Source organism: Tateyamaria omphalii (assembly GCF_019802125.1).
Lineage (GTDB): Bacteria > Pseudomonadota > Alphaproteobacteria > Rhodobacterales > Rhodobacteraceae > Tateyamaria > Tateyamaria omphalii_B.
Window position 1 is genome coordinate 169,677 of record NZ_JAHVHT010000003.1, and the last position, 56,467, is coordinate 226,143.

The window sequence follows — 56,467 nt, forward strand, 5'->3', positions numbered from 1 at the left end:
CTGACCTACCTCATGGTGTCGCACGACCTCAGTGTTGTTGGTCACATGTGTGACCGGCTGGCCGTGATGAAGGACGGCGAGATCGTCGAGATCATGAATGTCGCAGCCTTGCGGGCGATGCAGGCTACGCATCCATATTCACAGCACTTGCTTCAGGCGTCGGTCTGAGGCGCAATTCAACAGGGGGAATTCATGTATCAATTCAAGAACAGTCTCTTGGCAGCGGCCACCGCCAGTCTTATCGCCGTGATGCCGCTCTACGCCCAGACGCCGAACAATATGTTGGTCGTAGCGCAGAATATCGACGACATCGTGACCATCGACCCTGCGTCGGCTTACGAATTCAGCTCGGGCGAATACGTCGCCAATACGTACGACACTTTGGTACGTTATGATGCTTTGGACACAACGGTTCTGGCGCCTGCACTCGCCACCGACTGGGAGGTCGATGCCGCGGCGAAAACGGTCACCTTCACTCTGCGCGATGATGTGACGTTCCACTCCGGCAACCCGTTGCGGGGTGAGGATGTCGTGGGATCGTGGACACGCGTGGTGTCACTCGACAAGGCGCCAGCATTCATCCTGACCCAACTCGGCTGGACCCCCGAAAACATCGAAGACATGGTAACCGCGGACGGCAATACAGTGACCGTGAAGTACGAGGGTGACTTTGCCCCGTCCTTTGTGTTGAACGTTCTGGCTGCGCGACCTGCCTCCATCGTGGACATGGCAACCGTCATGGCCAACGAGGTGGACGGCGACATGGGACACGCATGGATGAACAGGAATTCGGCCGGGACGGGACCCTTCAGCCTTGGCACCTATCGCCCGGCGGACATCCTGTCACTTGATGCCAATGCCGACTACTACCAAGGCGCTCCTGCCATGGAGCGGGTTGTGATCCAACATAATCCTGAAGGGGCCACACAGCGTCTTCAGCTTGAGGCCGGCGACGTCGATATGGCCAAAAACCTGGACCCAGGTCAGATCGCAGGGCTTGCCGACGTGGACGGCGTTCGTGTTGAAACCTATCCGCAAGCGGCGGTCCACTGGGTGTCTTTCAACCAGAAAACCGAGAGCCTGACAGATCCTGCCGTTTGGGAAGCAGCACGCTATCTGGTGGACTACGAGGGCATGGCCGACGGTATGCTCAAAGGTCAGATGAAGGTGCACCAGGCCTTCTGGCCTGACGGTTTCCCGGGTGCGTTGACCGAAACACCCTTTGGCTTCGATCCTGAAAAAGCCAAGCAAATCCTTGCGGATGCAGGGGTGGAGACACCGATCAACGTGACCATGGATGTGATCTCTGCGCCGACTTTCGTCGAGATGGCACAAGCGTTGCAGGCGTCCTTTGCCCAAGGCGGGATCAATCTGGAAATTGTGCCCGGCACAGGCGCCCAAGTGATCACGAAGTACCGCGCCCGCACGCATGAGGCGATGATGCTGTACTGGGGCCCGGATTTCATGGACCCGCATTCAAACGCCAAGGCGTTCGCGTTCAACGCGGACAACTCGGACGACAAGTACGCCTCGACGACAACGTGGCGGAATGCATGGATGCCACCGGCAGAGATGAACGAAAAGACGATGGCGGCACTGGCGGAACAGGATGCTGACAAGCGCTTGACCATGTATCTGGAACTGCAGCAGGAGACGCAGGCCGAAGCACCCTTTGTCATCATGTTTCAGGCCATCAAGCAGGTGGCCATGCGCGACAACGTTCAGGGCTTCGTGAACGGCGCCACATCCGACTATGTGTTCTACCGATTGGTCGAGAAGGAATGAACGAAACCCTGTCCCCCGATGCATTATTTGCCGATCTGCACAAGGCTGTCGGGGGGCGTCTGTTTACCGTAACAGTTCTCGACCGAGGCGCCGGGCTTGCGCGGCGCATCTATACGTCGGACCCCGACGCCTATCCCGTCTCTGGGACCAAGCCCATGTCTCAGGGCGCGTGGACCGACATGGTGATCGAGCGCGGCGAAACCTTTGTCGCGAACACGGTTGCCGAATTCGCCGTCTACTTCGGGGATCATGCGTTGATCGAAAGCCTTGGCTGTCAGTCCGCCCTCAATGTTCCCGTTGTCGATGGTCAGGTCATCGGAACGGTGAATGTTCTGGATCAAGAACACTATTTCACACCCCAGCGGGTCGAAGATGTTCAAAGGGCCGTTCTGGAACGACACGATGATTTGATTGCCGTTCTGCACCACGTGATGCGGTAGCGCCTGCGTCAGTCGCGCCTCTGGTGATTTGTGCCGCGACGTGATGATGTGCCCGCCAGAAATAGACACCACTGCAAGGCAAAAGAGCACATCATGTCGGGGCCCCTTGATGGTTTGAAAGTGGTCGAGTTCGCAGGTCTTGGACCTGCGCCTCTGGCAGGGCAATTGCTGTCTGACATGGGCGCCGAGGTCGTCGTCATTGACCGAGCCTCTGCGTCGCAGGACCCACATGATGTCAATCGACGTGGCAAGCGGTCCATCGCGTTGAACCTGAAGTCGCCAACCGGTCTGGCTGTTGCCCGCGAACTGATTGCGCGCGCCGATATCCTGATCGAGGGGTTCCGTCCGGGCGTGATGGAGCGGCTTGGCCTGGGACCCGCAGATCTGCCCGACACCCTGATTTACGGCCGGATGACAGGGTGGGGCCAAGAGGGACCGCTGGCCCAGACGGCCGGGCATGATCTGACCTATCTTGCGCGAACGGGCGTGCTCAGCCTGCTTGCAACGGCGGACGCGCCGCCGAGGCCGCCGCTCAACCTGATAGCTGACTATGGCGGCGGCAGCATGTTTCTTGTCTTTGGCGTTCTGTCCGCGGTGATCGCGCGTGGCCGCACCGGAAAGGGGCAGGTTGTCGACGCTGCGATGGTTGACGGGGTTCCTGCCATGATGGGCCTGTTACACGGTTTCATGGCAAGCGGTTTCTGGACCGATCAGCCCGGAACGAATTGGCTGGATGGCGGTGCGCCTTTCTACCGGTGCTACCGATGTGCAGACGGCCGCGACATTGCGGTTGCAGCGCTTGAACCGCAGTTTTACGCGCTTCTCATCAAAGGGCTGGGGCTGGACCCTGCGACGCTGCCGGATCAAAATGATCGCGCGCAGTGGGACCAGACAGCCGCAACTTTCGCAGAGATTTTTGCCAGCCGCCCGCGCGACGCTTGGGCCGATGTCTTTTCCGGCACCGATGCGTGCGTGGCCCCCGTCCTGTCGATGTCCGAAGCAAGAGAAGATGCGCACCTTGTGTCGCGCGAGACCTATGTCGCACCCGGCAATGTCTGGCAGGCGGCTCCGGCCCCCCGGTTCAGCCGGTCGGTGCCGCGTGACACAGCACCCCCAACGGCACCCGGTGCCGATGCTGATGCCCTGTTGTCGGAAATCGGCTACGACGCGGCGCGCATAGAGACCCTGCGCCGGGATGGAGACCTTAGATGAAAGTGCTCATTGTCGGTGGTGGTATCGGCGGTCTGTCGGCTGCCATCGCCTTGCGTCTGCGCGGCTGGCAGGTCGAAGTGTTCGAACAAGCGTCGGCGTTGACCGAAGTGGGCGCGGGTCTGCAGATTTCCCCGAACGGGTGGCGGGTGATCGACGCGCTGGGCGTTGCGGCACATCTGCGCGCCACTGTATTCGAGCCTGAAGCCATCGAGATGCGGCTTGGCGTATCCGGCCGGCAGGTGTTTCACCTGCCGATGAAGGGCTACGCAAAGAAAAGATGGGGTGCGCCCTACCTGCATGTGCATCGGGCGGATCTGGTCGATGCTCTGGCGGCAAGGTTGGCGGAGTTGGCCCCCGATGCAGTTCAGACGGGGCGGGCGGTTTCCGCTTACGAACCATCCGGCGAAGTGCATCTTGAAAATGGAGATACGTACAGCGCCGATCTGGTCGTTGGGGCTGATGGGCTGCACTCGGTGATCCGTCGGCAGATGCTGGGGCCACAATCACCGCACTATACTGGCAACGTTGCCTGGCGGGCGGTGGTCCCGTTGGAAGAGCTCGCCGCCCCGCCGCCGCCCACGGCCTGCGTCTGGGCCGGGAACAAGCGTCATGCTGTCACAACGCGGCTGCGGGCCGGAACAATGGCCAATTTCGTTGGAATGGTCGAACAGGATGAACCAGCACCCGAGGGATGGCGGATCGAGGGCAATCGCGATGACGCCCTTGCCGCGTTCTCCGGTTGGGACCCGATTATCGTCGGCCTGATCGAACGTGCACCAGTCCTGAACCGATGGGCTCTCTTTGATCGTGCGCCGCTGCCGCGGTGGCACGACGGGCGCGTTGCTTTGCTTGGTGATGCGGCACATCCCATGTTGCCGTCGATGGCGCAGGGGGCGGTGCAGGCGTTGGAAGATGCCTGGACACTCGCGACCGTTCTCGATGGTGCCGAGGATGTCGAACAGGCACTTGGCGGATACTTCGATCAACGTATCGAACGCACCGCGCGCATTCAGGCAGGCTCAGCTTCAAATGCCCGAATGTTTCACAAGGCGTCCGCATTGGGGCGTCTCGGCTTCTACGGCCCGATGGCCATTGGGGCACGCCTTTTTCCAGACATCATTCATGCGCGACAGGATTGGGTCTATCGCCATGATGTCACCGGGCAGGCATAGGTGCTGCACCTTCTCGAACGGCTTGCGGGGTCTGGCCTGTCCAGGTGCCGAATGCGCGATAGAATGAGTTGGGGTCACGGTAAGCCAGGAGATAACTGATCTCGGCGACGTTCAGGTCGGTAGAGGTCAGGTATTCTCTTGCAAGGTCGGCGCGTGTGCTGTCCAGAACCGTTTGAAATCGCGTGCCCTCGTCCTTCAGGTGCCGTTGCAGGCTGCGTGTACTCAGTCGCATGCGACGGGCGGCGGCATCGACTGTGGCCTCACCAGCGGGGAGCATCTCGGCCAAGGTTGCACGTAAGCGGGCCGCCATTGCCTGCTCTTCGATTTGCAGACGCATTTGGCGTTTGAAACCGGGTTCCAGCTGCGCCCATTGCGCAGGATCGGCTGAGAGGAGCTTGCGGTCCGCGTCTTCCGGCGAAAACGTGAGAGATGTGCAGGCGCCGGTCTCGATCCGCACTTCCAGAAACTCTTCAAGTCCGTCGTGGCACGGCAATCGCTCAGGCAATTGGGCGGCATCAGGAACAACGTGACGGCCTGTGCATCCGCGAACGGCTTCGGTCAGGAACACGAGTTCGGTTGCGCCAAAGGTTGATGGCAGCGGCAGGCTTGGCACGTTCGAGGTTTTGGTGATTTCCAGCGCCTGCGTTGATGTGCGCTTGAGACCCAGAGAGAGCGGGCCGGTGATAGGTTTGAACAACGACAACCGTTCCAGCCCCACGGCCACACTGGGGCTGCATGTGAACGCGAAAAAGGCCGGATTGAATGGGCCGCGTGCGTAGGCTTGCCCCAGGAAAAGCGGTGTATCGTCGCGACTTGCCTCGGCCAGAATGGCGTTCCAGCCCGCAAAGTAGTCCGCGGCATTCACGCCACGCCCCTCATTCTCCAGAAAGTCTGGCGGAAAGCGCATGCGCCGCATGACATTCGCAGGATCGACGTGAAGCAGACCGCACAACTGTAGGGTCGTCCGCGCGATCTTGTAGTAGGTCTCTTGCGCTGCTGCCATGGTTTGATTGTGCGAGAACTCTCTGAATGTTGCCAGCTTGGTCGCGTGGTCTGCAAGTTGTTTGGCGCGATTTGCAAGTGAGGAGGTGGCGCAATTCAAAGCAGCGTTCTTTTCCGTGGCCCAACGCCCGGCAGCAATCGCGCAGGAACCTCATCAAAACAGAGGAGTGTTCTGACGACGAACCGATCCATCACGCCGATGATGGCACTGCTGTCTTACGACACGGAAGACAGCGATCGCATGATCGCGCTGAATAGACGGCACTTGCGCTCCAAGATGCGAAGGGCCCCATCCGGGGCCCTTGTTCGTCAGCTCTTGTTCATTCGGTTTTCGATCAGATCTTCTACCACCGACGGGTCCGCGAGCGTTGATGTGTCGCCCAAAGCGCCGAAATCGTCCTCGGCAATCTTGCGCAGGATGCGGCGCATGATCTTGCCTGAGCGCGTCTTTGGAAGGCCCGGCGCCCATTGGATCAGGTCGGGCGAGGCGATGGGCCCGATTTCGCTGCGGACCCAGGTTCGCAACTCCTTGCGCAGTTCTTCGCTTGGTTCCTGGCCGTTCATCAGGGTGACATAGCAGTAGATGCCTTGTCCTTTGATATCGTGCGGGTAACCAACCACGGCCGCCTCCGCCACCTTGGCGTGCGCAACCAGCGCGCTTTCCACTTCTGCCGTCCCCATCCGGTGACCCGACACGTTGATGACGTCATCTACCCGCCCGGTGATCCAATAGTCGCCGTCCTCGTCCCGGCGGCAGCCATCCCCGGTGAAATAGTAGCCCTTGTAGTCCGAGAAATAGGTTTTCTCGAACCGCTCGTGATCGCCCCATACGGTGCGCATCTGCCCAGGCCAGCTGTCGGCGATGACCAATACCCCTTCAACGCCGTTGCCCTCGATGACATCGCCGCTGGTCGGGTCCAGAACAAGGGGCTTGATGCCGAAGAACGGCTTCATCGCGGCACCCGGTTTCGTTGCATGCGCGCCGGGCAGGGGGGTCATCAAGTGACCGCCAGTCTCGGTCTGCCACCAAGTGTCGACAATCGGGCAACGTCCGCCGCCCACAACCTCGTTGTACCAGTTCCAGGCTTCGGGGTTGATCGGTTCACCGACCGTACCCAGCACCTTGATGCTGCTCAGGTCGCATTTGGTCACGTAGTCATTGCCTTGTCCCATCAACGCGCGAATGGCCGTCGGGGCGGTGTAAAACTGTGCCACCTTGTGCTTTTCACAGACTTGCCAGAAGCGGGAGGCGTCTGGATATGTCGGCACCCCTTCGAACATCAGCGTCGTGGCGCCATTCGCAAGTGGGCCATACACGATATAACTGTGCCCCGTGACCCATCCCACGTCAGCGGTGCACCAATAGATGTCGCCGTCCTTGTAGTCGAACGTGATTTCATGGGTGAGTGCGGCATAGACAAGGTATCCGCCAGTGGTATGTACAACGCCCTTTGGCTGACCCGTGGAGCCGGACGTATAGAGGATGAACAGCGGATCTTCGGCCCCCATCTCCTCCGGTGGGCAATCGGCATCAACCTTTTCAGCTTCCTCATGCAGCCAGTGGTCCAGCCCGTTGCGCCAGGCGATCTGCTGGCCGGTGCGCTTGACGACCAGGCATTTGGTGTCGTCGATCACGTTGATCAGCGCCTGGTTCACGTTGTCCTTGAGGTTTGTCACGCGGCCCCCGCGTGGCGCTCCGTCGGCTGTGATCACCACCTTCGCATCGCAACCTGACACACGCGCAGCCAGCGCATCGGGCGAGAAGCCGGCAAACACGATGGAGTGGATGGCCCCAATCCGCGCGCAGGCCAGCATGGCGTAGGCCGCTTCGGGGATCATGGGCAGGTAGATGACAACCCGGTCGCCCTTGCCCACGCCCAGCCCCTTGAGCACGTTGGCCATCTTGCACGTTTCTGCGTGCAATTCATGATAGGTGATGTGCTTTGCCTCATCCTCCGGGCTGTCCGGTTCCCAGATGATGGCCGTCTGATCCCCGCGCGTGGCGAGATGCCTATCGATGCAGTTGGCCGAGACGTTCAAGGTGCCGTCGTTGTACCAGTTTATCGACACATTCCCGAAATCGTAGGAGACGTCCTTGACCTGGCTATAGGGTTTCATCCAGTCAACGCGCTTGCCCTGGCTGTCCCAAAAGGCCGCCGGGTCAGCGATCGAGGCCGCATACATTTCTTCGTATTTTGCCGCATCCACATGGGCATTGGCGGCCAGCTCTGCGTTTGGCGCGTGGGTTTTGGTGTCCGACATGGTTCCTCCCGGTCGTGTATCCGTATGATCGGAGGCGCACGCACGGCACTTCCCGCCAAAAAGCTGGCGAGCCTCCTCCCTCTCTCACGGTGATAATACGCAACGTGTCACAGAAGGAAATAAATGCGACGATGGTTGTAGGGCATCCTAGACAAAAACGGCGCGTGGCGAACTGTCGGCGCCCAAGATGGATACTTCGCCCGCACCCCTCTTGGCAGCGTGGCATCGCCACGCTAGCTTCCTGAGCAAGCGGGCCGACACGTCCCGCATCAAGGGAGAGATATCATGAACAAGATCGCAGTCGGCGGTATCGCCGCCGCCATTTCCTGCACATTCGCGCTCGAAGCTGCCGCTACAGAGTGGAATGTGTCCGTGTGGGGCAAGCGTCGCGCCTTTACCGAACATATCGAAAAGCTGGCCGAGCTGGTGTCTGAAAAGACAGGTGGCGAGTTCACCATGAACATCAGCTATGGTGGCTTGTCCAAGAACCGCGAAAACCTCGACGGCATCTCCATCGGCGCTTTCGAGATGGCGCAATTCTGTGCGGGCTATCACCGCGACAAGAACCGCGTGATTACCGTTCTGGAACTGCCATTCCTGGGTGTTGAAAATCTCGAGCAGGAAGTGGCCGTCGCTTCGGCCGTCTACCAACACCCTGCCGCGGTGGAAGAGATGGAGCAGTGGAACGCAAGGCTGCTGATGACGTCGCCCATGCCGCAATACAATCTTGTGGGTACGGGTGAGCCCAAAACCACGCTGTCCGACTTCGACGGTATGCGTGTGCGCGCGACCGGTGGTCTGGGCAAAGCCTTCGAAAGCGTCGGTGGTGTGCCCACGTCAGTCACGGCGACGGAAGCCTATCAAGCGATGGAGTCCGGCGTTGTCGACACGGTCGCATTCGCCCAGCACGCCCACCTGTCCTTCGGCACGATCAACCAGGCGGACTGGTGGACGGCCAACCTGAACCCCGGCACCGTGAACTGCCCGGTGGTCGTCAACATCGACGCCTATGACAGCCTGTCGGATGATCACAAGGCCGCCCTCGACAGTTCCATTCCCGAGGCGATTGACCACTACCTGGCCAACTATGCCGAACTGCTCGAACGCTGGGACAGCGTTTTGGAAGAAAAGGGTGTGCAGAAGGTCGAGATTGCGCCCGACGTGATCGAAGAGTTCCGCGCCAAGGCGGCGGAGCCTGCACGCGATGCGTGGATTGCCGATATGGAAGCGCAGGGCCTTCCCGGTCAGGAACTCTATGACCTGGTCGTAGACACACTGGCCGACGCCAAGGGCGGCAGCTGACCTAGGGGTGCGGTGCGGCTCTCGTTTCAGTCGCACCGCACGTCCTGATACAAAGAAAAGGGGCAGGCATGGCAGGTGCATCCACAGTGCTGGAGGATTCCAGCCTATTGAGCCGCTTGGACAGGGCTCTGCTGCCCGTTGAGCGCGTCATGGCGCTGTTGAGCGGTATCGCCGCCTTTTCCCTGATGTTTCTGGCCGCCTACTCGGTGTCGGCGCGCGAATTCTTCGAAAAACCGCTGCTTGGCTATGTCGACTATATCGAAGCTTTGATGCCGCTGATCGCGATTATGGGTGTCTCCTATGTGCAGCGCAGCGGCAGTCACATCCGCATGGACATCATTGTCGGTGCGATGCGCGGGCGGGTGCTTTGGTTGGTCGAACTGACGATGGTTTTTCTGATCCTTGTTCTTATGATCGCTTTGGTCTGGGGATCATGGTCCCATTTCGACCGATCTTTTGACTGTGCGCGGCCTCTGTGCAGCCGGGACAGCTCCATCGACGTTTCGCTGCCGATCTGGCCCTCGAAGCTGCTTGTGCCCATCGCGTTTGCGGTGCTCTGCGCGCGGCTGGCTTTGCAATCTGTTGGCTATGCCCGAGCCTTTTGGCTGAACCTCGAACGTCCCGTCGCCGTGCCGCTGATCCAAAGCGTGGCCGCACAGGCCAAGGCCGAAGCTGAAGCGCTGGAAGGGGCCGACTGATGGATCCGATCACGATTGGCCTGTGGACCACGGGCGGCATGCTGTGCCTTGTGTTCCTGGGCATGCGCGTTGCATTCGCAGCAGGGCTCGCTGGGTTCATAGGTCTTGTATGGTTGCGCTGGAACGGGTTCGACTATGCGCCGGATCGGCTGGGCAAGGCGGTCGAGATCAGCGTCAAGATTGCGGGGCAGGTGCCCCATTCCAAAGTCTCGGCCCACGCGCTGAGCCTGATCCCGACCTTCATTCTCATTGGCTATCTTGCCTATTACGCCAAGTTGACCACAGCACTGTTTGATGCGGCCAAGAAATGGATCGCGTGGGTGCCGGGTGGGCTTGCCGTGTCCACGGTCTTCTCCACTGCTGGCTTTGCCGCAGTGTCTGGCGCGTCCGTCGCCACGGCGGCGGTCTTCGCCCGTATCGCCATCCCGGAAATGCTCAAGATCGGGTACAACAAACAGTTTGCAGCAGGCGTCGTCGCCGCTGGCGGCACGCTCGCGTCCCTGATCCCGCCATCGGCGATCCTCGTGATCTACGCCATCATCGTGGAACAGGACGTGGGCAAACTGCTGCTGGCCGGGTTCATCCCCGGCGCGTTCTCCGCCTTCATCTATGCTGTCCTGATCATCGGCATCGCCGTCATCTTCAAGACGGTTGGCCCGCCTGTGTCCGGGTTCACATGGCGCGAACGACTCACTGCCTTGCCACCTGCGCTGCCCATCGTGGCCGTCGTCGTGATCATCATTTTCTTCGTCTACAACCCCTTTGGCGACGCCTGGGGCACACCGACCGAGGGCGGCGCTGTCGGGGCGTTCATCGTCTTCCTCATGGCGCTCTATCGTGGGATGCGCTTGTCCGAGTTGAAGGATGCGCTCATCGAAACGGCCAAGCTGACGGTGATGATTTTCACCATCATCTGGGGCGTGCTGATCTACGTCCGCTTTCTCGGCTTCGCAGACCTGCCGGGCGCTTTCAGCGACTGGATCACCTCGCTGACCGTATCGCCCATGCTGATCCTGATCTGCATCCTGCTCGCTTATGCCGTGCTCGGCATGTTCATGGACGCCATCGGAATGCTGTTGTTGACGCTCCCGGTCGTCTATCCCGCAGTCATGGCCCTGAACGGCGGCGAGTTCGTGAGTGCAGAGGACAGCACCTTCGGCATGTCGGGACCCATGTGTGCCATCTGGTTCGGGATACTCGTGGTCAAGATGGCAGAGTTCTGTTTGATCACCCCACCTATCGGGCTCAACTGCTTTGTTGTGGCCGGCGTTCGAGACGACCTGACCGTTCAGGATGTGTTCAAAGGGGTCACGCCCTTTTTCATTGCCGACGCAATCACCATCGCTCTTCTTGTGGCCTTCCCGGCAATCGTGCTCTGGTTGCCCTCGCTGGCATAGTGGAGGGCACCATTGGCCGACAAAACGATCCTGGTTGTTGGAACCTACGACACCAAGAATGACGAACTGGCCTATATGGTCGAGCGTATCCGGGCGCAGGGTGGTGGAGCGCTGACCATGGACATATCGGTGCTCGGGGATCCCGAACATCCGACGGATATCTCGAAACACGACGTTGCCGAGGCTGCGGGCAGTTCCATTCGGGCCGCCATCGACAGCGAAGACGAAAACACGGCCATGCAGATCATGGCCAAGGGGGCGAGCGTCCTCGCGCAGCGCCTGTTTCGTGAAGAGCGTTTTGACGGGATCGTCATCCTTGGCGGAACGATGGGGACCGATGCCGCGCTTGACATCTGTCAGGCGCTGCCGCTCGGCGTGCCGAAATATGTCGTATCGACCGTATCCTTTTCGCCCCTGATCGAACCGCAACGCTTGTCAGCCGACATCCAGATGATCCTTTGGGCCGGCGGCCTCTACGGGCTGAACTCGGTCTGCAAGGCCTCCTTGTCTCAAGCGGCGGGCGCGGTTCTTGGAGCTGCGCGTGCGGTCGAGCCACCCAACCTGTCCCGTCCGCTTGTCGGGATGACATCGCTCGGGTCTTCTTGCCTGACCTATATGAAAGCCCTCAAGCCCGCGCTGGAAGAGCGGGGTTTCGAAGTCGCGATCTTTCACGCGACCGGGATGGGCGGCATGGCTTATGAAAGCATCGCCCGCGAGGGCGGTTTTGTGTGCGTCATGGATTTTGCGCTGTCAGAGCTGGGCAACCTGCTCGCCGGCTCCGTCGTGAACGCGGGCACTGACCGGATGCTGAATGCAGGGCGGGCGGGTATCCCGCAGATCGTGGCGCCCGGATGCCTTGACCTGATCGACTTCGCAGGGTGGCAGGACATTCCCGACCGCTTCCAGGATCGACCGTTTCATGTGCACAACAGGCTGGTAAAATGCTCGGGCTACAACGGGGACGAACGGCGCGAGACAGCACGAGAGATGGCGAACCGGCTGAAACAGTCTGATGCGCCCGTCCATGTTCTGTTGCCCAATCAAGGGATCGAGGAATGGGACCGCCCCGGTGGCGCGGCGCATGACCCGGAAGCCTTTGCCGACTTTTGCGATGAGATGCGCACTCAAATGACCGATCCACTTCAGTTCACCGAGCTTGATTGCCACATCAACGATCAGGTCTTTGCCGACGCGGCGCTTCAGATCTTTGACGGCTGGATCGCCGACGGGACGATCCGGATCGCGTGAGCCGCGTATGGTTCCGCGTTGTTAGTTACAAAAGCAACTGATACCCGATTTCGAAAGACGAACGACACGGCGGGCGCAGGCCGCACGCCAGACAAGGATACACCCATGGCCAAGGCTTTCGCGTCCCAGGCGGACATGACGGAAAAGACCATCACCTTTTACGAGATTGGCGAGGGGCTGTGGGCCTTTACCGCCGAGGGCGATCCCAACTCCGGCGTCATCATCGGGGATGACAGCGTGATGATCGTCGAGGCGCAGGCGACCCCGCGTCTGGCCGAAAAGGTGATCGAAAAAGTACGCACCGTGACGGACAAGCCGATCACGCATCTCGTTCTGACCCACTACCACGCCGTGCGTGTTCTGGGCGCTTCCGCCTACGGTGCCGACCAGATCATCATGTCGGACATGGCGCGCGGCATGGTGGCTGAGCGCGGGCAGGAGGATTGGGACAGCGAATTTCAGCGCTTTCCCCGGCTGTTCGAAGGGCACGAGAGCATACCCGGCCTGACCTGGCCTACCACGACCTTTTCTGATGCAATGACTGTCTACCTTGGCAACCGTCGGGTGGACATCAAGCACCTGGGCCGCGCCCATACGGCCGGGGATGCCGTCATCCATGTGCCGGATCAGAACGTGATGTTCACCGGCGACATCGTTGAATATCACTCCGCCTGCTATTGCGGCGACGGCTACTTCGGCGATTGGGGCGGAACCCTGGACGCGATCAGGGCATACGATGTCGATGCCATTGCCCCTGGACGCGGCGACGCGCTGGTCGGATCAGAGATGGTGAACAAAGCCATCGAAAGCACGCGCGACTTTGTCGACAGCACATACCGCCCGGCCGCGCGGGTCGCAGCGCGGAACGGATCGCTGAAAGAGGCGTGGGACGCCGTGCGCGCGGAATGTGACCCAAAGTTCAGCGACTACGCCATCTACGAGCACTGCCTGCCCTTCAACGTCGCCCGCGCCTATGACGAGGCACGCGGTATCGCCCATCCGCGCATCTGGACGGACAAGCGTGACATCGAGATGTGGGAAGCTCTGCAGGGGTAGATTATGGTCGATGTGCGCTACGACATAGCCTTCCAACTTTATCCATACGCACCAGTTTCGGCACAAACGATGCCAGCGCAACGGCACCCGGTTGTCATTGTTGGCGGCGGTCCCATTGGCATGGCGCTTGCGCTCGACCTTGGACGCAAAGGGACGCCTGTTCTGGTGCTCGATGACCATGAGGGGGTGGGGCAGGGCAGTCGTGCCATCTGCTTTGCCAAGCGAACCCTTGAGATTGCCAATCGGTTGGGCGCGGGTCAGCGCATGATCGACAAGGGCGTGGTCTGGAATGTGGGCAAGGTCTTCCATGGCGACGACCGCGTCTTCCAGTTCAACCTGCAGCCCGAAGACGGACATCGCTGCCCGGCGTTCGTCAACCTGCAACAACCCTACTTCGAGAAATTCCTGGTGGATGAGATCCGCGCCGCACAAGCCGACGGCGCGCCGATTGAAATCCGTGGGCGCAACGCCGTCACTGCCATGGAACAGCACCGTGACCATGTTCTGCTGGATGTGGATACGCCCGACGGTCCTTACCAGATCGAAGCAGATTGGTTGATCGCGTGCGACGGTGCCCGGTCTCCGATCCGCGATATGATGGGGCTCAGCTTTGATGGCCGGGTGTTCGAGGACAACTTCCTGATCGCAGACGTCAAGATGACGGCAGACTTCCCCACCGAACGGTGGTTCTGGTTCGAACCGCCGTTCAAGGATGCGGGCCAATCGGCGCTTCTGCATAAGCAACCCGATGACATCTGGCGCATCGACTTCCAGCTTGGCTGGGACATCGACCGCGAGAAGGAGTTGAAAGAGGAAAACATCCGCGCCCGCGTCGATGCGATGCTGGGCGAGGGTGCGGAATACGAGCTGGAGTGGACGTCGATCTACACCTTCCAGTGCAGACGAATGAACAAGTTCCGGCACGACCGCGTGATCTTTGCCGGGGACAGCGCACATCAGGTATCACCATTCGGGGCACGTGGTGCAAACTCCGGTGTGCAGGACGCGGACAACCTCGCTTGGAAACTGGATCTGGTGCTGCGCAACCTCGCGCCTGAAACCCTGCTCGACAGCTATTCCGAAGAGCGCGCTTATGGCGCAGACGAGAACATCCTGAATTCAACCCGTGCCACGGATTTCCTGACACCGAAAAGCGAGATCAGCAAAATCTTCCGCAATGCGATACTCGATCTGGCGAAGACACACAGTTTTGCCAGGCCGATGGTCAATTCGGGGCGACTTTCGGTGCCCTGCACTTATGATGGCCTCTCGCTAAACGGCCCGGATCGGTTGGACGGGCCTGACATGACGCGGGTCGGCGCACCCTGCGTGGATGCACCATTGGGACAAGGTTTCTTGCTGGATGAACTGAAGGGTGGTTTCACGATCCTGTCCATTGACGCAGATGCCCCGTCCGTTTCGGAAATCGACGGCATTCCTGTTGCGGTTCTCACGCTTTCAAGTGACAGGGATGATCCATCGGGTGCACTGCGGGCCAGATACCTGGGCAGAGCCGCCTCAGCCGTCTATCTCATCCGCCCGGATCAGCACGTCGCGGCACGCTGGCCTGTCGCCACGCACGACGACATCACGATTGCCCTTCGGATTGCCTTGGGAAAGGGGCAACACGCATGACGCTGAATCTCGACCCGAACATTTCTGACCCCGATGGTTTCTACGACGAACTGCTGGCCGCGCATCAGCCGTTGACCAAGGATGAAAGCGATGCATTCAACGCCCGCCTGATCCTCATCCTGGCCAATCACATCGGCGACCGTGCTGTCCTGACCGAAGCACTGAAAGCTGCACGAAAAGCCTAACGCGGCATGCTTACGCGCCTTTTCGATATTGCGAGGGCGTCATGCCAAGCTCGCGCTTGAACGCGGTGTAGAACGAAGACCGGGAATTGAAGCCAACGTCATACGTGATTTCGAGGATCGTGGCGTCGGTGTCGCGCAACCGGTCGGTGGCATCGTGGATGCGCCAACGGTTCACATAGTCGAAAAAGCGCACTCCGATCTTTTCATTCAACGCCTGTGACGCATAGTGGGTTGTCACTCCAATCCGATTGGCCAGATCCCACAGTGACAGGTCCGGTTCGAGAAACAGTCGCTCATCCCGCATCAGCGCTTCGATTTTACCCGCGATCCGATCAAGCCGGTCATCGCTGAGACCGGACTTGCCGTATTTGCGCATTGGCAGCCCGTTCTGCTCCCCTGTTGGCAATCCCGTCGCCGGAGGTTCAATGCCCGGACGCTGGCGCGTGCCCCAAAGCGCGATGCTCCACATCAGGACGTAGTTGATCACGATTGCAGCCAGAAATGTGTCGAATATGGCAAATCCGGGAAGGCCCGGTTTCACGAGTGACACGGCAAGTGTGATAACGTTGAAGCACCAGAATACGATAACCAGCGCTGCCAGCCACCACGCCCACGCAAGTTCCCGGTTTTCGGTACTTGCAAAGAGATCCTTCAGGCGACTGCGATATTTGCTCAGCCGCTGCAGGATCAGAATGGCGTAGATGGGCAACAGGACAAAGAAGATGACTGTCGCCGCATAGAGCCCAAGAATTGCTGCAGTTTGCAAGCCATTGAGGTCAGTCGCCTCCGGGTGCAACCCAGCCTTTTGGGATGCCGGCAAAAGCAGAATGTAGAAATACAGTACTGTGGCAAAACCAATGGGCAAGCCATGCCAGGCCCAATTGGGCGTCTGCGCTTCCTGCGTGGGATCATGGGTCAGGCGGCTTACATAGAGCCAGAGCAGGAACGGCTTGCACATGGTCAGCGGCACCTCCGCCAACTCGAACGCAAAAGCGATCATGATGCCCTGTTGAACGGGAAACGCCAGCGCCACCGGGATGGCCAGCATCTCCAAGGCGGTGGCCAGGAAAAACAGAGCGAGGGGCAGTCGAACGCGGCGGTGCCGATCCGGAAGCAGCAGAAGATGTGCGCAGAATGCAGACAGAACAAGCAAGCCCGTTGCCGCGGCAACGCGCAGGTTTTCCAGATCGAAGTGAAAGTGGTTTGGGTCCATGGAATAGTGACACGTTATCAAATTGGGAAAAGACGCGCCCGCTTGAACTTGCGGGCGCGCTTGGGTCGTTTCAGAAGATAAAGCAGTCCTCTGTCAATGGTGCGCCATCAGTTGCGAAAACCGAGATCTCGGACTCGCCAAAGTAGATTTTGGTCAACCTGCCATAGGTTTCGATCTGCAGGTCCCCAAAGCGCAGCCCGGTGTCCGAGAAATCCAGGATGTCCTCGGCGGTATCAAATCCGAAAACCCGGTCGTGGCCGCCCTTCGTTTGGAAAACAAATCTGTCGCCTCCGCCGCCTCCCCACAGGAAGTCTGACCCAGCGCCGCCTTGCAGGACATCGTTGCCATCGCCACCGTGCAACATGTCGTTTCCAGCACCACCCGAAAGGGTGTCATCGCCGCTGTCCCCACGAAGGTGATCCCGCCCGGCGTCGCCTTGCAGGCTATCGTCGCCATGACCACCATTCAAAAAGTCGTTTCCCAAGCCACCCTTGATCGTGTCATCACCACCTCGCCCACGGATGTGATCGTTTCCGGCGTCGCCACGCATCATGTCGTTGCCGTACCCGCCGCGCAGGTGATCGTTGCCATCCAGCCCGATCAACTGATTGTCGGCATGTGCTGCATTCGGTGCGTGGCGCAGCACGTCAAAAAAGTCGCGACCTTCTTCGCCGATCCACAGGGTCGATTTGTCTGCAAAGGTGAACCTGCCGGTATCAAGTGCGTCCACTGCTCCATCGAAAGTTAGGCGTGCACCGCCCAGTTCAAGCACTGTTTCGGTCTGCCCAAGTACATCCGCTGTTTCGCTCAACACGATGTCGGCTGCGGTACCCGCAATTGTAAAGCTGTCGTCGGACGGATCGAAAGACGCCCAGGCCTCATCGCTATAGATCGCTGTAAAGGCATCAACCAACAGGGCAGTGGGCTCTGCATTTGAGTGTGTGGCGGCGATTGAAAAAATGGTGCCCGATTCAACATGAAGGAAGGTGGCGGTTTTTGTCCCTAGGGTTCCGCCCTGAAAGCCGATGAATTGTTGCCCAAAGATCGTGCCGGACGACAAGCCCAGGCTTTCACCGTCCTGGCTAGGCGCTCCATCCGGGGTTCGGAAGTCCAGCATGTCTTCCATCTGATCGGGCGACAGCAACGTGCGCGACACCAGAAGTGCATCAAAGAAGCGGATCATATCGGATGTCGTCGATACCACGCCGCCTTCTGCCCCAAGGTCAAGTGGCGCATGGGTGACGTCAATAAACTCACCCGGAACAAGTTCGGCGTATGAATGCAGTCCGTTTTCGATCACGCCATCTGACTTCAGCGAGCTGTCTTTCATGCCAGCGACCGAGAAAATGCGATCGGAAAGCACTTGGCTGAAACTGTCACCTGTGACCTGCTCGATCAGCTTCTGCAGCAGGATGAAATTCGTGTTCGAGTATTCATATGCCTCTCCGGGTGCGAAAGAGGCGTCCTGTCCTGATGTCAGCGCAAGAAGTTCGTCCGGGCCCAGCGGTTGATCCGGGTACGTCATGAGCTTTTCGATGAAGGCAGGCAGCCCGGTTTGTCCAGGGATACTGTCGAAATCCGGGATACCTGATCGGTTGGACAGCAGCTCTCGGACCGTGACCTCGTGGATGTTGGGAATGTCTTCCAATCCTGTCAGATCCAGTTGCGCGGCGAGCGGGGTGTCAAATTCGATGGACCCTTCACCGACCAGTTGTTGGATGATCACGGACGTCATCATTTTGGTTTGCGAGCCGACCTCGAACTGATGGTCGGCGGTGGCGGGTTCGGTTCCATCGCGTTCGACCGTTCCCAAGGCGTTGCGTATCGAAAGCCCGTCGCGCGCAATCTCGATCAAGACGGCGGGTGCAGGGCCAGCTTTGAAAAAATCCTCGAGTGCCATGCCCGGTTTGTGTTGCAGAGCATCTGGATCGAAATGAGACATATGTTGTGTCCTTTTGGAATACTGGGAGACGGGCCAGACGGCCCGGTGCCTGTCTCTTGTCAGAATGCCGTCGCAAAGGTGTCCGTGCTGATCGGGATGGACAATTTGAATGCTTGCAAGGGTGAAATACGCGTCGATGTGCCGGAGTTTGCTGGTTTTCGCCTTACCTGCCGCCTATTGTCCGGGGGACGTTTTTGCCCTATCGCTATGCTTTGGTTTTTCCGGCAGTGAGATGATAGCGCCATGAGTGGCAAACCGAACAACCTGTCGCGGAATGCACGGCTGTCCGTCGCCCCCATGATGGACTGGACCGACCGTCACTGCCGCTACCTGCATCGTTGCCTGAGCAGACAAACGCTACTCTACACCGAGATGGTGACGGCGCCCGCGCTTGTGCGAGGTGGTGCCCTGCACCTCTTGGAACACGATGAGGCCGAGCATCCGGTTGCCCTTCAACTCGGCGGATCCGATCCGGTTGAACTTGCGCAGGCTGCGCGCCTGGGGGCCGCGGCCGGGTATGACGAGATCAACCTGAATTGCGGATGCCCCTCGGACCGGGTGCAGTCGGGCACCTTTGGGGCTGTTCTGATGCGCCAGCCTGCGACCGTTGCTGCCTGTGTTGCCGAGATGCGCGCGGCCGTGGATGTTCCCGTGACAGTAAAGTGTCGCATTGGGGTGGACGATCAGGAACCGGAAGACGTGCTGCCAGAGTTTCTGGCTCGCATTGTGGCGGCAGGATGCGAGCGGGTGACAATTCACGCACGCAAGGCGTGGCTCAAGGGGCTGAGCCCAAAGGAAAATCGCGACATCCCCCCGCTGGACTACGATCTCGTGCAGCGGATGAAGGGTCTGTTTCCAAACCTGCACATTTCGATCAATGGTGGGATCACCTCCCTCGATCAGGCCGAGGCGCTTCTGGCGAGCGGGCTTGACGGGGTGATGATCGGACGCGTGGCATATCATCAACCGGCAGACATTCTGACGCAGGCTGATCGCCGCATCTTTGGCCAAGGGGAAGACACCACCGCAGAAACTGCCGTGGCTGACATGCTGCCCTATATCGATGCGCATCTGACCGCGGGCGGGCGATTGCACCAGATCACGCGGCATATGTTGGGGCTGTTTGCAGGGCGCCCAGGCGCCCGTGCATGGCGGCGTGTTCTGAGCGAAGGTGCCACGCGCGACGGGGCAGGGCCGGAACTGGTCGAAGCAGCCCTCGCCCATGTGACCGCACTGGCCCCCGAAGCCAAAGCGGTGTAGCACCGCGCGACACTGCGTGGAGCCCCAGATGCCGGACACAATTCTACTCATCCAGATGTCGCTGGTTCTTGCAGGCATCGGCGCCTTCGCCGGCGTATTGGCGGGATTGCTCGGTGTGGGGGGCGGCATTGTTCTGGTGCCCGCATTCTTCTATGCGTTTCAGACACTTGGTTACGACGGGCCGGACCTGATGCAGATGTGCCTTGCCACGTCTCTCGCCACCATCATCGTGACATCCGTGCGCTCGGTGATGAGCCACAACAAGAAAGGCGCGGTCGACTGGGACATTCTGAAAGGATGGGCGCCGGGCATCGTGGTCGGTGCCGTGCTCGGCATGGTTCTGGTCGCGCAACTGCGCTCAACGACACTACAGGCCATCTTTGGCATTCTTGCGTTGATCGTCGGGCTCTACATGGGGTTGGGCCGCGCAAGCTGGCGGGTTGGCCCATCGATGCCTGAGGGTGTGGGGCGTGCTGCGCTGTCGCCTGCCATGGGGTTTCTGTCTGTCCTTATGGGCATTGGTGGCGGCAGCTTCGGTGTGCCGTTGATGAGCCTGTTTTCCGTGCCGATCCACCGCGCTGTCGCAACTGCGGCAGGCTTTGGCGTCCTTATCGCGGTCCCGTCGGTCATCGGCTTTCTGCTGGTCGGGATCGAAGGACCGGTACCGCCGCTGACCATCGGTGCGGTCAACCTGATCGCATTCGGGATCATCATCGCGATGACCTTGATCACAGCGCCCTGGGGGGTCAAGCTTGCTCATGCGATGGATCCCGGTCCGTTGAAACGGGTCTTTGCGGTGTTTCTCATCCTCGTGGCGCTCAATATGCTGCGCAAGGTCGTTTTGGGATGATGGCCCGCGACGGATTTGTGGTGTTCGACCACGATCCGCGCACGATGCGCTGGGCCGAGGCCGCGCGGAAAACGGCTGAGGGTCTCGCCGCGGATCCAAAGGTTCAGAGTGCTAACCTCCGTCACGGTCGCACATGGTTTGTGGGCGTCGATGTCTTGCCAAATGACACATGGGGCGGCGTTGCGGGCGTTCCGCTCGCCGGTCCGTGGCAACCCCACGTGCCCGATCTGCCTCTGCACGCCGCACAAGTCTCGATTGTCTACCCGGGTTATCCCGTCCGCGACCCCGACCAAAGCGATGCCAATCACCGGTTCCGCCAGACGCGCATGGCCGCCCATGTCGACGGTCTGCTGCCCGAAGGGCCCGCGCGTCGCAGGTTTCCGCGCGAATTTCATGCCTACATTCTCGGACTACCCCTGAACGACGTCAGCGCATCGCCGACGGTCATCTGGCCGGGCAGCCACCGGATCATGCAAGCCGCGCTAGCCGGCGCAATCGGCGACAATGATCCAGGCCAAGTCGATGTGACCGAAGCCTACCACGCAGCGCGGCGAACGGTATTTGAACGCTGCGCGCCCGTGCCGATCCGCGCACGCCCCGGTCAGTCCTTTCTGATCCACCGCTTCGCCCTGCACGGAACGCAACCGTGGGACGGCGCCGATACCGACGGACGCATGATCGCATTTTTCAGACCTGAATTTGCAAAGGCGGGCTTGTGGCTGAGCGCGCCCTGATGCCGCGCTAGCGTTTCAAACGGGCCGCGCGGCCACCGCGCCGCCCCTTGGGTGCGGCCTCGCGGTTGGGCAAGTCTGCCATGATTGTCCGCCGTTCCTCCGGGCTCATCCGGCTCCAGCCGCCGATCTCGTCGATGGAGCGGGCACAGCCGGTACACAGCCGGGTCTCGGGATGGATCACGCAAATCTGGACGCACGGACTTTCGATCTCACTGCGCTTCCAGACCACTGAACGGGGAACGTCGGTCATGCCTGCCTCTTCATGGCTGCCAGCCTGTCCAGCAGCCCTTGCAAGATATAGCCAGCGGCCACGTGATCAATGACCTCTGCGCGACGTTTACGTGTCGTATCCGCCTCGAGCAGTGCTTTTTCGGCAGCCACCGTGCTCAGCCGCTCATCCCAGAACGTGATGGGGCCATCCCACAACCGCTCGAAATTGCGGGCAAAGGCGCGCGTGGACTGGCAGCGTGGACCCTCGGTCCCATCCATGTTGCGGGGCAGACCAAGGACCAGGCCACCGACACGCCGTTCTTTGATGATGTCTTGCAACCGTGCGGCATCGACACCGAATTTCTTGCGGCGCACCGTCTCCAGCGGTGTCGCCACGGACCAGAAGGTGTCCGACACGGACACGCCGATTGTCTTGTCCCCAAGATCAAGGCCCATCAGCGCCTGCATCGGGGGCAGGGCCGCCAGAAACACATCCGCATCGTCCGTGATCATTCGAGGCCCACGCGGTCGGCCACTTCGCTCAGAATGTCGGCCGCACGCGGGTCGTCGCCAAATACGTCTCGCGCGTTGATCAGAATGGCGCGCGCCTGATCCATCTGGCCGAGCACACCCAGGGCCGAAATCAGCTGCGCCCAATCCTCGACAGGTCCGCCCTCGGTCGCCAGCCGGTCAGACAGGCCGGACACCATACCCTGGATCATCTCCATACGTTCTGCCGGGCTCAGATCCTGCGCCGCTTCGATCTGGTCAGCGCTCGGCCCGCGGCCCGTACCAATCGCGGGTATCGCATAGTTCACGCCAGCACGCATTGCGATGTCTTCGATCTGGGCCGAAACTGGTCCGATCCATGGCGCATCCGCCGGTCCTTCGCGCAGCAACTGGTCCCAGATGCGCAGCGCGGTGTCCGGGCGACCGGTCTGGGAATTCATCAGCCCGTAGTAATAGCGCGCCGGGCCATCGGTTGGGTCCATCGACAGCGTCCGCTCAAGCACATCTTCAGCCTCCGGCGACACATATCCGCCCGCTGCAAGGATCAGAAGGTCGGCATACTCGGAAAAGTCGGTGGCCGTCGCTTCCGGTCCTTTCAACTGGATCACGGTTGCCTTGGCTGCATGGGCGGCGGCAAAGTTGCCCAACCGCCCTTCGGCGCGGCTCAACAATTCATGACCTTCGACGTCGTTGGGGCGGGTCGTGATGGCTTGCCTCAGTCGCTCGACCAAAGCCACGTAGTCCGGGTTCTCGTTTACCGGGGCGGATTGATCAACGACGCTGGCTTCTGCCGTTTCCTGGCTGGGGCGTTCTTCGCGCAAGATCTGCGCCGCCTCGATCCGGTCGGCGAGTGCCAAGTCGCCGTAGCCGGGTGCGCCAAGCTCATTGTAGATGAAATAGGATCCGACAACGACCGCGCCGATCGTAACGGCCAGCGATACATACCCGCCCGAGCCGTCCAGTTTCTGTTCCTGCTTTTGCAGTGCCGCATCTGCGGCCAGAATGCGCCGCGACACTTCGGTGCGCACGCGGTCGGCATCGGCCTCGGACACCACGCCACGCGCCAGATCGCGATCGACCTCGCGCAACTGATCCCGGTACACATCCAGATCATACGCCGCAGGCGGGCGGTCACCGACCGATCCGCGCAACATCGCACGGGCCAGTGTTGCCAGCACCGCAAGGGTCAAAAGGGCCGTGACAATCCAGAAATTCATGCGCCTCACATCCAAGCCTTCACGTCATGTAACCCCTGCACGCCCCACGCAAAAGGGGCCATGTCCGGCCCCTGATGTCGCAGCACGGGGACAGGTGTCGCAAATCCGTCAAAAAGCGACGCGGGCGCGGCCCCTTTTCCTGAACGCAAAGGCGATTAAAACATCAGAAATCCGCATCGCGATTCCAAGGTTCTGGACGGCTGCCCATGAAACGATATTCCGCCTTCGCCATCGCCCGAGAGGCTGCCCGCTACCACACCGGCTGGGAACGGGCGTGGCGCGCGCCCGAGCCCAAGAAAAAGTATGATGTCATTATCGTGGGCGCGGGCGGTCACGGGCTCGCGACGGCCTATTATCTGGGCAAGAATTTCGGCATCACCAACGTCGCCATTCTTGAAAAGGGTTGGCTCGGCGGCGGCAACACAGGCCGCAACACGACGATCATCCGCTCGAACTATCTGCAGGACCCCTCGGCCGCGATCTACGAAAAGGCGCGCAGCCTTTATGAGACGATGAGCCAGGACCTGAACTACAACGTCATGTTCAGCCCCCGCGGCGTCATCATGCTGGCCCAGACCCATCACGAGGTCCGCGGCTACCAGCGCACCGCCCACGCCAATGCGCTGCAAGGGGTACAGACCGAGTTCATCGGCCCCGAAAAGGTCAAGGAACTGGTGCCGATCATCCGTCTCGAGGGGCCACGCTACCCGGTTCTCGGCGGCCTGTGGCAAGCGCGGGGCGGCACCGCCCGTCACGATGCGGTGGCGTGGGGCTACGCGCGTGCGTGCTCTGACATGGGCATGGACGTGATCCAGAAGTGCGAGGTCACTGCCATTCGCCGCGACGGCGACAAGGTCGTCGGCGTCGACACGTCCAAAGGGACCATCGACTGCGACAAGCTCGGCATCGTGGTGGCGGGCCACTCCGGCCATCTGGCCGACATGGCGGGCTTCCGTTTGCCCATCGAATCCGTGGCGCTCCAGGCGCTCGTGTCCGAGCCGATCAAACCCTGCATGGACGTGGTGGTCATGGCCAACACGGTCCACGGCTACATGAGCCAGTCCGACAAGGGCGAGATGGTCATCGGCGGCGGCACGGACGGCTACAACAACTACACGCAGCGCGGTTCCTTCCACCACATAGAGGAAACGGTGCGCGCCCTGATCGAAACCTTCCCGATGATCTCGCGGCTCAAGATGCTGCGCCAATGGGGCGGGATCGTGGACGTGACCGGGGACCGCTCGCCGATCCTTTCGAAAACTCCCGTTGATGGGGTCTTTATCAATTGCGGCTGGGGCACCGGTGGGTTCAAGGCGATCCCGGGCTCGGGCTGGGCGATGGCCGAACTCATGGCCAAGGGCCGGTCACCGCTGACGGATGAGTTCGGCCTCAACCGCTTCGGCGAAGGCCGCTTCATCGACGAAAGCGTGGCAGCGGGGGTGGCGCATTGACCGCATTCACACCCACAGCCACTGACACGGCCAAACCAGCAATTTGGAACCAACCTGCGACAGACGGCGTTTCCTTTCCGACTAACAGATCGAAAGGAGCCGACACATGTCGTCGACAGACCAAGCAGGTACGAACCACACAACCACGACCACAACCACCAGTTCCGGGGGCAATGCAGGGCTCGCCTTCGTGGTCGGTATCCTTGTCGTCGTCGTGGCCGTTCTGGCCTACGTCATGTTTTCGGGCGAAGGCGCATCAGGCGATGACGTCAGCATCACCATCGAAAGGGCCGGGTCCGCAGTCGAAGACGCAGCAACGGCTGTCGAAGGTGCTGCATCCGGCGAAGGCAACTAAGCCAGTACGCACACGCATCCTTTCGGGAACGGGGCCTCGCCCCCGCCCGCATGAGGCGCACGGGTCACTCGTGCGTCTTTTTGCCTTCTCCGGCAGCAGAGCCAAAGGCGATCAGGCTGGCGACGTCCACCTCGCGCCCACCCCGCGCTTCGAGCCGTTTGGCAGCAGCGCGGCGTTCCAGCAGAAACATGACAACCGCGCCCACGGCGATTGCGCCAAAGACCAGAATGGCGCCCGTTGTGTGATCCATGATGACCTCCTGTCAACTTTAGTTGACAGTGGCACAGAATTGCCGGTCAGGTCACGCAAAATCACCAAACAGGCGGAAGCCGGCCGCTCGTTTCAGACCAAACCGGCTGCCATCGGCCCGTTTCCGGCCCGTTCTGCCACGGCAATTGAACAGACCCCCGGCAATGATGACATGAAGCTCCAGAAAACGGAGGCTTACCCATGTCAGACTATCCAAACCCGAATATCCATCGTGGCGACGGCGTGTCGGGCCGCGGGCTGCTTATCTCCTTTGCGGTCATCGTGGCGGTTGTCGCCTTGCTGGCCCTCCTCGGCTCCGTCGGGTCGGGCGGTCGTGAAGGCGCACCCACACAGGATGCCATCGCACCGGCTGCCATCGACTCGACAGGTGCTGCAGGCATGGCGGTACCAACCGAATAACTCCTCCCCACGTATTCGGACCGCACAAGGCGGGCGTCTTCGGACGTCCGCCTTTTGCGTGCCGGGAACCGGGATGTCATCCAACACCGGAGCGCGCGCATGTTGATCCTGACTTGCCCCAATTGCGGTGTGACCGCCGAAGAGACCGAGTTTCATGCAGGCGGCGAAGCGCATCTGAAACGCTTCGGTCCCGGATCATCCGATAACGACTTCGAAACCTACCTGTTCATGCGCGAAAACCCCAAGGGCGTGCATTTCGAACGCTGGCGGCATGTCTATGGCTGCGGCAAGTGGTTCCACGCCGCACGCTGCACGACAACCCTGGAAGTCTTTGGAACGTATTCGGCCCAGGTGACCGAACCGCCGAAAGAGATCCTCGACACGATTTCCGAAAAGCGCCCCGGCTGGGCGTGGAGGGACCTCGCCTGATGTTTCTTCTGACTGAAAATACGACCGCCCTCTGCCCGACAGGTGGCTTTGCCACCGTAAGGGGAGGCTCCCACGCCCGCCGCAGCGATGAGGCCCGCACATGAGCACACGTCTTGCCACAGGCGGCCGCCTTCTCAACAAGGACAAGGCGGTGCGCTTCACCTTCAACGGTCAGCAAATGCGCGGGTTCGAAGGAGACACGCTCGCCTCGGCCCTGCTTGCAAATGACCAGATGCTGGTGGGCCGGTCCTTCAAATACCACCGCCCGCGCGGCATCGTCGCGGCGGGTGCCGAAGAACCCAATGCACTGGTGAACCTTGGCGTCGAAGGCAAGTTCGAACCGAACCAGCGCGCGACCACGACCGAGCTGTTCGAGGGGCTGCTGGCCACCTCGCAGAACCATTGGCCCAGTCTTGAGTTTGACGTGGGCGCGATCAACGCCAAACTCGCGCGCTTCATGCCGGCGGGCTTTTACTACAAGATGTTCATCCACCCGCGTCCCTTGTGGAAACACGTCTATGAACCGTTCATCCGGCAGGCCGCTGGGCTGGGCCAAGCGCCCAAAGGGCGAGACGCTGACACCTACGAGCATTTTCATGCGTTCTGTGACGTTCTGGTCGTCGGCGGCGGGATCGCTGGCCTGCTTGCAGCACGCTCGGCTGCCGTTGCCGGTGCGCGGGTTCTGATCCTCGAACAGACGGCCCATTGGGGCGGCCGTGCGCCGGTGGATGGAGGCGAGGTTGATGGCAAGCCTGTGGATAAGATCGTGGACGAACTGGTGTCAGAGCTCGCTGACATGCCGAATGTCACGATGCGCACACGCACGATGGGGGCAGGGGTTTACGACCACGGTTACGTCCTCGGCTATGAGCGTCTGACAGACCACGCGCCTGAAACAGATGGCCCGCGTCACCGCCTGTGGCGTATCCGGGCCGGACACGTCATCACGGCGACCGGCGCCATCGAACGTCCCCTGTCTTTTGCGGGCAACGATATTCCTGGTGTCATGCTGGCCTCCGCGGTGCGCGACTACGTGGTGAACTACGGTGTCAGCCCGGGCGATCGGACGGTTGTTGTCACCAACAATGACGACGCATACCGCACTGCAACCGCTTTGAAAGCCGCGGGACTGGACGTTCCGGTCATTCTGGACGCGCGCGTTCTACCGGTGGACAGCCCGCTGATGGCAGAAGCGAAAGCCGCAGGCATTCGGGTAATGATGGGCCACGGTGTCGCCAAGGTTCTGGGTGGCAAACGTGTCATCGGCGTCGCCGTCTGTTCGCAGGCAGGCGAGGGTGCCGTGCTGGAAGAATTTGCCTGCGATGCAGTCGCGATGTCAGGCGGCTGGTCCCCGGTCGTCCACCTATGGTCGCATTGCGGCGGCAAGCTGCTCTGGGACAACGATTTTGCCATGTTCCGCCCCGATGTGGATAAAGCACCGACGGGTGCGGATGGTGCGGCCTTCGTCAGCCCGGCTGGTGCGGCCAACGGTCATTTCGGCCTGACCGAGATTGTCGGAGACGCGCACGCCATGGGTTATGCCGCAGCACGTGCGACGGGGCACGAGGTGACACCCAAACCTGCACCCGATGCGTCCAGCACCGAAGAGACGCCATTGGCACCTGTCTGGCTCATGCCACAGGGGGCAGGGGCGGCGCTGCGCAGCAAGGCGTGGCTCGACTATCAGAACGACGTCAAGGTGTCGGACGTGCAGCTCGCGGCGCAGGAAGGGTTCGAAAGCGTCGAACATGCCAAGCGTTACACGACCCTCGGCATGGCGACGGACCAGGGCAAGCTCAGCAACATCAACGGGCTCGCGATCCTGTCGGACGCCCTGAACCAGCCGATCCCACAGACCGGAACGACCACCTTCCGCCCGCCCTATACGCCCATCTCGATGGGCGCCATCGCGGGCGAGGCGCGGGGCAAGGTGTTCCAACCCGTCCGCCAGACCCCCATGCACGCCTGGCACGATGAAAACGGCGCAAACTGGGAACCGGTCGGCCACTGGCGCCGCCCGTACGCCTATGTCCGCAGCGGCGAAAGCGTCCACGACGCAGTGATGCGCGAGACGAGGAACGTGCGCGAGAACCTCGGCCTGCTCGACGCCTCCACCCTTGGCAAACTGATCGTGAAGGGGCCGGATGCAGGCAAATTCCTCGACCTGCTCTACACCAACATGATGAGCACGCTGAAGCCGGGCAAATGCCGCTACGGTCTGATGTGCAGCGAAAACGGCTTCCTGATCGACGATGGCGTGGTGGCGCGGATCGACGAGGACACGTTCCTCTGCCACACCACCACAGGCGGGGCCGAGCGCATCCACCAGCACATGGAGGAATGGCTGCAGACCGAATGGTGGGACATGCAGGTCTATGTCGCCAACGTCACCGAACAATACGCACAGATCGCCGTCGTCGGCCCCAACGCCCGCAAGGCGCTCGAAGCGCTGGGCGGCATGGACGTCTCTGCCGAGACGCTGGGCTTCATGGAATGGGCCGACGGTACGCTCGGCGGCTTCGACGTTCGGGTCTACCGCATCTCGTTCTCAGGCGAATTGAGCTACGAAATCGCCGTCAAAGCCTCCGAAGGACAGGCGTTCTGGGACGCGCTTATGACCGTCGGCGATGCGTTGGGGGTCATGCCCTACGGCACCGAAGCGCTGCACATCCTGCGCGCCGAAAAAGGTTTCATCATGATCGGTGATGAAACCGACGGCACGGTCATTCCCCAGGACCTCGGCCTGCATTGGGCGCTGTCCAAGAAGAAAACGGACTACCTCGGCAAACGGGCGCAGGAACGCACGCACATGACCGACCCGGAGCGGTGGCAGCTTGTCGGGCTCGAAACCGTCGATGGGTCCGTCCTCCCAGACGGCGTCTATGCTGTGGCCGATGGCACCAACGAAAACGGCCAACGCACCATGCAGGGGCGCGTGACCTCGTCCTACCACTCGCCCAACCTGAACAAAGGAATCGCGATGGGGCTGGTGCTGCACGGACCCGACCGCATGGGCGAGGTGATCACTTTCCCCGGTACCGACGGCACCACCTACCAGGCCAAGATCGTGAACCCGGTCTTTTACGATCCCGAAGGGGAGAAGCAGAATGTCTAAGGCCCTCAGCGCATTAAACGGCGCCAAATGGTCCGACGGGATCGCCATGATCGAGGAAGTCGCGCTGCAGGGCATGATCACCCTGCGCGGCAATCTGGACGACCCGAAGATCAAGACCGCAGCCACCAGCGCGGCAAACGTCGATATGCCAGGACCCGGACAGGCGAACTGCGCGGATAATCGCGGCATCTGCTGGATGTCACCGGACGAAGCGCTGGTGCTCTGCCCGTATGATGATGTGGCCGAAAACATCGACATGATGCACAAGGCTCTGTCCGGTCTGCACAGCCTGTGCGTGGATGTCTCCGACGCACGCGCCGTGTTCGAGGTGTCCGGGCCTTACGCGCGCGGGGTTCTGGCCAAGCTCGTACCGGTTGATCTGGCACCCGATCGGTTCACGAAGGGCATGTTCCGACGCACCCGTATGGCCCAGGTGCCAGCAGCCCTCTGGTTGCACGACACCGACAGCTTCCGCGTGATCTGCTTCCGCAGCCAGGCACAATACGTATTCGACCTGTTGACCGTCGCAGCGCAACCCGGATCGGACGTAGGCGCGTTCCGCTAAACTTTTTTGTCAGGACAACATTCCCTTTCCCCGCGTATTGACGCAAAATCGCGTCAAGAACATATACAGGGGATATACGGTGAAAAAACTGATACTTGCGCTCGGGATGACCATTGGACTGTCGGCACCCGCAGCCGCTTTGGAATTCGCGTGCAGCGTGCGCAGCACCGGGGACGGGTTCATTTCTTCGGCCATTGCCGTGCAGTTCGAACCCGGTCAATCGACAGCCATGGTCTATGACCGTTACATCCACGCAGTGCATGGGCAACCAATCCAGGCCACCGTGCGGCAGCGCTCCCTTAACCCGGATGAGTACCGTATTTCTTGGACGGTGAACAACGTCCCGGCAAGGCCGTCGCCCATTCGCATCGGCTATCAGGCGGTCATCAATATCAAGACCAACCGGATCATCGTTCGCGGATCCATTCGAGGCGTCACAAATTCCTTGAACGGCAACGGCACCTGCCGACAAGGGACACTGAAGCTGAACGGGTGATGTGCAACGGAAATCCGCGAAGGCTGCCTTGAACTTGCTCACCTGCGCACAATCTGTCAGGCACAACGTCGAAATACTTGAAAGGGGCCCGCCATGGCTTTTGAACTTCCCGACCTTCCCTATGCCCACGACGCACTTGCATCCAAAGGCATGTCCAAAGAGACGCTGGAATACCACCACGACCTGCACCACAACGCCTATGTGACCAACGGCAACAAGGCGATCGAAGGCACCGAGTGGGCGGGCAAGTCGCTCGAAGAGATCATCGTTGGCACCTACGATGCAAATGCCGTGGCCCAGAACGGAATCTTCAACAACATCAGCCAGTTGTGGAACCACAACCAGTTCTGGGAAATGATGGGGCCGGGCGACAACGCCATGCCGGGTGAGCTTGAAAAGGCGCTGACCGAAAGCTTCGGCTCGGTCGACAAATTCAAGGATGAATTTTCCGCGGCCGGTGCGGGCCAGTTCGGTTCGGGCTGGGCGTGGCTGGTCAAGGACAAGGACGGCAGCCTGAAGGTGACGAAGACGGAAAACGGCGTGAACCCACTCTGCTTCGGTCAGACAGCGCTCTTGGGCTGCGATGTGTGGGAACACTCCTACTACATCGACTTCCGCAACAAGCGTCCGGCGTACCTGACAAACTTCCTGGACAACCTGGTGAACTGGGAAAACGTCGCGAGCCGCATGTAACCGGTCTGGCCGTGCTGTATACACTTCTGTGGGGGCTGGCGGCTTTGCTGCTGGCCCTTGTCATTTACGCCTGGTGGATCGAACCGGCGTGGCGTTTGCGCGTGGTCACCTGGCGGATCAGTGATCCTGCATGGGCTGGACGTGAACCGCTGCGCATTGTCGTCATCAGTGACCTGCACGCAGGTGCGCCGCATATCCCGTTGTCACGGGTCTCGCGCATTGTGGCGCGCGCCAATGCGCTCAAACCCGATCTTGCAGTCCACCTTGGCGACTATCAGGCCGCGCACCCGTTCACGCTGGGTCGTATGACCAAGGGTGACATCATCGCGCGGCTGGCCGGGTTCACCGCACCGCTGGGCAGTTACGCAGTTCTGGGCAACCACGATTGGTGGCAGGACACCAAGGCGGCCAAGGCGCGCACCACACCCGAAGCAGCCCAGGCCCTGCGCGATCATGGCATTCCGCTGCTCGACAACAGTGCCATCCGTTTGCGCGACGGCAAGGATGCCTTCTGGCTGATCGGGCTCGGGGATCAGCGTCCTCTGGACGAAGGGCCCGAAGGAGAGGGGTTCGACGATCTGGATGCCGCGCTGAACGAGGTGACAGACGATGCGCCATGTATTCTTCTCGCGCACGAGCCAGACATCTGGCCCGACGTGCCGGACCGCGTCTTTCTGACCTTGTCCGGCCACACGCACGGTGGACAGATCCAGATCGGCCAATGGTCTCCGATGATTGCGGCCTCGTCGAACGAGGATTTCAATTGGGGACACTACACATCGGACGGACAGCACTTGGTTCTGTCGGGTGGAATCGGGTGTTCCGTCGCACCGGTCAGGTTCAACGTGGTCCCAGAAATCACTGTGATCGAGGTGTCGGGTGGATGAGGAAGCCGAAGCCCGGTTTCAGCCCAGCTCCGCCAGCGCCTCTGCGGCCCCTGCGACAACCGAATAATAGTCCAGCAGGGATTTGTCCGCGAAGCCCTTTGCCACCACATGCTGCAAAAGGTCGACCAGCGGGTCCCAGTACCCTTCGACATTCATCAGAATGACCTGCTTCTCGTGCAGGCCGAGTTGACGCCATGTCAGCACCTCGAACAGCTCGTCCAGCGATCCGGCACCGCCGGGCATCACCACGACTGCGTCGCAATTCATGAACATGACCTTCTTGCGCTCGTGCATGGTCTCGGTCACGACGTAGCGGGTCAGGTCGGTCTTGCCGACCTCCCAGTCCACCAGATGGCGCGGGATCACCCCGAACGTATCGCCGCCCTCGGCTTGCGCGGCACGGGCAACCGACCCCATCAGGCCCACGTCCCCCGCGCCGTAGACCAGCCGCCAGCCGCGTGCCGCGATGCCCGCGCCCAGGGCCTCCGCCTCGACGCTGAAGGCAGGCGATGCGCCCGGGCGGGACCCGCAATAGACGCAAACAGACAGATGGGACATGTGGTGCTCCTGTAACGGGCGCGCGAAAGTGATGGTTTTGTGACGCCCTTGTTTTGACCGCTATAGCGCCGCCTGTTATGGAAGCGCAACGAAACCGGGAAAACCGGTGCGGTGGAGAGGGTCTACATGTCCAAATGGACGGCATTTGCCGGGTCGAACGGTGCCCTTGTGGGTACGGTGGCGGTTGTGATTGCAGCCGCCATTGGCGCTGGCCTTTACATCCACGCAAACCAGCAGGCGCCGACGCCGACTGTAGCCCAACCGGCGGAGGTCGCGACCGCACCGCAAGTTGCTGCCGTCGAACCGCAGGCCGAGGCGGCCCCGGACGCGGCAGTTCCGCTTGATCCACCCTCGATTGACGAAGTGCGCGTTGAACCGGACGGCCTGACGGTCATTGCGGGCCGCGCGGCACCGGGAAGCAAGGTCTCCGTCCTGCTCGACGGTACAGAAAACGCCGAAACGACAACGGATGACGGCGGCAGCTTTGCCGCGATCACCATTCTGCCGCCCAGCCCGAACGCACAGGTTCTGACGGTTGTACAGCGCGTCGGCGTCGATGAAATCGCATCGGTGGACGAGGTGATCCTCGCCCCGCAAGCCCAGCCCGAACCGGTGGAACCCGAGGTCGTGGCCGAAGCGCCAGCCGAAACCGCGCCGGAAATCGAGACCACGGATACCGCACCCGTCTCCGAAGAAACTCCAACCGCACAGGCCGCAGTCGAACCGGAAGCTCAGGACACGACCGACGTGGCAACAGCCCCGAACGCCGCCGCACCGGACAACACAGCTGCAACAACGGTCGCAGATGTGGCAGAGCAGGACGAGACCCTGCCCAACACAGCACAGCCGTCCCAGCCAGAAACGGTGGCCGAGGCAGATGTCGCAACACCCGCAACCCCGGTCGAAAGCACAGAGACAAGCGCGGCGCAGCAAGTCACGGTCCTGAAATCCACCGAAGAGGGGGTGCAGGTCCTCGGCAACACACCGCCAGAGGCCCTCGACAACATCGCCCTCGACAGCATCAGCTATTCCGAGGCAGGCGACGTCGAACTTGCAGGCCGCGCCCAACCGCAAGCCGACACCGTCCGGGTCTACGTGAACAATGCGCCCGTCGCGGATCTCGATGTGACGGCAGATGGCCGCTGGAAAGGGGCATTGCCCCAGATCGACACCGGCACCTACACCCTGCGGGTGGACGAGCTGGACGCCGAAGGCGAAGTCACCAGCCGCGTCGAAACCCCGTTCCGCCGCGAAGACCCCGAGGTGCTGGCGCAGACGGATGATGTGGACAGCCCCGCCAAGCAGATCACCGTGCAGGCGGGCAACACCCTCTGGGCCATCGCCCGCGACCGCTATGGCGAGGGCACGCTCTACGTTCAGGTGTTCGAAGCCAACCGCGACCGCATCCGCAACCCGGACCTGATCTTCCCGGGCCAGGTCTTCGCCCTCCCAAACTGACGCACAACTGGCGCGCTGCGCTGGCAACTCGCCCGTCGCTGCCTTAGATAGTGGCACCTGAACGTCAGGAACCCATCTCCATGCCCGCAGACAGCTCGGAGTCGTCGGCACCCGCTGACCAAGCGCCCCAATCGAATGACCCCAAGGACACCGTGGCCGAGGCCGAACGCGCCTCTGGCCTGCGCACCATCCGCAAGGTCGCGCCCTATCTTTGGCCCGCGGACAAACCATGGGTGAAAAAACGGGTCGTGCTGGCCATGCTGGCGCTTGTGCTGTCCAAACTGGTGTCGGTCTACACGCCCATCCTCTACCGCGACGCCGTGAACGTGCTGAGCGGTGAGGGCGTGTCGGACCTCGCCCTCGGTGCGATCGGCCTGACCGTGGCCTATGGTGCCGCACGGCTGATGAATGTGGGCTTCCAGCAATTGCGCGACGCGATCTTTGCGCGCGTGGCGCAGCGGGCGCTGCGGATGCTGGCGCTGGAAACCTTCCAGCACATCCATCGCCTGTCCATGCGCTACCACATCACGCGCAAGACCGGCGGGCTCAGCCGGATCATCGAACGCGGGGTCAAGGGCGTCGAATTCCTGCTGCGCTTCCTTCTGTTCTCCATCGGTCCGCTGGTGCTGGAGCTTCTGATGATCGGGGTCGTCCTGACGATCCTCTTCGACATCTGGTACCTGGTGGTCGTGGCGGTCACCATCGGGCTCTATGTCTGGTTCACCTTCGCCGTCACCGAATGGCGGGTAAAGCTGCGGCGGGTCATGAATGACCAGGACACCGATGCCAACCAAAAGGCCATCGACAGCCTGCTGAACTACGAAACGGTCAAGTATTTCGGGGCCGAAGCGCGCGAAGCCGGGCGCTATGACAAGGCGATGGAAGGGTATGAGGCGGCGGCGCTGAAAACCAGCTACTCGCTCGCCTTCCTGAACTTCGGGCAGTCGCTGATCATCACCGCGGGCCTTGTCGGTGTCATGGTCATGGCAGCCATCGGGGTGCAGAACGGCACGCTGACCGTCGGCGATTTCGTCATGGTCAACGCCTACATGATCCAGATCACCATGCCGCTCAATTTCCTCGGCACGGTTTACCGCGAAATCCGGCAGGCGCTTGTGGACATGGGCGAGATGTTCGACCTGCTCGAACAGCCGGCCGAAGTGGTCGATGCCCCGGACGCCAAGGCGTTGAACGTGACCGGCGGCCGGATCGAACTGGACAATGTCCATTTCGGCTATGATCCCGCGCGGCCCATTCTCAAGGGCGTGTCGGTGGTGGCCGAACCGGGGCAACAGGTCGCCATTGTCGGCTCCACCGGGTCGGGCAAGTCGACCATTGGGCGGCTGCTGTTCCGCTTCTACGACGTCGGTTCGGGCGCGCTGCGCATCGACGGGCAGGACGTGCGCGAGGTCACGCAGGACAGCCTGCACGCGGCCATCGGCGTCGTGCCGCAGGACACGGTGCTGTTCAACGACACGATCCGCTACAACATCGCCTATGGCCGGGACGAGGCGACATTTGCAGACATCGAACGGGCGGCCAAGGCGGCACAGATCCACGATTTCATCATGGGGCTTCCCGATGGCTACGACACCGCAGTGGGCGAACGCGGTCTGAAGCTGTCCGGCGGGGAAAAACAGCGCGTGGGCATCGCCCGCACGCTTCTGAAAAACCCGCCCATTCTGCTCTTGGACGAAGCGACCAGCGCGCTCGACACCGAGACCGAGCAGGAGATCAAGGAAGCGCTCAATGCGGCAGGGCAGGGGCGCACGGTGCTGACTATCGCACACCGGCTCAGCACGATTGCGGAAGCGGACCGCATTGTCGTTCTCGAACAGGGCGAAATTGTCGAGACGGGCACCCACGACGAACTGTTGGCAAGTGATGGACGCTACGCCCAGCTGTGGCAACGTCAGCAGGCGGATGAGGCGTGACGCCGTGCGCCGCTCTTTGCCCTTCGGGCAAAATCGCCCCGCCCACCGTCCCGTGGCTGCTGCATGAAGAATGATGACCGGAACGCATTGGATCGCCCGTTCATTTGATGATCAAAGTCGACGGCGTGCGGGGTACAATGCCGTAGACGAAGCCGGACGCTTCGTTTGAGGGCGGCTTTATGGTGCCACCGGATGATGCCCCTACGCGTACACCGTGGTGCATGTGGTTGCTCGCAGCGGATCCAAGGCGAGCAGGCGCAGGGCGATCCCGGAAATGAAAAGCGCCGGTGAAGCCACCGGCGCTTTTCAACGGTGTGTTGGCTGCGACACCTACTCTGCCGCTTTCAGGGACGCCGCTGCCAGCGGCGACTGGGGCACAGATGCCTCAGCATGTGCGGGTTCGTCACCGAAGTCCCACACCAACTCGTCGCTTGTCACTGCGCGGGAATCGCGGTCCAGCGCCCAGTCACGCGCGGCGCGGCTGGCCCGACCCATGGACAGTTTGGCGAACAACTGGCTGAGCCAGCCGGCATAGGTCACGATCCAGACCCGAAGCGCCAGAAGCGATGGTGTGACCACCAATGTCAGGACAGTGGCGATGCCCAGGCCAAATACCACAGCCGTGGCCAATTGCTTCCACCACAGAGCGGTCGGGCTGTCGACGGTGTAGCCGCCACCGCCAAAGTCCAGCGAGAGGCCAAACATCATCGGTGCGAGGCCCGCCATGGTCGTGATCGTGGTCAGCAACACCGGGCGAATACGGTCCTGTGCCGTGCGGATGATCGCCTCGATCCGCGGCATGTATTTTTCGTATTCCTGGTAGGTGTCGATCAGAACGATGTTGTTGTTCACCACGATCCCCGCCAGCGCGACAATGCCCGTGCCCGTCATGATGATCGAGAAGGCCTGCCCCATGACCAGCATCCCGATCAGCACACCGGCCGTGGAGAGCACCACGGCCCCCAGAACCAAGAGCGCGTTGTAGATCGAATTGAACTGGGCCAGCAGGATGATGAACATCAGGAACAGGGCCCCGGCAAAGGCCTGCCCCAGGAACGCACTGGATTCGGCCTGATCCTCCTGATCGCCTGTCCACTCGGTTTCGATGCCGATTGGGAAGGGGTTCGTTTCGACCCACTTGGTGATCTCGGCAATGCGTTCGTTGGCATTGACCGGGATCATCCGAAGCGCGCCTTGATCCATCTCCGCCTGCAGATCCAGCCCCCGGCCCTCGGGCGCGAGGTTGAAGAGTGCAAAGCCCTGACCATCTGCGGTGATTGCGGCATCGGATGATGGTCGCACGGTGGCCACGATCTGTTCGACATCGGCACCATCCACCTCGACGGTACGGACCAGCTTTTGCAAACCGTTCAGCACGTCCGCCTTCACATCGAAGTAGCGCTTCTGATCGACGCGGTTGATCTGTGCCAGTTCGGCAACGGGCGTGCGGGTGATGAAGTTGGCAAGGGGCACCAGACCGTCCGCGGTCCTCACCTTCAGCGTGTCAAGCGTCGACAACACGCGGTTGTCTTCCGGCAGGCGCACGCGGATCTCGATCTCTTCATCCGACGTATCCACCCGCATCGTGTCGAGCAGCAGACCACGGGTCACAAGCTGCACCATGGCCCCGACAGTCGCCACATCGGCGCCGTAGCGGCCCGCCTTTTCGACATCCACGTCGATCTGCCAGTCGATGCCGGGCAGGGGGCGCGTGTCCTCGATCCGGGTAAGACCGGGGGTCTGGTCGAAATGGGCGCGCGCCAGTGTCGTCGATTGCAGCAGGTCGTCCCAATCGTCGCCGCGGATGCGCAGATGCACCGGCTTGGCCGAGGCGGGGCCTTGGGACAGGGACAGCACCTCGGTCCGAATGCCGGGGATCTGCGACAGCTCGGCCGTCAGCTCGTCCAGAACCGTGTTTCCGTCGAAGTCCGAAGCCTTGATCTGGCGCATGACGACATGATCGGTGAACGGGATGGTGAACCAGGGTTCGGATGCGTCCGGGCGGTCCTCCCACGGGATGGTCTCAAGCTGGATCTGGCCAATCGTGTCGCGTGGGGACTGTGCGCCGCCCGTATTGGCGTTCAACCCGCCTGCACCGGCAAAGGCAAAGGCGCTGCTGATCCCCGGATGCGCCAGCACGATGTCCTCGGCCTGGCTCAACAGGGCATCCTTTTCGTCAAGTGACATGTTCCCGCGCGCCAGCACATAGACGATGGCCTGCTCTGGCTCCGTCTCGACAAAGAACTCGACGCCACGGTTGTTGTTGATGAAGTAGATCAGCGTTGTACCCACGAAGACAAAGACGCAGCCGATCATCACAAGCGGCATCACCGGGTTTCCGACAATGCCTTGAATGACATAGCCGAAGGTTGACCGCTGGTAGCCCGCGCGCACCGAGCGATTGCGCGTGCCGAACACCTTGCGCACGCCCCAGGTCACGCCAAAGCCCAGACGCAGGAACAGCGCGGTGACCGACAGCATGGCCATGACCGCACCGGCAAAGGCAAGGGCCGCAAGGGCCAGCATGGCAAGCCCATACATGAACACGTCGATGAAGGTCGGCAGAACCGATCGCCAGACCTGTTGCTGATCCATCACGGCAAAGGCACCGCCGGCCCGTTCGATCAGTCCAGGAACGACCGTGAGCCCGGCCATCATGACACAGGCGAGGACGAACAGCCCCACATGCGCGATGAAAGGCATCCGCGCGATGCCCTGGTTGGCATTGCTCAGCGCCTGGATAAAGCGGCCCAACACGCCGCCCATGACCGGCAGGTAAACCAGCGCAACGATCAGAGAGGCGGACAGGACAAAGATCAGGGTGACGGGCAACATGCCCATGAACTCACCCGGTACGCCGGGCCAGAACAGCATGGGCAGGAAAGCGCACAGCGTCGTCGCAGTCGACGACACAACCGGCCAGAACATGCGTTTGGCCGCGTCCACATAGGAGCGCATCGGGCCAACCCCCGCCTGTTGCCGCTTGTCTGCGTATTCGACAACGACGATGGCTCCGTCCACGAGCATCCCCACCGCCAGGATCAGACCGAACATCACGATGTTCGAAATCGAAATGCCCATGATCGCGAGCAGGACAAAGCACAAAAGAAACGATGTCGGGATGGCAAAGCCCACAAGTGCCGCGGCGCGTGGTCCAAGAAAAGCCAGCGAAACGATCATCACCAGCGCGATGGCGGTCAGAACCGACCCCTCCAACTGCCGCACCATGGATGCCACTTCGCGGCTCCGGTCGTTGGATGTGCCAACCTCGACGACGGCCCGCAGGCCCTCGGGCCATTGATCCGCCTTTTCGTCCACGAGGGCCTTCACCTCTGTCGCGGTATCGATCAGGTTGAAACCCTTGCGCTTGACCACCTGCAACGCGACGGTGTCTTCCCCGTTGAAGCGGGCCGTCGACACGCGGTCTTCGAATGTCAGGTTGATCTGCGCCAGATCGCCCAGCGTCACGACCCGGTCGCCATTGGTCTTGACCGGCAGATTGTAGATGTCACGCACCTCGTCAAAGGACGACGGGATCTTGACCGCAAAGGCACCCTGCGCCGTTTCGACCTCACCAGCTGCAATCAGCTGGTTGTTGTTCTGAACGACATTGATCAATTCGCCAGCAGTGACGTTGTATGCCTCCAGCCGCAGGGGATCGATCAGCACTTCGACCATCTCGTCACGGTTGCCGACAAGGCTCGCTTCGAGAACGGCGTCCAGGGCCTCGATATCATCCTGCAGGGTCTTGGCCACACGCGCGATGGTCCGCTCGGGGACCGGGCCGGTCAGGTTCACGATGACGATGGGGAACTCTGAGAAATTGAACTCGTCAACCGTGTACTGTTCGTAGCCTTCGGGAAAGTCGGCCTCTGCCTTGTCCATGGCGTCGCGCACATCCGCCATCACCTGTGTCTTGTCCCAGCCGAACTGGAACTCAAGCACCACGTTGGCGTAACCCTCGGCGGCCGTCGCAGTCATCCGGTCCAGCCCGTCGAGATCGGCCAATTCCGTTTCCATTGGCTTGATCAGAAGCGTTTCGGAATCAGCGGCGGAGATACCGGGGAAGGGCAGTGAAATCACCAGCGTCGGGATTTCAATGTCCGGCTCACCCTCTTTGGGCAACACGACATAGGCCAACGCTCCTGCCGCAATCGACAGAAAGATAAAGGCCACAACCATCCGGGCCCGTGACGCCGCCCAGTCAACGATACCGGTCATTGTGTCTGCTCCTGAAAGGTCGGCGCGACGGTCACGCCTGCCGTGACGAACTCCTGCCCGACAACGATCACGTTGATTTCATCGGGCAACCCGGCCAGCCAGATGCCCTGCGCCGTGTCGCGCACAACGGTTGCGGGGTTGAATGCAACCACACCGGCGCCGTCCACCGTGCGCAAACCCAGGGCGCCATCCTCGTTCAATGTAAGCGCGGAGGAGGGCAGCAGATGCGCCTTCTCGCCGGCCGCGGAAATGGCGATCTCGGCGGTTTGGCCGTCGCGAATCTTCAGGTCGGCGTTCGGCACTTCGATCTCGACCCGGAAGGTGCGGGTCATTTCATCGGCGGCCCGGCTCAGGAATGTCACCTCGCCCGTCACCTCCTGACCGCCAGCGGCCAGTCGGGCCCCTGCCAGCGCGCCAACCTCGATGCGCGCGACCTCGGTTTCCGGCGCGTAGGCCACCAGTTTGATCGGGTCGAGCTGGATCACGGTTGCGCACAGTGAGCCTTGTTGCAGCAAGGTGCCCAGTTCGGCGGTGTCACTTTCCAAAAGACCCGAAAACGGTGCACGAATCTCGAGCCTCTCCAGCTCCTTTTCGGCGGTGGCGATGGATGCCGTGGCGCTTTCGATGGCGGCATTCGCGCTTTGCAGGCCGGACTTGGCCGCCGTCACGCTGGCTTTTGCAGCCTCGCGCGATGCTTCTGCGGCCGCGACAGCGGCTTCAGCGTTCTTCACGCGGGTTTCGGCGGCAAAGCCATCTTCGCTCAGGCGGCGCGCAGCGTTCTGGTTGACCAGCGCCTCGTCAATACGGGCCTGTGCTTCGATCACCCGGCTTTCAGCCTCGGGCACACGGCTTTGGGCTTCGGTCTTGCTTGCGATGGCTTCGGCCAGACGCGCGCGTGCTTCGGCCAATGCAGATTCGCGGGTGCCGGGGTCCAGTTCGCACATCAGCTGACCGGCCTCCACAAAAGCGCCCTTGCGCAGCGGCGGAGAGATCACGGTCGATGATGTCTCGGCCCGGATCTCGACCTGACGCGCGGCCGCGGTCTGGCCGCGCAAAATCACCGCATTGTCGATTTCACGTGCGATGGACGCCCGTGCTACTACCTTGATCAACGCACCCGTAGCTGCGTCCTCTTCGTCAGGCGCAGATGCAGCCGCGTCTTCCGATGTGGCTGTTGCTTCTGTTTCCGCAGCTTCCGGCGCCCCCGCGATGAATGCCAGGGTCCGCTCCCGCTCGATAATCCAGAAATACAATCCGGCACCCACAGCAATGGCCAAGATCAACGAAACAATCCGCATTTGGTATACTTCCTTGGTAGACTGCGCTCCGCGAACTGACGGAACGTCACGCGCCATATATGGGCTTACGTCTAAACTAACCAGTTCAGATTAAAATTTTTGAGACACATTCGCAAGATTGCTCAAATAACGGACGCCTGCGTGCCGTCAGCTGCTCTTGGCTTGGGCGCAACGGCACGATAAGACATCCGCGAAAACAACGGTGCGGCGGAGGGATCCGCCCCGGAAACTGGGAGCGCGGGCGTGAGCAACACCGACAGCTTTATCGATGAAGTCACCGAAGAGGTGCGCCGCGACCGCATGTTCGGCTACGTTAAGCGCTACGGCTGGATCGCCGGGCTTGCCATTCTGTTGATTGTCGGCGCTGCCGGTTTCAACGAATACCGCCGCGCCCAGGAAGAGGCGCGCGCCCAGGCGCTCGGGGACGCGATGCTTGCCGCCCTGGCCGCCAACGAAGATGACGCCCGCGCCGAAGCACTGGCCGGTGTCACTGCCGAAACGCCCGAAGGTGCCGCCGTGCTTGCCTTCATGACCGCAGGGGCCCAAGCGGAAGCAGGCCAGAGCGGCGCCGCCATCGAAACGCTTGCACCGATCGCACAATCCGCCGACCTGCCGCTGATCTACCGCCAGATTGCAACCTTCAAATCCCTGATGCTGCAATCCGAAACGCAAGACGCCCAGACCCGCCGCCAGGGCTTCGAAGCACTGGCCGTACCGGGCGTCCGCCTGCGCCTGCACGCCGAAGAACAACTGGCGCTCATCGACATCGAAACCGGCGACACGCAGGCGGCAATCGCCCGCTTCCAGGCCATTCTCGACGACGCCGAAGCGACCCCGGGCTTGCAACGCCGCGCCCTACAGGCAATGGTGGCGCTGGGCGGCGCGCCAGAGGCCACAGAGACCGCCGGAGACTAAGATGAGTCGGACGATGGGGAATCTGGGCATGGGACTTCACACGCAGCGCCGTGCCGTTCTGGTAACCGTGGCTCTGGCCGTTCTGGCAGGCTGCGCGGAACGCGAAACCATCCTGCCCGGCAAACGCGAGCCCGTGTCGGCCATCCTGTCGGCCCAAACGGCCGAGGCCGAGGCGCTCACAGACGCCGCGCGCGACATCAGCCTGCCGCCGCAGGTCGCCAATGCCGACGCCGCGCAAAGCTTTGGCACACCGGCATTCCGCACCGATCACCCGCAACTGAACCGAACGCTCACGCCGATCTGGTCACTGGACATCGGCGCAGGCGACAGCCGCAAACACCGCATCGTGGCCGACCCGGTCGTGTCGGGCGGGCGTGTTTTCACGCTCGATGCCGAAACGACGGTCTCTGCCGTCTCGACCTCCGGCCAGCTGCTCTGGCAACGCGACATCCTGCCAGCCCGCGCCGAAGGGGGTGAGGGCACAGGCGGCGGGCTCGCTGTTGACGGCAACGTGCTTTACGTCTCCAGCGGCCTCGGCACGCTCACGGCCCTCGACACCAGCACCGGCGGGCAGCTGTGGACGCAAGAACTTGAAGCCATCGGCGTCGGGCGTCCCACGGTTTTTGAAAACCTCGTTTACGTGATGGCGGGCGATGACACCGGCTGGGCCATTGAAAAGGACGATGGCCGCATCGCATGGCAGGTCACCAGTTCCGAGGCACGCACCAACGTGCTCGGTGGACCGGCGCCCATCGTGACGGACGGGCTCGCCGTCTTCTCCTTTGGCTCCGGCGAATTGCAGGCCGTGTTCCGTCAGGGCGGTCTGCGCCGCTGGGATGCGTCTGTTCTGGGCGAACGGCAGGGCCGCGCGCTGGCCAAGGTGGATGATGTCACCGGTCGCCCGATCGCCAAGGATGGCGTGATCTACGCCGGCAACCAGTCCGGGCGGACGGTGGCCGTGGACGCAGGCTCCGGCACACCGATCTGGACGGCAGGAGAGGGCGCGATCGACACTGTCCTGCCCGTGGGCGACAGCGTATTCCTGATCTCGGACCGCAATGAACTGGTGCGGCTCAACGCCGAGGATGGCAGCCGCATCTGGGGCACCCGCTTGCCGAATTTCGTGCGCGAGCGGCCCCAGCGCCAGTCCGAAGTCTTTGCCCATCATGGCCCCGTCCTCGCTGGTGGGCGCCTGTTGGTGGCCTCCTCGGACGAGGTGCTGCGCAGCTTCGATCCGACAAACGGCAATCTCACCGGGGTGACAGACATTCCCGGCGGCGCCTCGACTGCGCCGGTCGTGGCGGGCCAAACGCTCTATGTCGTTTCGCGCAAGGGGCAGTTGCTGGCCTATCGGTAAACACCGGGCCAGACGTCCCCGCGACACGGGCTCCCGTCACCTGCCACTACATCTCCGGTTTCGCCGCAGAGCGATAAATGACCTGCTCCGCGCCAAACCGCTGAAGCCGCGCCACCTCGGTCATGCCCAAACGCTCCAGCAACCGGCAGGACGCGGTGTTGGCACTTTGGGTTTCCGCAATCACGCGCTCCAGACCGTCGCCATGCAACACGTGATCCAGAACCGCGCCAACAGCCTCGTGCGCAAACCCCTTGCCCCAGATAGCAGGATCGAACTGATACGACACCTCATAATCGGTCCCGTCCTTGTGGGGGCTCAACTCGACAAGTCCCAGCGGCACATCATCCCCAGACCGGCACACAATCCAGGCCGCCACCCCATCCGGCAATGACAGGTAATCCCGAAATCGCCGGACCGCATGTCGCCACGGAACCGGCCCGCCCAGATAGCGGCGCGTGTCCGTATTCCCCAGTAAGCGAACGAAAAACCGACAGTCCCGCAAGACAGGCGGGCGCAGGACCAACCGGTCGGTTCGTATCTCTGCCGGGAACATCATGGATACAGAAAAAGCCGATGCATCCCGCAAGGCAAGACCGGGGCCACACCCACCCCCTTTAAGTGGGCGCGCGCATGGTCTATGTGCACGGCTTGATCTGTCGGATACGCACCCCATGACCATGACCCTCGCCATTGTCGGACGGCCCAATGTGGGCAAGTCGACGCTGTTCAACCGCCTTGTCGGCAAGCGCCTTGCGCTGGTCGATGACCAACCGGGCGTGACGCGCGATCTGCGCGAGGGGCCGGGCAAGCTGGCCGATCTGCGCTTTACCGTCATCGACACTGCCGGTCTGGAAGAGGCGACAGATGACAGCCTGCAGGGCCGGATGCGCAAGCTGACCGAACGCGCCGTGGACATGGCCGATGTGTGCCTGTTCATGATCGACGCGCGGGCGGGGGTCACGCCTACCGATGAAATCTTTGCCGACATCCTGCGCAAGCGCGCCGATCACGTGCTGCTGGCCGCGAACAAGGGCGAAGGGGCCGCCGCAGACGCCGGGGTGCTCGAAGCCTTCTCGCTTGGCCTTGGCGAACCCATCCGCCTGTCTGCCGAGCATGGCGAGGGCCTGACGGACCTCTATGCCCAATTGCAGCCCCTTGCCGATCTCTTCGCGGAGAAAAACGCGCAGGAAGACCCCGAAACCGACGTGAGCGTGGACGAGGAGGATACCGACGAGGTCCCCCAACCCACGGCTTCGAAACCCCTGCAAGTGGCCGTGGTGGGCCGCCCGAACGCGGGCAAATCCACCCTCATCAACCGCATCATCGGCGAAGACCGCCTTCTGACCGGTCCCGAGGCCGGGATCACCCGCGACGCAATCTCCCTGCGCACCGACTGGGACGGCACGCCCATGCGCATCTTCGACACCGCAGGCATGCGCAAGCGGGCCAAGGTGCAGGAAAAGCTGGAAAAACTCTCCGTCTCTGACGGCCTGCGTGCGGTGAAATTCGCCGAGGTGGTTGTCGTGCTCCTCGATGCCGCCATCCCCTTCGAACAACAGGACCTGCGGATCGCAGACCTCGCCGAACGCGAAGGGCGTGCGGTCGTCATCGCCATCAACAAATGGGATGTCGAGGACGACAAGCAGGCCAAGCTGAAAGAGCTGAAAGAGAGCTTTGAACGGCTTCTGCCCCAGCTTAAAGGCGCCCCGCTCGTGACCGTCTCGGCCAAGACCGGTCGCGGCCTCGACCGTCTGCACGGCGCCATCCTGCGCGCCTATGACGTCTGGAACCGCCGTGTGCCCACGGCGGCTCTGAACCGCTGGCTGACCGGTATGCTCGAACAGCACCCGCCGCCCGCACCGCAAGGCAAACGGATCAAGCTGCGTTACATGACCCAGGCCAAGACCCGGCCGCCAGGTTTCGTCGTGATGTGCTCGCACCCCGACAAGGTGCCCGAAAGCTACAACCGCTATCTGGTCAATGGTTTGCGTCTCGACTTCGACATGCCGGGCACGCCGATCCGTCTCTTCATGCGCGGCCAAAGCGACGCCAACCCCTACAAGGGCCGGAAAAAGGCAGGGCCATCCAAGCTGCGCAAACATACCGAAGGGCGGCGCAGCTGACGCGGTTTACCCTTTGTTCATGATTTCAAGTCATTGAAATTGCGCTGAATTTGTAATGTCCCAGCGTGGGACACTACCCGCGTGCAGCAAAGGCGATGATGACGGGCCGAACCATCAAAACCGCCCCCAAAAGCGCCAGAACCGCCACCGATCGCGGATCAAACCCATTCTGAACCGCGATGGCCACCAAGGCCCAGATCACCGCGATCCCATAGGTCGGCGCCCGCTCCAAACGCCGCTGAATAATCAACGCCAAAACAACCGCAGCCGTCACCATCACCCACGCTGCCGTCCCCCCGGACGTAAAACCATAGCCCGCCAGCATCAGCCCCAAGGCCACAAAACTCGCCGCACTCAGCCAGCCAGCATAAAGGCCCACCGGCCACGCTGCGGCCCAAGGATCCAGCCGCGGGCTGCGCCAGAGCGCAATCAGCGCGCTGATCAGCATCACCCAGATCAAAACCGTCGCCCAGACCGGACTTTGCACCGCCACCGGCAGCCAGACGCTGCCGACAGCCAAGGACACGGCCAGCGGCGCGCGCATGGGTACCCAATCCGGCGCTGACCAGCGCTTGATTGCGCCGAAGGCTGCACCGACAAGCAGCCAGAGATAAATCACGCCCCAGATGGCGAAGGCATAGCCCGCGGGCTGGACCGGCGGGTTCACCTGCGGAATGGGGAACTGATCACTCTCGAACCCGCCGAAATCGGGCACCCAGAACGGCGACGCGGCAAAGGTCAGGGTAAGGATCAGTACGAGGGCAGGCATGGATTTCCACCGTTTACAAAATTTCGCGTCCGGCTCATCTTTTAAGCAATAGCCGCATTTCAGCCAGGCAAAACGTAGTCTGGCACATTACATTTCAAGGACTTGGCCCACGATGACACGTATTGCGATTTTCTGTGACGGAACCTGGAACTCGCCAGACATCCCCGAACCCACCAGTGTGCACAAGCTCGCACAGGCACTGGTCAACGACCCGGCCAAGGGGCAGGTCGTGGCCTATTTCAAAGGGATCGGGACCGACAGGCGGTTTGATGGTCCCATGATGAAGATGCTCAACAAATATGCCGGTGGAGCATTTGGGTGGGGGCTCGACGCCAAGGTCAAGCAGGCCTACCAGTTTCTCGCGCAGGCCTATCACAGCGGCGATGAGATTTATCTTTTCGGATTTTCACGTGGGGCTTATACCGCCCGGTCCGTGGCAGGGATGATCCGCAAATGTGGGATTGTGCAGGACACGAGTACCGATGGGATCAACAAGGCGTTTCAACTCTACCGCAAACGCGGCAAGCGGAACCACCCGGACGCGCCCCACATCCGCGCGGCGCGGCGCGAGATGTCTCCGAAATTTGGCACTTCTGTCAGTGACTTGGCTTGGCGCAACGACACGTCCCGCATGGTCGCCATCCCCTATCTCGGGGTCTGGGACACAGTGGGCGCACGGGGCATTCCGCCATCCCTGCTGGGACCGGTCGCGACGGTGTGGAACCTGCAATATGCATTCCATGACATGGCGCTGTCGAGCCTTGTACAATCTGCGCGCCACGCGCTGGCGCTGGACGAGTTGCGCGTGCTCTACAAGCCCGCGAAGTGGGACAATCTCGACGGTGACAAGGGCCTGAACAACGGTGATACAGGACCCCTGCGCCCTTACCAGCAGATGTGGTTCGTGGGCAATCACGGGATTGTCGGCGGGTCGGGGTCGTCGAAGGAATTGTCAGCGATCACGCTGGACTGGGTGGTGCAGGGCGCGGGGCGCTTAACCATTGATCCGCAAACAAAATTCCCGCCGACCACACCCGATCCGCTGGTGGATGTACAGATGGACACGAGCCTGTCCTGGCTGAGGAAATGGCGGCAGGGGCCCATGTCCGATCTGGAACTGCACCCCTCGGTCACGGCGCGCAAAACGGGGCGGCCTGATTACCGCCCCGGATCCTTGCGGCTCTAGGAGAGCGACCCGTTGACGGCCAAGGTCGTCTTGCCGCCCAGATAGGGTGCGAGTGCTTTGGGCAGGGACACCGAGCCGTCGGCTTGCTGGCCGTTTTCCAACACCGCAATCAGGCAGCGGCCCACGGCGAGGCCGGAGCCGTTAAGTGTATGAACGAACTGCGGTTTTCCGCCATCTGCGGGCTTGAACCGTGCGTTCATGCGGCGCGCCTGGAAGTCGCCCGTGGTCGAGACAGAGCTGATCTCGCGATAGGTGTTCTGTCCGGGCAACCACGCTTCGATATCATAGGTGCGGCGTGCGCCAAAGCCCATGTCGCCCGTGCATAGAACGACGGTTCTGTAAGGGATTTCAAGGGCTTCAAGGATGCCCTGGGCGCAATCAAGCATCCGTTTCTGCTCGTCTTCGGAGCCGTCGGGATGGGTGATCGACACCATCTCGACCTTTTCGAATTGGTGCTGCCGCAGCATCCCTGCAGTGTCGCGGCCTGCGCTGCCTGCCTCGGACCGGAAGCAGAGCGTGTGGGCCGTCATGCGGATGGGCAGTGTCGCCTCGTCCAGAATGTCGCCAGCGACCGTGTAGGTCAGGGGCACTTCGGAGGTCGGGACAAGCCACATGCCGTCCTCGGTCCGGTAGCTGTCTTCGCCGAATTTGGGAAGTTTATCAGTACCATACATGGCATCGTCGCGCACGAGCACGGGGCTGTTCACCTCTGTGAGCCCGTTCTGATCGACATGGGTGTCGATCATGAATTGCGCCAGTGCCCGGTGGATGCGGGCGACCGATCCCTTGAGCATGACGAAGCGGCTGCCGGAGGTTTTGGCGGCCGTTTCAAAGTCCATCGAGGCGGTGACGCCTGCAATGTCGAAATGCTCTTTTGCTTCGAAATCAAAGGTTTGCGGCTCACCCCATTTGTGGATTTCCACATTATCGTCCTCGTCCGCGCCGTCTGGCACGTCGTCGGCTGGCAGGTTCGCGATACGCGCAAGGGCGTCGGTCAGCTCGGCGTCGAGCACTTTGGCCTCTTCCTGCATCTGCGCGATTTCCGCTTTCTTTTCAGCGACTAGGGCGCGCAGGCGCTGGAACTCATCCTCGTCCCCGCGGCCCTTGGCGTTGCCCACTTCCTTGCTGGCCTTGTTCTGTTCGGCCTGTGCGGTTTCGGCCGCGAGGATCTTGGCGCGGCGCGCTTCGTCGAGGGCCAGAAGGGACGACGACATCGCAGCGTCCCCACGGCGCGCGAGGGCGGCGTCGAAAGCGGCGGGATTGGCGCGGATGGCGCGAATGTCGTGCATCGGTCTGATCCTTTGGACTGAAATTTACGGTGCCGCCCCTATGCCCGATCAGGGGGCAGGGGCCAAGAGGTTAAGGCAGCGTACGGTGGGGCGGAGGCGGGGTGTTGCGGGCAAACTGCGATGTTTGGGGTTAAAACTGCGTGTTTTGGCGAGGCCAATTCCTGCCGAATTTGGCGGGTTTTGATGAAACTGCACATTTTGCCGATCAAGCTGCGCGTTTTCCTTGGCGTATGAGCGCCAAGGTTTCGTTAACGTTCTAAGGGTTTTAACGTTTGAAGACCGTCTTTAGGAATTGGGAAAGGTTTGGCCTAGGGGGCAGTGCGCAAAGCCGTCCGGACCCGTTGGACAGAGGCGCCTTGATCGCAGTTCCCCGTCGCTTACGGGACTGGCAGACGCAGTTTGATCGCACCGGCGTGATCTGTTGTGCCCGCAAACCCCTTTCCGCCTTGCACAGAACGGCCCCCGCCCATAGGTTCTGCCAAACTCTGAAGCGGGCCAGAATCCGCCCCAAGACCAAGGACAATTCCCATGGAAGCCATCGGCCAGTTCATTCCCCTGATCCTGATCTTTGCGATCATGTATTTCTTGCTGATCCGGCCTCAGCAAAAGAAGGTCAAGGAGCACGCTGCCATGGTCGAGGCCCTGCGCCGGGGGGATCAGGTGGTGACCCAGGGCGGGCTGATCGGCAAGGTGTCAAAGGTCAAGGAAGACAATGAGGTCGAGGTGGAGCTGGCCGAGGGCGTGAAGGTCCGGGTCGTGAAGTCCACTATCGCGCAGGTGCTCAACAAGACCGAGCCTGCGAAGTAATGCTTCAGATCGAGAGCTGGAAACGGGTTCTGATCTGGGCGCTGTGCGCGCTTGGCCTGATCCTGGCCCTGCCGAACGGGTTTTATACCCGCGTCGAGCAGCACAATGATGCGGCGCAGGCCATCGAGCTGGGCGCCGATACGCCGGAGAACCAGGCGCTGTTTGCGCAGTGGCCGGATTTCATGCCGTCGGCGCTGGTGAACCTTGGGTTGGACCTGCGCGGGGGCGCGCATTTGCTGGCCGAGGTGCAGGTAGAGGATGTCTATGCCAGCCGGATCGAGGCGATGTGGCCTGAGGTGCGCGATACCTTGCGCGCGGAGCGGGCGACCATTGGCACCATTCGGTTGCAGCCCTCGGACGCCGATGTGCTGCGCATTCGGATTGGCGAGCCTGCGGGGATGCAGCGGGCGTTGCAGCTTGTGCGGACGCTGGCGCAGCCGGTGCAAAGCCTGACGGCCGTGGGTGCGAACGACATTGTTGTCAGTGCCGATGGGCCGGATGTGGTCGTGGTTCAGTTGAGTGACGAGGAGAAGCTCGCCTCGGACGAGCGGACGGTGCAGCAGTCGTTGGAGATCGTGCGTCGTCGGATTGACGAGGTTGGTACGCGGGAGCCGACCATTCAGCGTCAGGGCGCGCAGCGGATTCTCATTCAGGTGCCGGGCATCGGGTCGGCTGCCGAGTTGAAAGAGATCATCGGGACGACGGCGCAGTTGACGTTCAACCCGGTTGTGAACCGGACGTCGGACCAGAATGCGGCCCCCGGTGTGGGCAACAAGCTGGTGCCGTCGCTGGACGAGCCGGGGCTGTTTTATGTGATCGAGAGCGCGCCTGTGGTGACGGGTGAGGATCTGGTCGATGCGCAGCCGAGCTTTGATCAAAACGGCAACCCGGCGGTGTCTTTCCGGTTCAATACGACAGGCGCGCGGCGGTTTGGGGATTACACGGCTGAGAATATCGGCTCACCCTTTGCCATTGTGCTGGATGATGAGGTTGTGTCTGCCCCTGTGATTCAGAGCCATATCCCGGGTGGATCGGGGATTATCACCGGTCGTTTCTCGGTCGAGGAGTCGACGAACCTCGCCGTGTTGTTGCGCGCGGGTGCGTTGCCTGCGGAACTGACGTTCCTTGAAGAGCGGACGATTGGGCCGGAGCTGGGGCAGGACAGTATTGATGCGGGCAAGGTGGCGACCATGGTCGCCTTTGCCGCTGTGCTGGTGTTCATGGGGTTGAGTTACGGTCTGTTCGGGCTGTTTGCCAATATTGCGCTGATCATCAATATCGGGCTGATCTTTGGTTTGCTCAGCATGATCGGGGCGACGCTGACCTTGCCGGGTATTGCAGGGATTGTGCTGACCGTGGGTATGGCTGTGGACGCCAATGTGCTGGTGTTCGAGCGCATCCGCGAGGAGTTGAAGTCGTCGCGCGGGCCTGCGCGGGCCATTGAATTGGGCTACGAAAAGGCTCTGTCGGCCATTCTGGATGCCAACATCACGACCTTCATCACCGCTGTGATCCTGTTCGCCATGGGGTCCGGCCCTGTGCGCGGGTTCGCGATCACGCTGGGGCTGGGCATTCTGACGTCCGTGTTTACCGCGATCTTCGTGACGCGGCTGATGGTGGTAATGTGGTTTGAACGCCGCCGCCCCAAGACAATCGAGGTGTAAGATGCGACTGAAGCTGGTCAAACAGGGCACCAATTTCGATTTTTTCAGCCGGTGGAAAGTCTGGTTGGGCATTTCCGGGCTGCTGATCGTGCTGGCGGCGGTGTCTTTCCTGTTGCAGGGGCTGAACTACGGCATCGACTTCCGCGGTGGGACGACCGTGCGGACGGAGAGTGCGCAGCCGGTGGACATTGGTCTCTATCGTGACGCGCTGACGCCGCTGGAGTTGGGCGATATCTCGATCACCGAGGTGTTTGATCCGACCTTTGACGCCGATCAGAACGTGGCGATGATCCGCATCCAGGCGCAGGAAGGGCAGGAGGCGGTGACGCCCGAGACCATCCGCGATGTGCAGGCGGCGTTGAGTGCGTCGGTGCCAGATATTCAGTTTGTGTCGGTGGAATCCGTCGGCCCGAAAGTGTCGGGCGAGTTGATCCAGACGGCGGCTATTGCGGTAATTTTGGCCATCGGGGCGGTGCTGATCTATATTTGGTTGCGGTTCGAGTGGCAGTTTGCGCTGGGGGCCGTGGCGGCCCTTGTCCATGACGTGATCCTGACCATTGGTGTGTTTTCCGAGCTTCAGATCAAGTTCGATCTGGCGATTATCGCGGCGCTTTTGACCATTGTGGGCTATTCGCTGAACGACACGGTCGTGGTGTTCGACCGGGTGCGGGAGAACCTACGGAAGTACAAGAAGAAGCCGCTGAACGAAGTTCTGAACATCTCGATCAATGAGACGTTGAGCCGGACTGTGATGACCTCGGTTACGACCTTGCTGGCGCTGATTTCGCTGTACGTGCTGGGCGGGGATGTGATCCGTGGCTTTGTCTTTGCGATGATCTGGGGTGTGATTGTCGGGACGTATTCCTCGGTCTTTGTTGCGTCGACCATCCTGCTGTGGCTGGGCGTGAAGCGTGACTGGTCAAAGCCTGATGCGAATGCGGGCAACCAGTTTGCGAATGTGGACGCCTGAGGCGCTGGCCTAGCGCCGGCGCCGAACTGGCCCTTGCTTGCAGGCGCAGTGCCTGCAAGCTGGGCACATCATGTCAGGAATGATTGCGGATACGCTGGCGCTGCCCGGCTTTGGCTGGGTGCTGGTCGTCACGATGGTGGCGGGTGTCGTCTATGGCTTTGCGGGCTTTGGCGCGGCGCTGGTCTATATGCCGGTGGCGACGGCGTTTGTCCCCGTCGAGATGGCGATTGCGGCCTTTGGTGTGACGGCGCTGGCGTCGCTCGTGTCCGTGGTGCCCAGAGCTTGGAGCCAAGCCGACCGGCCGAATGTGGTGCTGATGATTGTCGTGGCGACCCTCGCTTTGCCGCTTGGGATCGCGATCCTGCGCTTGAATGACGTCACGACCATGCGGTGGGCGGTGCTGGGCGTCACGACGCTGACCTTGGTCGCGTTGGTGCTGGGCTGGCGGTACAGGGCGGCGCCGACGCGGGCGGCGCGCGTGTCGGTTGCCGCGGCGACTGGGGTCGTGGGTGGCGCAACGGGGCTGGTGGGGCCGATCATGGTTCTGTTTCAGTTGAGCGGGCAGGAGGGTGTGGCGCGGGCGCGGGCCAACACGCTGGTGTTTCTGACCATCACGGGGCTGCTGACCGTGCCGCTGATGGCGATGCAGGGGCTTCTGACTGTTGAGGCCGTCGTGCTGGGCCTGATGTTGATCGTGCCTTATGGCGTGGCCTCGCGCATCGGGCAGGCACTGTTCGATCCGGCGATGCAGGTGCTCTATCGGCGGGTGGCCTATGTGATCATCGCGGTGGCGATTGTCATGGGCTTGCCGGTGTTCGGGGAATGAGCGCGGTGGTGGCTGAGGCGCTCGCGCTGCCTGGGATCTGGTGGCTTGTCGCGGCGATTGTTGCCGCGGGACTGGTGCGCGGCTTTGCGGGGTTCGGGTCGGGCATGATCATCATGGCGGCGGCGAGTTCAGTCCTGTCACCCTTTGCAGCGCTGGCCTTTTTGACCGTCGTGGAGTTCTGGGGGCCGTTGCCGAACCTGCGCCCCGCCCTGCGCAACGGCAACCTGCGGGAGGCCGGGTGGCTGCTGCTGGGCGTGGCGATCGGGTTGCCCGTGGGGCTGTGGACACTGTCCTTTGTGAACCCCGAGGCCTTTGGTTGGGGTGTGTCGATTGCCATTCTGATCTTGTTGGCCGCGCTGATCTCGGGCTGGCGCTATCGCGGGCTTATGGGGCCGCGCACGACTGTAGGCGTGGGTACGTTCGGTGGCTTTCTGGGTGGCCTCGCAGGCATCCCTGGTCCGCCGGTCATCCTGCTTTATATGGCGTCGGCCAAGGCGATTTCGGTGATCCGGGCGAACTTCCTGCTCTATCTCTTGGGCATCGACGTGATGATGCTGGGGATCTTTGTGGTCTTTGGCCTGCTGGACGCACAGGCGGTCATCATCGGGCTGGTGATGGTGCCGCTTTACATGGTTGCGAACGTCGCGGGCGCATGGTTGTTCGACCCGCAGGCAGAGCGACTTTTCCGCACGGTGGCCTATATCGTGATCGCGGCATCCGCTATTCTGGGCCTGCCGATTTGGGAGATGGGTCATGCGCCTCAATGAGATCACCTATACCGACGCTCAGCCTGTTGAGGGCTATGGGCCGGGGTTTTTCCGCATTGGCGGTGAGGTGGTTGAAGGTGGCTTGTTAACCGGTCCCGCGGGCACGGGCGGTTGGTGTGGTTATGACGACCGCGCGCCGCTTTTGGATTTGGCCGATCAGGTGGATGTGCTGTTTCTGGGGACTGGTGCGGATATTGCGCATATTCCCGGCGATCTGCGGGCCGCGCTGGAAGAGGCGGGCCTGGGCGTCGAGGTGATGTCGTCGCCATCGGCGGCGCGGACCTATAACGTGCTGCTCAGCGAAGGGCGCCGCATTGCGCTGGCGGTGCTGCCTGTCTGAGAGGGCGGAGGGGGCCAGCCCCCCGCGCGTTGCGCGTCCCCCGGAGTTTATCCAGCCAAGTGAAGTATGGGCTTTTGGCAGGCCGCTCAATCGGTTAGCCATGTTTCATGGAATTGACTGTCACTGATCTGGCTGTGGGCCGTGGTGGGGTGCCCGTTCTGGCCGGTGTGAGTTTTGTGCTGGGGCCTGGTCGGGCGCTGGTGCTGCGGGGGCCAAACGGGTCGGGTAAGACGACGCTGCTGCGCACGGTGGCCGGGTTGCAGGTGCCTATGGCGGGGACTGTTGTTGGGGCCGAGGACCGGATTGCCTATGCCGCCCATGCGGATGGGTTGAAGGCGGCATTGACTGTCGCTGAGAATTTGCGGTTCTGGGCGTCGGTGTTTGGGCAGTCGGAAATTGCGCCTGCGCTGGCCGCGTTTGATCTGGAAGATCTGGTGGATCGGCCTGCGGGGCGGTTGTCAGCGGGGCAGAAGCGCCGTTTGGGTCTTGCGCGGCTGATGGTGACCGGACGCGATGTCTGGGTTCTGGATGAGCCGACGGTGTCGCTGGATGCGGCGTCGGTTGCGCTGTTTGCCGATGCGGTGCGGGCGCATTTGGCGCGGGGCGGGGCGGCGTTGATGGCGACGCACATTGATTTGGGCATTGAGGCCGAGACGCTGGATGTGTCTGGCTTTCGTGCGGCCGCGGCGCGGATGGATGCGGCTGATGAGGCATTTCTGTGAGGGCGCTGTTTTTCCGTGACCTGGCGCTGGCCTTGCGCGCGGGTGGCGGGTTTGGCCTTGGGCTGGCGTTTTTCCTGATTGTCGTGGTTCTGGTGCCGTTCAGTGTGGGGCCGCAATCGGCGCTGCTGACGCAGATTGCACCGGGGGTTTTGTGGCTGGGGGCGTTGTTGGCGTGCCTGTTGTCGCTGGATCGGCTTTTGGCGGTGGATTGGGAGGATGGCGCGCTGGATTTGCTGGCGACCTCGCCCTTGCCGCTGGAGGGGATCGTGGCCGTGAAGGCGGCGGCGCATTGGGTGACGACTGGGTTGCCTTTGGTGTTGGCGGCGCCTGTGTTGGGGGTGCTGTTGAACCTGGCGCCGTCGGGCTACGGCGTGTTGGTGTTTAGCCTTGCCCTCGGCACGCCTGCGTTGTCGATGATCGGGGCCTTTGGCGCGGCGTTGACCGTAGGGATCAAGCGCGGTGGGCTCTTGTTGTCGCTGCTGGTTTTGCCGCTCTATGTGCCGACGCTCATCTTCGGGGCGGAGGCTGCGCGGCGGGCGGCAGAAGGCCTCGATCCCGTCACGCCGTTGTTGCTTTTGGCGGGGATCACGCTGGCTGTTCTGGCAGCGATGCCATTTGCCGCAGGGGCTGTGTTGCGGGTGAACCTGAGATAACGTGGATGTCGATTGAGACGGGGACCGCGAGGGGTTAGATATCGAGACATGTCACTTTGGGAATACGCCAACCCTGTCAAGTTTCTGCGCCTGAGCGAGCGTGTCCAGCCGTGGCTGTGGTGGGGTGCTGGCATTTGTCTGGTTGTGGGGCTGGTCTGGGGGTTCTTCTTTACGCCGGATGATTTTCGGCAAGGCTCGACTGTGAAGATCATCTATCTGCATGTGCCATCGGCTCTGATGGCGATCAATGCGTGGTTCATGATGCTGGTGGCGTCACTGATCTGGATCGTGCGGCGGCACCATGTTTCCGCTTTGGCCGCCCGTGCGGCGGCGCCTGTTGGCATCGTGATGACGCTGATTGCGCTTTTTACGGGCGCGATTTGGGGGCAGCCGATGTGGGGGACGTGGTGGGCGTGGGACCCGCGACTGACGTCGTTCCTGATCCTGTTTCTGTTTTATCTTGGCTACGTGGCTTTGTGGGAGGCGATTGAGGATCCAGATACGGCGGCGGATCTGACCTCGATCCTATGTCTGGTGGGTACCGTCTTTGCCGTGCTCAGCCGCTATGCGGTGCTCTTCTGGAACCAGGGGCTGCATCAGGGCGCGTCGCTGAGCCTCGA

At 61.6% G+C, this 56,467-nt stretch carries 53 protein-coding genes (2 of these 53 only partly in view); 39 read left to right on the forward strand and 14 right to left on the reverse strand.

Annotated features, from left to right (window positions below; translation table 11 throughout):
• From KUV51_RS13255 to KUV51_RS13275, 5 genes are all read left to right on the forward strand, one after another.
• Window positions 1-168 carry the 3' end of an ABC transporter ATP-binding protein gene (locus KUV51_RS13255; RefSeq protein WP_222522118.1) on the forward strand. The gene continues 573 nt to the left of window position 1, outside the view, so only the last 168 of its 741 coding nucleotides appear in the window; the start codon falls outside the window, past its left edge; its stop codon occupies window positions 166-168.
• 24 nt (window positions 169-192) lie between these two features.
• Entirely contained in the window at window positions 193-1,785 is a 1,593-nt protein-coding gene (locus tag KUV51_RS13260; protein ID WP_222522119.1) for an ABC transporter substrate-binding protein, read from the forward strand.
• Window positions 1,782-2,225 carry a GAF domain-containing protein gene (locus KUV51_RS13265; RefSeq protein WP_222522120.1) on the forward strand — a complete coding sequence of 148 codons (444 nt, stop codon included), beginning with the start codon at window positions 1,782-1,784 and terminating at the stop codon, window positions 2,223-2,225. The genes KUV51_RS13260 and KUV51_RS13265 overlap by 4 nt, the downstream gene beginning before the upstream one ends.
• A 93-nt stretch (window positions 2,226-2,318) precedes the next feature.
• Window positions 2,319-3,437: a CaiB/BaiF CoA transferase family protein gene (locus KUV51_RS13270; protein ID WP_222522121.1), complete on the forward strand. Its 1,119-nt coding sequence runs from the start codon at window positions 2,319-2,321 to the stop codon at window positions 3,435-3,437.
• Window positions 3,434-4,609 (forward strand): FAD-dependent monooxygenase, encoded by a 1,176-nt coding sequence (locus tag KUV51_RS13275; RefSeq protein WP_222522122.1) that lies wholly within the window; start codon window positions 3,434-3,436, stop codon window positions 4,607-4,609. Before KUV51_RS13270 ends, KUV51_RS13275 begins: the two co-directional genes overlap by 4 nt.
• Here KUV51_RS13275 and KUV51_RS13280 read toward each other — a convergent pair.
• Together KUV51_RS13280 and acs are read right to left on the reverse strand one after the other, a co-directional pair.
• Window positions 4,593-5,612, reverse strand: a complete 1,020-nt coding sequence (locus KUV51_RS13280; RefSeq protein WP_222522123.1) for an AraC family transcriptional regulator — start codon at window positions 5,610-5,612, stop codon at window positions 4,593-4,595. The two genes, KUV51_RS13275 and KUV51_RS13280, sit on opposite strands and share 17 nt — an antisense overlap.
• A 308-nt stretch (window positions 5,613-5,920) precedes the next feature.
• The gene (acs, locus tag KUV51_RS13285; protein ID WP_222522124.1) at window positions 5,921-7,873 is read right to left on the reverse strand and encodes an acetate--CoA ligase; all 1,953 of its coding nucleotides are present in this window, start codon (window positions 7,871-7,873) and stop codon (window positions 5,921-5,923) included.
• Between the two features lie 285 nt (window positions 7,874-8,158).
• Here acs and KUV51_RS13290 point away from each other — a divergent pair, with 285 nt between their 5' ends.
• From KUV51_RS13290 to KUV51_RS13320, 7 genes are all read left to right on the forward strand, one after another.
• Window positions 8,159-9,175 (forward strand): C4-dicarboxylate TRAP transporter substrate-binding protein, encoded by a 1,017-nt coding sequence (locus KUV51_RS13290; RefSeq protein ID WP_222522125.1) that lies wholly within the window; start codon window positions 8,159-8,161, stop codon window positions 9,173-9,175.
• A gap of 68 nt (window positions 9,176-9,243) precedes the next feature.
• Window positions 9,244-9,873, forward strand: a complete 630-nt coding sequence (locus KUV51_RS13295) for a TRAP transporter small permease subunit (protein ID WP_222522126.1) — start codon at window positions 9,244-9,246, stop codon at window positions 9,871-9,873.
• Window positions 9,873-11,270, forward strand: a complete 1,398-nt coding sequence (locus tag KUV51_RS13300) for a TRAP transporter large permease (RefSeq protein WP_222522127.1) — start codon at window positions 9,873-9,875, stop codon at window positions 11,268-11,270. Before KUV51_RS13295 ends, KUV51_RS13300 begins: the two co-directional genes overlap by 1 nt.
• 12 nt (window positions 11,271-11,282) lie before the next feature.
• On the forward strand, window positions 11,283-12,518 hold the full coding sequence (locus KUV51_RS13305) for a Tm-1-like ATP-binding domain-containing protein (protein ID WP_222522128.1): 1,236 nt from the start codon (window positions 11,283-11,285) through the stop codon (window positions 12,516-12,518).
• A gap of 105 nt (window positions 12,519-12,623) precedes the next feature.
• Complete coding sequence (locus KUV51_RS13310) at window positions 12,624-13,574, forward strand: MBL fold metallo-hydrolase (RefSeq protein WP_222522129.1); 951 nt, start codon at window positions 12,624-12,626, stop codon at window positions 13,572-13,574.
• Window positions 13,575-13,577: 3 nt separating this feature from the next.
• Window positions 13,578-15,209 (forward strand): FAD-dependent oxidoreductase, encoded by a 1,632-nt coding sequence (locus tag KUV51_RS13315; RefSeq protein ID WP_222522130.1) that lies wholly within the window; start codon window positions 13,578-13,580, stop codon window positions 15,207-15,209.
• Window positions 15,206-15,394, forward strand: coding sequence for a DUF2783 domain-containing protein (locus tag KUV51_RS13320; RefSeq protein ID WP_222522131.1), 189 nt, complete (start codon window positions 15,206-15,208; stop codon window positions 15,392-15,394). The genes KUV51_RS13315 and KUV51_RS13320 overlap by 4 nt, the downstream gene beginning before the upstream one ends.
• A 10-nt stretch (window positions 15,395-15,404) precedes the next feature.
• Here the strand turns inward: KUV51_RS13320 and KUV51_RS13325 are convergent, their stop codons facing one another.
• Both KUV51_RS13325 and KUV51_RS13330 read right to left on the reverse strand, forming a co-directional pair.
• Window positions 15,405-16,607: a helix-turn-helix transcriptional regulator gene (locus KUV51_RS13325; protein WP_222522132.1), complete on the reverse strand. Its 1,203-nt coding sequence runs from the start codon at window positions 16,605-16,607 to the stop codon at window positions 15,405-15,407.
• 70 nt (window positions 16,608-16,677) lie between these two features.
• Complete coding sequence (locus KUV51_RS13330) at window positions 16,678-18,549, reverse strand: serine hydrolase (protein ID WP_222522133.1); 1,872 nt, start codon at window positions 18,547-18,549, stop codon at window positions 16,678-16,680.
• A 243-nt stretch (window positions 18,550-18,792) separates the two neighbouring features.
• Here KUV51_RS13330 and dusA point away from each other — a divergent pair, with 243 nt between their 5' ends.
• Genes dusA through KUV51_RS13345 form a run of 3 tightly spaced genes read left to right on the forward strand, consistent with a single transcriptional unit; the run spans window position 18,793 to window position 21,393 of the window.
• Window positions 18,793-19,809, forward strand: a complete 1,017-nt coding sequence (gene dusA, locus KUV51_RS13335; protein ID WP_222522134.1) for a tRNA dihydrouridine(20/20a) synthase DusA — start codon at window positions 18,793-18,795, stop codon at window positions 19,807-19,809.
• 28 nt (window positions 19,810-19,837) lie between these two features.
• Window positions 19,838-20,659 (forward strand): sulfite exporter TauE/SafE family protein, encoded by an 822-nt coding sequence (locus KUV51_RS13340; RefSeq protein ID WP_222522135.1) that lies wholly within the window; start codon window positions 19,838-19,840, stop codon window positions 20,657-20,659.
• Window positions 20,656-21,393, forward strand: coding sequence for a hypothetical protein (locus KUV51_RS13345; RefSeq protein ID WP_222522136.1), 738 nt, complete (start codon window positions 20,656-20,658; stop codon window positions 21,391-21,393). Before KUV51_RS13340 ends, KUV51_RS13345 begins: the two co-directional genes overlap by 4 nt.
• 7 nt (window positions 21,394-21,400) lie before the next feature.
• On the opposite strand, the gene KUV51_RS13350 is transcribed toward KUV51_RS13345, so the two are convergent.
• From KUV51_RS13350 to ccmI, 3 genes are read right to left on the reverse strand one after another with little or no spacing between them, the layout of a single operon-like run.
• Window positions 21,401-21,643: a DUF1289 domain-containing protein gene (locus tag KUV51_RS13350; RefSeq protein ID WP_222522137.1), complete on the reverse strand. Its 243-nt coding sequence runs from the start codon at window positions 21,641-21,643 to the stop codon at window positions 21,401-21,403.
• The gene (gene ruvX, locus KUV51_RS13355) at window positions 21,640-22,116 is read right to left on the reverse strand and encodes a Holliday junction resolvase RuvX (protein ID WP_222522138.1); all 477 of its coding nucleotides are present in this window, start codon (window positions 22,114-22,116) and stop codon (window positions 21,640-21,642) included. Before ruvX ends, KUV51_RS13350 begins: the two co-directional genes overlap by 4 nt.
• Complete coding sequence (gene ccmI / locus KUV51_RS13360) at window positions 22,113-23,330, reverse strand: c-type cytochrome biogenesis protein CcmI (protein ID WP_222522139.1); 1,218 nt, start codon at window positions 23,328-23,330, stop codon at window positions 22,113-22,115. Before ccmI ends, ruvX begins: the two co-directional genes overlap by 4 nt.
• 206 nt (window positions 23,331-23,536) lie before the next feature.
• On the opposite strand from ccmI, the gene KUV51_RS13365 reads away from it, so the two are divergent.
• The gene (locus tag KUV51_RS13365) at window positions 23,537-24,781 is read left to right on the forward strand and encodes a sarcosine oxidase subunit beta family protein (RefSeq protein WP_222522140.1); all 1,245 of its coding nucleotides are present in this window, start codon (window positions 23,537-23,539) and stop codon (window positions 24,779-24,781) included.
• 106 nt (window positions 24,782-24,887) lie between these two features.
• Window positions 24,888-25,136 (forward strand): hypothetical protein, encoded by a 249-nt coding sequence (locus KUV51_RS13370; protein ID WP_222522141.1) that lies wholly within the window; start codon window positions 24,888-24,890, stop codon window positions 25,134-25,136.
• Window positions 25,137-25,200: 64 nt separating this feature from the next.
• Here KUV51_RS13370 and KUV51_RS13375 read toward each other — a convergent pair whose 3' ends face one another.
• On the reverse strand, window positions 25,201-25,386 hold the full coding sequence (locus KUV51_RS13375; protein WP_039683634.1) for a hypothetical protein: 186 nt from the start codon (window positions 25,384-25,386) through the stop codon (window positions 25,201-25,203).
• Window positions 25,387-25,586: 200 nt separating this feature from the next.
• Between KUV51_RS13375 and KUV51_RS13380 the strand changes: the two genes are divergently transcribed.
• The 7 genes from KUV51_RS13380 (at window position 25,587) to KUV51_RS13410 (ending at window position 31,990) form a co-directional block, all read left to right on the forward strand.
• On the forward strand, window positions 25,587-25,805 hold the full coding sequence (locus tag KUV51_RS13380; RefSeq protein ID WP_222522142.1) for a hypothetical protein: 219 nt from the start codon (window positions 25,587-25,589) through the stop codon (window positions 25,803-25,805).
• A gap of 99 nt (window positions 25,806-25,904) precedes the next feature.
• Entirely contained in the window at window positions 25,905-26,234 is a 330-nt protein-coding gene (locus tag KUV51_RS13385; protein ID WP_222522143.1) for a sarcosine oxidase subunit delta, read from the forward strand.
• A gap of 100 nt (window positions 26,235-26,334) precedes the next feature.
• Window positions 26,335-29,349, forward strand: a complete 3,015-nt coding sequence (locus KUV51_RS13390; protein WP_222522144.1) for a sarcosine oxidase subunit alpha family protein — start codon at window positions 26,335-26,337, stop codon at window positions 29,347-29,349.
• Window positions 29,342-29,914, forward strand: a complete 573-nt coding sequence (locus KUV51_RS13395) for a sarcosine oxidase subunit gamma (protein WP_222522145.1) — start codon at window positions 29,342-29,344, stop codon at window positions 29,912-29,914. Before KUV51_RS13390 ends, KUV51_RS13395 begins: the two co-directional genes overlap by 8 nt.
• Before the next feature lie 79 nt (window positions 29,915-29,993).
• On the forward strand, window positions 29,994-30,410 hold the full coding sequence (locus KUV51_RS13400) for a hypothetical protein (protein ID WP_222522146.1): 417 nt from the start codon (window positions 29,994-29,996) through the stop codon (window positions 30,408-30,410).
• 93 nt (window positions 30,411-30,503) lie between these two features.
• On the forward strand, window positions 30,504-31,103 hold the full coding sequence (locus KUV51_RS13405; RefSeq protein ID WP_222522147.1) for a superoxide dismutase: 600 nt from the start codon (window positions 30,504-30,506) through the stop codon (window positions 31,101-31,103).
• Between the two features lie 11 nt (window positions 31,104-31,114).
• Window positions 31,115-31,990, forward strand: a complete 876-nt coding sequence (locus tag KUV51_RS13410) for a metallophosphoesterase (RefSeq protein WP_222522148.1) — start codon at window positions 31,115-31,117, stop codon at window positions 31,988-31,990.
• Between the two features lie 18 nt (window positions 31,991-32,008).
• Here the strand turns inward: KUV51_RS13410 and KUV51_RS13415 are convergent, their stop codons facing one another.
• On the reverse strand, window positions 32,009-32,548 hold the full coding sequence (locus KUV51_RS13415) for a TIGR00730 family Rossman fold protein (protein ID WP_222522149.1): 540 nt from the start codon (window positions 32,546-32,548) through the stop codon (window positions 32,009-32,011).
• Window positions 32,549-32,674: 126 nt separating this feature from the next.
• On the opposite strand from KUV51_RS13415, the gene KUV51_RS13420 reads away from it, so the two are divergent.
• Window positions 32,675-34,006 carry a LysM peptidoglycan-binding domain-containing protein gene (locus KUV51_RS13420; protein WP_222522150.1) on the forward strand — a complete coding sequence of 444 codons (1,332 nt, stop codon included), beginning with the start codon at window positions 32,675-32,677 and terminating at the stop codon, window positions 34,004-34,006.
• Between the two features lie 80 nt (window positions 34,007-34,086).
• The gene (locus tag KUV51_RS13425) at window positions 34,087-35,940 is read left to right on the forward strand and encodes an ABCB family ABC transporter ATP-binding protein/permease (RefSeq protein WP_222522151.1); all 1,854 of its coding nucleotides are present in this window, start codon (window positions 34,087-34,089) and stop codon (window positions 35,938-35,940) included.
• Between the two features lie 330 nt (window positions 35,941-36,270).
• Here KUV51_RS13425 and KUV51_RS13430 read toward each other — a convergent pair whose 3' ends face one another.
• Both KUV51_RS13430 and KUV51_RS13435 read right to left on the reverse strand, forming a co-directional pair.
• Complete coding sequence (locus KUV51_RS13430; RefSeq protein ID WP_222522152.1) at window positions 36,271-40,161, reverse strand: efflux RND transporter permease subunit; 3,891 nt, start codon at window positions 40,159-40,161, stop codon at window positions 36,271-36,273.
• Window positions 40,158-41,459 carry an efflux RND transporter periplasmic adaptor subunit gene (locus KUV51_RS13435; protein WP_222522153.1) on the reverse strand — a complete coding sequence of 434 codons (1,302 nt, stop codon included), beginning with the start codon at window positions 41,457-41,459 and terminating at the stop codon, window positions 40,158-40,160. The genes KUV51_RS13430 and KUV51_RS13435 overlap by 4 nt, the downstream gene beginning before the upstream one ends.
• A 243-nt stretch (window positions 41,460-41,702) precedes the next feature.
• On the opposite strand from KUV51_RS13435, the gene KUV51_RS13440 reads away from it, so the two are divergent.
• On the forward strand, window positions 41,703-42,374 hold the full coding sequence (locus KUV51_RS13440) for a hypothetical protein (protein ID WP_222522154.1): 672 nt from the start codon (window positions 41,703-41,705) through the stop codon (window positions 42,372-42,374).
• A gap of 1 nt (window position 42,375) precedes the next feature.
• On the forward strand, window positions 42,376-43,731 hold the full coding sequence (locus KUV51_RS13445; RefSeq protein WP_261385844.1) for a PQQ-like beta-propeller repeat protein: 1,356 nt from the start codon (window positions 42,376-42,378) through the stop codon (window positions 43,729-43,731).
• 46 nt (window positions 43,732-43,777) lie between these two features.
• Here the strand turns inward: KUV51_RS13445 and KUV51_RS13450 are convergent, their stop codons facing one another.
• Window positions 43,778-44,287, reverse strand: a complete 510-nt coding sequence (locus KUV51_RS13450; RefSeq protein ID WP_222522155.1) for a GNAT family N-acetyltransferase — start codon at window positions 44,285-44,287, stop codon at window positions 43,778-43,780.
• 115 nt (window positions 44,288-44,402) lie between these two features.
• Between KUV51_RS13450 and der the strand changes: the two genes are divergently transcribed.
• On the forward strand, window positions 44,403-45,854 hold the full coding sequence (gene der / locus KUV51_RS13455; RefSeq protein WP_222522156.1) for a ribosome biogenesis GTPase Der: 1,452 nt from the start codon (window positions 44,403-44,405) through the stop codon (window positions 45,852-45,854).
• 73 nt (window positions 45,855-45,927) lie between these two features.
• Here the strand turns inward: der and KUV51_RS13460 are convergent, their stop codons facing one another.
• On the reverse strand, window positions 45,928-46,623 hold the full coding sequence (locus KUV51_RS13460) for a tryptophan-rich sensory protein (RefSeq protein ID WP_222522157.1): 696 nt from the start codon (window positions 46,621-46,623) through the stop codon (window positions 45,928-45,930).
• 112 nt (window positions 46,624-46,735) lie between these two features.
• Between KUV51_RS13460 and KUV51_RS13465 the strand changes: the two genes are divergently transcribed.
• Entirely contained in the window at window positions 46,736-47,809 is a 1,074-nt protein-coding gene (locus KUV51_RS13465; protein WP_222522158.1) for a DUF2235 domain-containing protein, read from the forward strand.
• Here the strand turns inward: KUV51_RS13465 and serS are convergent.
• The gene (gene serS / locus KUV51_RS13470) at window positions 47,806-49,098 is read right to left on the reverse strand and encodes a serine--tRNA ligase (RefSeq protein WP_222522159.1); all 1,293 of its coding nucleotides are present in this window, start codon (window positions 49,096-49,098) and stop codon (window positions 47,806-47,808) included. The genes KUV51_RS13465 and serS overlap by 4 nt on opposite strands.
• 528 nt (window positions 49,099-49,626) lie before the next feature.
• Here serS and yajC point away from each other — a divergent pair.
• From yajC to KUV51_RS13515, 9 genes are all read left to right on the forward strand, one after another.
• Window positions 49,627-49,905, forward strand: a complete 279-nt coding sequence (gene yajC, locus KUV51_RS13475) for a preprotein translocase subunit YajC (protein ID WP_189368725.1) — start codon at window positions 49,627-49,629, stop codon at window positions 49,903-49,905.
• Window positions 49,905-51,569, forward strand: coding sequence for a protein translocase subunit SecD (gene secD / locus KUV51_RS13480; RefSeq protein ID WP_222522160.1), 1,665 nt, complete (start codon window positions 49,905-49,907; stop codon window positions 51,567-51,569). The genes yajC and secD overlap by 1 nt, the downstream gene beginning before the upstream one ends.
• 1 nt (window position 51,570) lies before the next feature.
• Window positions 51,571-52,539 (forward strand): protein translocase subunit SecF, encoded by a 969-nt coding sequence (gene secF, locus KUV51_RS13485; protein ID WP_222522161.1) that lies wholly within the window; start codon window positions 51,571-51,573, stop codon window positions 52,537-52,539.
• 70 nt (window positions 52,540-52,609) lie between these two features.
• Window positions 52,610-53,365: a sulfite exporter TauE/SafE family protein gene (locus KUV51_RS13490; protein WP_222522162.1), complete on the forward strand. Its 756-nt coding sequence runs from the start codon at window positions 52,610-52,612 to the stop codon at window positions 53,363-53,365.
• Window positions 53,362-54,132, forward strand: a complete 771-nt coding sequence (locus KUV51_RS13495; protein WP_222522163.1) for a sulfite exporter TauE/SafE family protein — start codon at window positions 53,362-53,364, stop codon at window positions 54,130-54,132. The genes KUV51_RS13490 and KUV51_RS13495 overlap by 4 nt, the downstream gene beginning before the upstream one ends.
• Window positions 54,119-54,472 (forward strand): Mth938-like domain-containing protein, encoded by a 354-nt coding sequence (locus KUV51_RS13500; protein WP_222522164.1) that lies wholly within the window; start codon window positions 54,119-54,121, stop codon window positions 54,470-54,472. The genes KUV51_RS13495 and KUV51_RS13500 overlap by 14 nt, the downstream gene beginning before the upstream one ends.
• Before the next feature lie 107 nt (window positions 54,473-54,579).
• Window positions 54,580-55,194 (forward strand): heme ABC exporter ATP-binding protein CcmA, encoded by a 615-nt coding sequence (ccmA, locus tag KUV51_RS13505; RefSeq protein ID WP_222522165.1) that lies wholly within the window; start codon window positions 54,580-54,582, stop codon window positions 55,192-55,194.
• Window positions 55,191-55,847 (forward strand): heme exporter protein CcmB, encoded by a 657-nt coding sequence (ccmB, locus tag KUV51_RS13510; protein ID WP_222522166.1) that lies wholly within the window; start codon window positions 55,191-55,193, stop codon window positions 55,845-55,847. The genes ccmA and ccmB overlap by 4 nt, the downstream gene beginning before the upstream one ends.
• A gap of 48 nt (window positions 55,848-55,895) precedes the next feature.
• On the forward strand, window positions 55,896-56,467 hold the 5' portion of the coding sequence (locus tag KUV51_RS13515) for a heme ABC transporter permease (protein WP_222522167.1). The gene runs 181 nt beyond the window's last position; 572 of the gene's 753 nt are visible here — the first part of the coding sequence; its start codon is at window positions 55,896-55,898; the stop codon falls past the right edge of the window.

What these genes read in the sequence shown, in the direction of transcription:
- KUV51_RS13280 (WP_222522123.1), bottom strand. Translation starts at nt 5,612, where the DNA reads ATGGCAGCAGCGCAAGAGACCTACTACAAGATCGCGCGGACGACCCTA.
- serS (WP_222522159.1), bottom strand. Translation starts at nt 49,098, where the DNA reads ATGCACGACATTCGCGCCATCCGCGCCAATCCCGCCGCTTTCGACGCC.
- KUV51_RS13300 (WP_222522127.1), top strand. Translation starts at nt 9,873, where the DNA reads ATGGATCCGATCACGATTGGCCTGTGGACCACGGGCGGCATGCTGTGC.
- KUV51_RS13495 (WP_222522163.1), top strand. Translation starts at nt 53,362, where the DNA reads ATGAGCGCGGTGGTGGCTGAGGCGCTCGCGCTGCCTGGGATCTGGTGG.
- KUV51_RS13420 (WP_222522150.1), top strand. Translation starts at nt 32,675, where the DNA reads ATGTCCAAATGGACGGCATTTGCCGGGTCGAACGGTGCCCTTGTGGGT.
- KUV51_RS13325 (WP_222522132.1), bottom strand. Translation starts at nt 16,607, where the DNA reads ATGGACCCAAACCACTTTCACTTCGATCTGGAAAACCTGCGCGTTGCC.
- KUV51_RS13365 (WP_222522140.1), top strand. Translation starts at nt 23,537, where the DNA reads ATGAAACGATATTCCGCCTTCGCCATCGCCCGAGAGGCTGCCCGCTAC.
- dusA (WP_222522134.1), top strand. Translation starts at nt 18,793, where the DNA reads ATGAGTGGCAAACCGAACAACCTGTCGCGGAATGCACGGCTGTCCGTC.
- ruvX (WP_222522138.1), bottom strand. Translation starts at nt 22,116, where the DNA reads ATGATCACGGACGATGCGGATGTGTTTCTGGCGGCCCTGCCCCCGATG.
- acs (WP_222522124.1), bottom strand. Translation starts at nt 7,873, where the DNA reads ATGTCGGACACCAAAACCCACGCGCCAAACGCAGAGCTGGCCGCCAAT.
- secD (WP_222522160.1), top strand. Translation starts at nt 49,905, where the DNA reads ATGCTTCAGATCGAGAGCTGGAAACGGGTTCTGATCTGGGCGCTGTGC.
- KUV51_RS13345 (WP_222522136.1), top strand. Translation starts at nt 20,656, where the DNA reads ATGATGGCCCGCGACGGATTTGTGGTGTTCGACCACGATCCGCGCACG.
- KUV51_RS13500 (WP_222522164.1), top strand. Translation starts at nt 54,119, where the DNA reads ATGCGCCTCAATGAGATCACCTATACCGACGCTCAGCCTGTTGAGGGC.
- KUV51_RS13415 (WP_222522149.1), bottom strand. Translation starts at nt 32,548, where the DNA reads ATGTCCCATCTGTCTGTTTGCGTCTATTGCGGGTCCCGCCCGGGCGCA.
- KUV51_RS13460 (WP_222522157.1), bottom strand. Translation starts at nt 46,623, where the DNA reads ATGCCTGCCCTCGTACTGATCCTTACCCTGACCTTTGCCGCGTCGCCG.
- KUV51_RS13265 (WP_222522120.1), top strand. Translation starts at nt 1,782, where the DNA reads ATGAACGAAACCCTGTCCCCCGATGCATTATTTGCCGATCTGCACAAG.
- KUV51_RS13315 (WP_222522130.1), top strand. Translation starts at nt 13,578, where the DNA reads ATGGTCGATGTGCGCTACGACATAGCCTTCCAACTTTATCCATACGCA.
- KUV51_RS13390 (WP_222522144.1), top strand. Translation starts at nt 26,335, where the DNA reads ATGAGCACACGTCTTGCCACAGGCGGCCGCCTTCTCAACAAGGACAAG.
- KUV51_RS13450 (WP_222522155.1), bottom strand. Translation starts at nt 44,287, where the DNA reads ATGATGTTCCCGGCAGAGATACGAACCGACCGGTTGGTCCTGCGCCCG.
- KUV51_RS13310 (WP_222522129.1), top strand. Translation starts at nt 12,624, where the DNA reads ATGGCCAAGGCTTTCGCGTCCCAGGCGGACATGACGGAAAAGACCATC.
- KUV51_RS13320 (WP_222522131.1), top strand. Translation starts at nt 15,206, where the DNA reads ATGACGCTGAATCTCGACCCGAACATTTCTGACCCCGATGGTTTCTAC.
- KUV51_RS13290 (WP_222522125.1), top strand. Translation starts at nt 8,159, where the DNA reads ATGAACAAGATCGCAGTCGGCGGTATCGCCGCCGCCATTTCCTGCACA.
- KUV51_RS13270 (WP_222522121.1), top strand. Translation starts at nt 2,319, where the DNA reads ATGTCGGGGCCCCTTGATGGTTTGAAAGTGGTCGAGTTCGCAGGTCTT.
- KUV51_RS13430 (WP_222522152.1), bottom strand. Translation starts at nt 40,161, where the DNA reads ATGACCGGTATCGTTGACTGGGCGGCGTCACGGGCCCGGATGGTTGTG.
- KUV51_RS13435 (WP_222522153.1), bottom strand. Translation starts at nt 41,459, where the DNA reads ATGCGGATTGTTTCGTTGATCTTGGCCATTGCTGTGGGTGCCGGATTG.
- KUV51_RS13385 (WP_222522143.1), top strand. Translation starts at nt 25,905, where the DNA reads ATGTTGATCCTGACTTGCCCCAATTGCGGTGTGACCGCCGAAGAGACC.
- KUV51_RS13295 (WP_222522126.1), top strand. Translation starts at nt 9,244, where the DNA reads ATGGCAGGTGCATCCACAGTGCTGGAGGATTCCAGCCTATTGAGCCGC.
- yajC (WP_189368725.1), top strand. Translation starts at nt 49,627, where the DNA reads ATGGAAGCCATCGGCCAGTTCATTCCCCTGATCCTGATCTTTGCGATC.
- secF (WP_222522161.1), top strand. Translation starts at nt 51,571, where the DNA reads ATGCGACTGAAGCTGGTCAAACAGGGCACCAATTTCGATTTTTTCAGC.
- KUV51_RS13260 (WP_222522119.1), top strand. Translation starts at nt 193, where the DNA reads ATGTATCAATTCAAGAACAGTCTCTTGGCAGCGGCCACCGCCAGTCTT.
- ccmI (WP_222522139.1), bottom strand. Translation starts at nt 23,330, where the DNA reads ATGAATTTCTGGATTGTCACGGCCCTTTTGACCCTTGCGGTGCTGGCA.
- KUV51_RS13350 (WP_222522137.1), bottom strand. Translation starts at nt 21,643, where the DNA reads ATGACCGACGTTCCCCGTTCAGTGGTCTGGAAGCGCAGTGAGATCGAA.
- KUV51_RS13340 (WP_222522135.1), top strand. Translation starts at nt 19,838, where the DNA reads ATGCCGGACACAATTCTACTCATCCAGATGTCGCTGGTTCTTGCAGGC.
- der (WP_222522156.1), top strand. Translation starts at nt 44,403, where the DNA reads ATGACCATGACCCTCGCCATTGTCGGACGGCCCAATGTGGGCAAGTCG.
- KUV51_RS13380 (WP_222522142.1), top strand. Translation starts at nt 25,587, where the DNA reads ATGTCAGACTATCCAAACCCGAATATCCATCGTGGCGACGGCGTGTCG.
- KUV51_RS13275 (WP_222522122.1), top strand. Translation starts at nt 3,434, where the DNA reads ATGAAAGTGCTCATTGTCGGTGGTGGTATCGGCGGTCTGTCGGCTGCC.
- KUV51_RS13330 (WP_222522133.1), bottom strand. Translation starts at nt 18,549, where the DNA reads ATGTCTCATTTCGATCCAGATGCTCTGCAACACAAACCGGGCATGGCA.
- KUV51_RS13375 (WP_039683634.1), bottom strand. Translation starts at nt 25,386, where the DNA reads ATGGATCACACAACGGGCGCCATTCTGGTCTTTGGCGCAATCGCCGTG.
- KUV51_RS13405 (WP_222522147.1), top strand. Translation starts at nt 30,504, where the DNA reads ATGGCTTTTGAACTTCCCGACCTTCCCTATGCCCACGACGCACTTGCA.
- KUV51_RS13370 (WP_222522141.1), top strand. Translation starts at nt 24,888, where the DNA reads ATGTCGTCGACAGACCAAGCAGGTACGAACCACACAACCACGACCACA.
- KUV51_RS13395 (WP_222522145.1), top strand. Translation starts at nt 29,342, where the DNA reads ATGTCTAAGGCCCTCAGCGCATTAAACGGCGCCAAATGGTCCGACGGG.
- KUV51_RS13490 (WP_222522162.1), top strand. Translation starts at nt 52,610, where the DNA reads ATGTCAGGAATGATTGCGGATACGCTGGCGCTGCCCGGCTTTGGCTGG.
- KUV51_RS13445 (WP_261385844.1), top strand. Translation starts at nt 42,376, where the DNA reads ATGAGTCGGACGATGGGGAATCTGGGCATGGGACTTCACACGCAGCGC.
- KUV51_RS13465 (WP_222522158.1), top strand. Translation starts at nt 46,736, where the DNA reads ATGACACGTATTGCGATTTTCTGTGACGGAACCTGGAACTCGCCAGAC.
- KUV51_RS13425 (WP_222522151.1), top strand. Translation starts at nt 34,087, where the DNA reads ATGCCCGCAGACAGCTCGGAGTCGTCGGCACCCGCTGACCAAGCGCCC.
- ccmA (WP_222522165.1), top strand. Translation starts at nt 54,580, where the DNA reads ATGGAATTGACTGTCACTGATCTGGCTGTGGGCCGTGGTGGGGTGCCC.